The following is a 57671-nucleotide window of genomic DNA, read 5'->3' on the forward strand; positions in this document are numbered from 1 at the left end:
TGATGTTGAACCGCTTGTAGAAGATTTATTTCAGCACCGTTTTAACAAAGGGAATGACTTAACAGGCCACTCACTCGGCAACCTCATTCTTGCGGCCATGACAAATATAACCGGTGATTTTTTTCATGCCGTCACTGAAATGAGCAAGGTTTTAAATGTGAGAGGAAAAGTATTGCCAGCAGCGAACTCAAGTGTTGTTCTTCATGCGGAATTAGAAAATGGGCAAATGGTGACAGGAGAATCGAAAATTCCGACCTATGGTGAGCGAATTAAACGAGTGTTTCTCACACCCGATACGATTGAACCACTGCCAGAATCCATTCAAGTCATTCGTGAGGCGGATTTAATCGTCATTGGGCCTGGCAGCCTGTATACGAGTATTTTGCCAAACTTGCTTGTCCCGCATATTGGAGAAGAAGTGATTCGCTCTAAGGCGAAAAAAGTGTATATATGCAATGTCATGACGCAGCCGGGGGAAACGCTTTCCTACAGTGCAGCTGATCATGTTCAGGCATTAAATGATCATATGGATCGTCCATTTATCGATACGATTTTTGTGAACAATAAAGAAATTCCAGAAGAAATCAAAGCAAAATATGCAGAAGAACAGGCACAGCCTGTCCAATTCGACACAGATGCACTGAAAGCAATGGGACTAGAAGTGATTCCTGGAGAAATCATTACATATGACCAGCATGTCATTCGTCATGACACGCTGAAAGTAGCCTCGCTGCTTGTCGATCTGCTGCAACAGAAAAAATAGGAATGGGGGTGGCAAGGATGTCATTTGCATCCGAAACAAAAAAAGAGCTGACTAATCTGGACGTGAAGGACTGCTGCACAAAAGCAGAGCTTTCTGCCCTCATCCGTATGAACGGTTCATTATCTTTCTCTAATCGAAAATTGATTTTAGATATACAGACAGAGAACGCAGCCATTGCAAGACGGATTTATACGCTGCTCAAAAAGAAATACGATGTGACAGTCGAACTGCTCGTCCGTAAAAAAATGAGATTGAAAAAGAATAACGTGTATATTGTCAGACTGGTAGAACGAGCGAAAACCATTTTAGAGGATTTAAAAATATTAGGTGAGCAATTTGTATTTGAGCGCAATATTTCAGAAGAACTTGTGAAGAAAAGATGCTGCAAGCGCTCCTATATGAGAGGTGCTTTTTTAGCAGGCGGTTCTGTGAATAACCCAGAAACGTCCTCCTATCACCTTGAGATTTTTTCACTATATAAAGAACATAATGATGCCCTTTGTGAGCTGATGAATCAATTTCATCTCAATAGTAAAACACTTGAGCGCAAAAAAGGGTACATTACGTACATGAAGGAAGCAGAAAAAATCACGGAATTTTTAAGCGTTGTGGGTGCTCATAACTCACTGCTTCGCTTTGAAGATGTGCGGATCGTCCGAGATATGAGGAACTCCGTCAACCGGCTCGTCAATTGTGAAACAGCAAACTTGAATAAAACGATTGGTGCATCACTGCGTCAGGTCGAGAACATTCAATTCATTGATGAAAAAATTGGACTTGATGCCCTGCCGGAAAAGCTTCGTGAAATTGCCAAACTGCGAGTCGACTATCAAGAGGTCACGCTGAAGGAACTTGGAGAAATGGTGGAAAGCGGCAAGATCAGCAAGTCAGGGATTAACCACCGTTTAAGAAAGCTAGATCAAATCGCAGAACAATTACGAAACGGACAAGCTGTTACACTCAAATAGGAGAATGAAAAAGGGAGGCAGATCATATGGTGGAAAAAACGGTCACCATCCAGCTGAAAACAGGCTTGCAGGCACGTCCAGCCGCTTTGTTCGTACAAGAAGCCAATCGCTTTGGTGCTGATATTTTTCTAGAGAAAGATGGGAAAAAAGTCAATGCGAAAAGCATTATGGGTCTCATGAGTCTTGCGATCAGCTCTGGGGTTACTGTCACACTGATTGCAGATGGTGCAGATGAACAAGAAGCCATTGAGGCGTTAACAGATTTTATTAATCAAGAAAACTGAGTCTCTTCAAAGGCTCAGTTTTTTTAGGAGGGAATGTCATGATTCAATCAGCTTTTTTACAGAAGGTCGGATATGAAGGCAAGTCCATCACCTTTAAAGACTTGCCTGTATTATTAAAAAAAATGGCCTATACCTTTCCGTTCGAAAATAGATCTGTTTTGAACAAACAATCCTACGCTTTGAATCAAGAAGGGTTGAAGCAGCATCTTCTTGAAGAAAACAGAGGAGGTCTTTGTTACGAGCTCAATCCTCTCTTATACTATGTGTTAAAAGAGGCAGGGCTCTCTGTACAGCTTCTTCAAGGCACAGTGTATAACAAAGAAGCGGGTACGTGGGCAATTGATGGCACGCACGTAGCCATCATGTTGAAGCATCACAACGAACACTTCCTCATTGATGCGGGGTTTGGTGTGAATTTACCTCTTCAGCCTGTGCCTTTTACAGGAGATTGGGTGGAAGGAGCGTCAATGCGGTTTCGCGTCAAAGCTGAGGAAACCGAAAAAGGGACACATCTGCTCCAATTAGATAAGGGAGATGGCGCTGAAACAGGCTATGCTTTCACATTGAACGAGGTGGACGAGGCTGTATTGGCCCAAATGAGACACGAGATTTATGAAAATGAATCCTCTCCATTTAACAAAAGACCGCTTGCGTCAAAGCTCACGCCAACAGGACGTGTGATCGTTACTGAGGATCATGTCACCACACATGAACATGAAGAAGTGTCGAAAAAGCCGCTGCTGATTCCTTTTGAGGATTACGTGAAAAAGCTTATACCGTAAACCACCATACGAAAAGACAGCCCCAGATCAAATAGGGCTGTCTTTTTTATTGATTATCGAATACGGGTGAAAGTCGCATAATGGTCTGTTGTTTTGTAAATGAGCCAGTCGCTTGAATACACAAGACGGTCTGCATTGCGGAAGCCTGAAACGTAGTTGATGTCTGCCTCACGCCATGTTCGGCCGCTTGCTGAAGGAAGACGTCCCTCCCGGTTTGAGAAAATATCTCCACCAATGCTTTTACCTGGCGCCACCTCGGCTAGATTTCCCTTAGATGCCACCCATCCGAGAGCACTTGCTTGTGATTTCGTAATGTAGTTATCAGGCAGTCGTTTGTAGCGAATTAAATAATCTGCTACACCATCAAACGTATTAATGACGGCAAGGGTACGCACATCTGGCGTGAGCTGAATAGAAGCAGTTTCAGTTGTGGCTGTTGGTGTAAGAGGTGTTTCTGCATGAGCTTGCTGCGGGACAAATCCAGAAAACAGAATAGCAGCGATCAGAGCGAACATAGTAAAAACCGAACTCAATCTTTTCATCTTCATCCTCCTATTAAGGAAATCGGATGCCGTCCTCTTGATGCTTGTCTAGCTCATATTATAGCACCCGAACATGAAGGAAATGTAAAGAATCAGGATCTTTGCTAAAATGAGTCTTTTCTCCTGATGTTTTCTAAAGAAATAAATAAAAAGACGCAGTTTCTGCGTCTTTGCTGTTCAAGATGAAGCAAGCTCCTTCACAACATCAACAGGCGCCTTCCCATCTATTCCATGAATCACATTATGAATGGCTCGTTTCAGCATGAGATCCCTTGTTGTTTCAGTAGCGGAACCGATGTGAGGGGCTAGGGTGACATTGTTCATCTCTTTGAAAGGATGATCCTCTTGAAGCGGTTCCTGCTCATACACATCAAGACCAGCGCCTTTGATCCATCCCTCCTGAAGTGCTTGAATGAGGCTTTTTTCATCTACTGTTTTCCCGCGGGAAATGTTTACAAATAAAGCCGTTTGCTTCATTAACTTCAATTCTCGTTCCCCAATCATATGATATGTTTCCTCGGTCAGCGGTGTAATCAACACGATGATATCAGCTTGTTTTAAAAGATCATCAAGTGCACAATAGACAGCGCCATACGCCGATTCAGCCTTTTCATTCCGGCTTCGGTTATGATAAAGAACGTTCATATCAAAACCATGTGCTGCCCGTTTGGCCACTTGTTCTCCGATACGTCCCATGCCAATAATACCGAGCGTTTGGTGATGTACGTCGATGCCAAAGATCTCTTCTTCCTGTACGAATTTCGTCCATTTTCCTTCACGGATAAAACGGTCAAGCTCGGCGATTCTTCGCGCAGAGGAGAGAATGAGCGAAAAGGCAAGGTCAGCCACGGTATGATCGAGCGTATAAGGAGTGTGCGTACCAATCACGTCTCTTTGCCTCATCGCTTCTATATCAAAATTGTCATAGCCGACAGAGTTATTGCTCACCACCTTGAGTTTTGGTGCGTGATCTAACAGCTCTTGATCGATTTTTGTTCCAGACGTTAAAAGACCATCAGCGTGCTGCAGCTTCTCAAACAACATGTCTCTTGGAATAGGGTCTTTGGATTGCCAAACCTCGTATGTACAATGTTCCTTTAGCATTTCCTCAAAAGAGGCAGGCAAGGGTTTGGCGACAAAAATGTGTGGTGTCACAGTCAATTCGCTCCTTTCACATGGTCATCTTACTCCTTTTATTATAAAGCAACCATTTCGGCAGAACACGTTTGAATGTTAGCAGCTCAATATTTAATATACTGAAATAACGGTAAAGAAAGACATTTTCTTAGTGAAAAAGTAGATTCTTATGCCATCTGATGCATTTTTTATCTATATAAAAATAAGCTGATAGTAGATGAGACATGTGAAATTGCAAGATTTTACGAGAGATTATCTGACAAACTGGAAAATAGATAGAGACTTTTTGATAGAAAATTTATTATATTTGAAATGTATTAAACGGGATGGTCATTTTCTACTAAACCATTTTATTGTCTTTTGGTGTGATGAGAACAATAGATTGAAAACAAACCCGCGAAGCCGTTGGGATGCAGCGTAAAATAGAGAAAATGATGATATTTCTTCTCATCGTTTTCTCATTTTTTTCTTTTTTTTCTATCATTTTTCTTCTCTATTCTTGAGAACACAAGAAAGAAAAGGAGGACAGGCACGAGCTTACGTTACTTAAAAAAGATGGGAGATGGCAAAATGGAGTCAAAATTAGAACAGATTCTTCAGCACAATTCAGAGTTTGTGAATGAGAGACATTATGAGCCTTACAAAGCGGGGAAATTTCCTGAGAAAAAACTGGTTATTTTAACGTGCATGGATACCCGTCTATTGGAATTATTGCCGCAATCTATGGGACTGCGCAACGGGGATGCAAAAATCATTAAGAATGCAGGCGCCATCGTGACACATCCGTTCGGCAGTGTGATGCGGAGTATCCTGCTAGCCATCTATGAGCTAAAGGCAGAGGAAGTATGCATTGTAGGGCATCATGAATGCGGAATGGCAGGTCTTGCGGCGGACCCTTTACTTGAAAAGGCGAAAGCACGCGGAATCGAAGAGAAATGCTTAAGCATTGTGAAAAACTCAGGAGTTGATTTAAAGGGCTGGCTGACAGGCTTTGATTCAGTTGAAGAGAGCGTGGCCCAAAGTGTGAAATTAGTGAAAGAGCATCCACTGATGCCAAGTGATGTGGCTGTTCATGGACTGGTGATTCACCCAGCAACAGGAAAGCTGGATGTCGTTGTGAAAGATAAACTGATTGACCCGCAGTATACCTAAATCATCTACACATACTTGAAGGAGGCCAACACATACCATGCGTTTTTATGGGAGATTTGAAGGGTACAATTCATCAAAGTTTAGACGCGATTTAATCGCTGGGCTTGTCGTGGGCGTTGTGGCAATTCCTTTAGGCATGGCATTTGCCATAGCATCTGGTGTCGGACCAGAATATGGATTATACACAGTCATCGTTGCCGGCATTTTGATTTCATTGTTTGGTGGTTCAAAGTATCAGATCGGCGGGCCGACCGGGGCGTTTGTTCCCATTTTATTCGGGATCGTCAGCCAGTACGGCATTGAAAACTTGCTCATTGCCGGTTTTATGGCAGGCTGTATGCTTGTATTATTCGGAATATTCAAATTAGGAAAGCTCATGAAATTTATTCCTCGTCCGGTTATCATCGGTTTTACTGCTGGCATTGCTGTCATTATTTTTTCAGGACAGATTGCCAACTTCCTCGGATTAAAGGGTGTTGAAAAACATGAAAGCTTTTTCCTCAATATGAGAGAAATCGTGGTCCATCTTGGTACCACAAACAGTCTCGCCATTATCACAGCCGTCATCGGGCTCATCGTGATTTTGGCGGCACAAAAATACATTCCCAAAATACCTGGTGCTCTATTAGGTTTATTGGCTTCTACGTTTCTCGCCGTTCTCTTTTTTCAAGGACAAGTTGAAACGATTGGCTCTGCATATGGTGAAATCCCTCGTCAGCTGCCAACCTTCGCTTTTCCTGAATTGACGATTGAAAAAATGATATACCTCCTGCCTCCAGCAATTGTCATTGCGCTTTTAGGCGGCGTGGAATCGATTTTGTCCGCAATGGTCGCTGATAATATGAAAGGCTCTAAGCATGACAGCAATAAAGAGCTTGTGGGGCAAGGAATTGCCAATATGGCGGCACCGCTTTTCGGAGGAATTCCAGCGACGGGAGCTATTGCCCGAACGGCAACGAACATAAAAAATGGCGGGGCAAGTCCGATTTCTGGTGTGGTGCATGGCGTTGTCGTCTTACTGATCTTAATGGTATTTGCGCCGTATGCGTCGATGATTCCACTTGCTGCAATGGCACCGATTTTAATGTTTGTTGCTTGGAATATGAGTGAGAGAAAAGAGTTTATCAATATTTTGAAAGTGAAAAATGCTGATTCGCTTGTACTTGTCGTAACCTTCCTGCTCACAGTGATTGGTGATTTGATTATTGGCGTCACTGCTGGTCTCATTTTAGCGTTTATCGCTTTTATCAAAAAAATGAGCCAGACGACCAATATCCATACAAATGTCGCCGTTCCTCAAATGGAAACAGCAGCTGCTTTAGAAAAACAGACAGAGGAGAAAGGGATCAGTATGTATTCCATTGAAGGGCCGCTCTTTTTCGGAACAACAGATTCATTGGAAAATTCGATATTGGACCATGTTCAAACAAAACCGAAAACGCTCATTCTGCTTATGAATAAAGTCAATTATATGGACACATCGGCAGAAGCGGTTCTAATGAATATCTCCAATCGGTTAAAGCATCATAATGGAAAGCTGATGATCGTTGGACTTCAATCACAGCCTAAGGAGCTTTTGCATCGAACAGGTCTATTCCATCATATCGGAAAGCAGCATTTCTTTGAACGAACGGATGACATCTCACCACAGCATCTTTAAGGCGTAAAAAAACACGTGACAGCTTGGTCACGTGTTTTTTACTGGCTCTTTTTCTCCAGAAAAACGCTTTGTGAGTTTTTGTTGATGAGCGCTGAAGACCTCTTCTACTGTGACATCATATTGATCTGCTAAAATGAGGAGATTTGCTAAAACATCTCCCATTTCTTCAATGAGTTCTTTCTTCAGCTCAGATGATTCCTGTCTCTGCTCATCAGGCCGGTCTCGTCCGATTTCTATTGCTCTAACAGCGCGAGCGAGTTCTCCCGTTTCTTCCATTAAGAAGCCTAACCGGATAAACGGTCCGTATTCTGTCCAATTTCTCGTTTGATAAAAATCCTTGATCCACTTCTCCATCTCAGTTGTTTGCATTCTCTTTATACAGCTCCTTATATGGTGTTCACTCTTTTGATTTTACACTATATATAGAAGAAACGGCTGTTTCTTTACAAATCATTATAGTAGAATGAGTGGGTGAAGAAATCATAGAGAGAGATGGGGCTGTTTTGATGAAAACGATTTGTGTGTTTGCTGGTTCGAATCCAGGTGTAAATGATGTCTACAAACAAAAGGCTGTAGAGCTGGGTGCTTATATGGCGAAGCAGGGCATTCGTCTTGTTTACGGCGGATCGCGTATTGGGTTAATGGGCGCGATTGCCGATGAGGTCATGAGACATGGCGGACAAGTGATCGGAGTCATGCCTAAGGGGCTTTTTAGAGGAGAAGTCGTGCATCAAGAGCTGACAGAGCTAATTGAGGTAACAGGCATGCATGAACGAAAAGCGAAAATGAGCGAGCTGGCCGATGGGTTTATTGCGATGCCAGGCGGCTTTGGTACATATGAAGAATTATTTGAGGTGCTGTGCTGGGCACAAATCGGCATCCATCAAAAGCCGATTGGATTGTATCAAGTGAATGACTACTTTAATCCGCTCATAGACATGGTGAAATTCAGTGTACAGGAAGGTTTTTCGAATGAATCACACCTTCAATTGTTACATGCTTCGAGTGAACCGGAGGAATTAATCACGCAGATGGCTTCTTACCAAACACCGTCTCTTCAGCAGAAATGGACGGAGCTGTCTTAAAGTATATGTCAATCACAAAAAACCGTCTGTTCAAGGAACAGACGGTTTGTGTTGTGATCATTATTTTTGGTCTTCTGTATTACGGGTCAAGACTTTGTCAATGAGTCCGTATTGAAGTGCTTCTTCCGCTGTTTTGAAGTTGTCACGATCTGTATCGCGCTCAATGACTTCAATTGGCTGACCAGTACGTTCAGCAAGTACTTGGTTCAGTTTATCCCGTAAAGAAAGGATTCGTTTTGCCGCAATTTCAATTTCAGTTGCTTGACCTTGAGCACCGCCTAGTGGTTGGTGAATCATGACTTCACTGTTTGGAAGAGCATAACGCTTACCTTTTTCACCAGCAGCAAGCAGGAACGCACCCATAGATGCAGCCATACCAATACAAATAGTTGATACCTTTGGTTTAATAAATTGCATCGTATCGTAAATGGCCATACCAGCTGTGATTGAACCGCCAGGGCTGTTAATGTAGATAGAAATATCTTTTTCTGGATCTTCAGCTTCTAAGAAAAGCAGCTGTGACACGATGGAGTTGGCAACATTGTCATCGATCGCAGAACCAAGCATGATAATACGGTCTTTTAAAAGACGAGAATAAATGTCGTAAGCTCTTTCCCCACGATTTGTTTGCTCAATGACTGTAGGTATTAAATTCATAATGTTCCTCCTTCACCTTTTAGGTAAGTATGTAATTCAATGATACATTTTTGGTCAATAAAGGTCAAACAAAACGCTGACCTAAATTCAAATACCCCTATCCATTTTCCCCAAAATCATTCCACTTCAAACCATCATATTAGTGTATGAATACAAAGTAAGAAAATACATCATCATGACGAATGATTAATCATTGCTTTCTTGCAGCATTTCCCTTATAATTTGATATGCTGACGTTCAAAAAACATATCGTGCGCTCGTAGCTCAGTTGGATAGAGCGGTGGTTTCCGGTACCACGTCTGCCGGGGGTTCGAATCCCTCCGAGCGCGTACTTGACCTTGCTAGGTAGATAAGATAAAGGTCTGTCATGAACCCTTCTTCATATGGAGAGGGGTTTTTTGTGTTCATTCGGGTTTATCGTTCACTAGGGAGAGGGAAGTGAAAAAATGATCTGGTTGCAAGCCAGCAACATTTATCCAGTATAATAAAGTAACCCCCATTCTTATGTTAAGAGTGGGGGTTACTGCTTTAGAAAAAAGGGTTACCTGCCTTTCTGGCCTTTCCTGTAAATAGCCGCAGGTATAATTGTAAGAAGAACAATGATAAATCCAATCACGGATACAGTATTTTTTATTGTATTGTCATTCACAGTGAAGTTTGTCACGATCATTGCCGCTAGACAAAGAATGATAATTAAATAACTGTATTTCTCCAAGACTTTCACAAAATATCCCTCCAATATGAAGCTGAAAATAATATTATGACTAATTATACAAAAATAAATAATAAAGGGTTATATTGGATGTTTGCTCGTGAGAAGGCGTTATGTTCATGTCCCTTCATGAAATACTGGACGTAAGACTCATTTCTTCCCTTTTCAGGCGTATTTGTTGAGCCGGCTTGCTGTATATGATTAACATGGAAGGGAATTGACAATGAGGAGGAATTTCTTGTGGCGAAGATTTTATTGATTACGTTTCCAGCTGAAGGACATGTGAATCCTATGTTAGGAATGATTAAATCATGGGCGGATCGAGGCGATGAAGTGCATGCGGTCACAACTGTACATTATGAGGAACGAATCAAACGCTTAGGCGCTCACGTACATATACATCCAGACTATATTCGGACATTACATGTGGAAGAAGGAGATTTAGATTCTATGCAGCCGTTCTTTCATGCCATGCTGCAAACGTCATATGATATTTTAGAGGTGGTGGAAACACTTTCCGAGAAGCATTCATTTGATTTGGTCTACTTTGATATGTTTGGGGCAGGGGAGCTTGTTCGAGATTATTTGCACATTCCGAGCATTGGGTCCAACCCATCTTTTGTGCTGCAAGAGGCGCATTTTGATACACCGCTATACAGAAAGGATGAGAAAGCCGATCATCTATTAGAAAAAATACAAGAGCGTTTTGGCGTTCAGCCAACTCGTTTGATGCAATTTATGAAAAACCGTGGAGAACTGAATATCGTCTATACAAGTGAATATTTCCAGCCTTCTGTTGATTCATTAAACGATTCGTTTATTTTCATTGGACCGAGCTTTCTAAAAAGAGCCGACCAGTATGATTTCCCGCTGGAAGCACTTGAGCAAGAAAAAGTCGTTTTTATTTCCATGGGCACCGTTCTTGGGGATACAGAAGCATTTTTTAATATGTGTATAGATGCTTTCGAAAACTTTGACGGAAAAGTGATTATCGCAACAGGTGAAAAAGTAGATCGTTCTCTCTTAAAAGAGGCGCCTGCTCATTTTCTGATCGAGCCTTATGTGCCGCAGCTTGAAGTGCTCGAACTGACAGATGTGTTTATAACGCACGGCGGGATGAATAGTGTCAATGAAGGGATTCATTACCACGTTCCGATGGTCGTCATTCCAGTCGATAAAGATCAGCCGATGGTGGCACAAAGACTGACCGAATTATCTGCTGCCTGTACACTTGATAAAGATCAGCTGACACCAAATCAGCTAAGAGAAACTGTTGAGAAGGTTTTAGGCAGTGACACGTACCGTGCGGGGATTGAGAAAATTGAAGAAAGCTTCCAAGCAGCAGGTGGAACAGAAAAAGCATTAAAGGTGATTGATCAATTTATACAAGCGAAACAGACTCAATCATGAGTCTGTTTTTTTTATGAAAAGACGTTGTATTTCCCATTTCTGTATGCTAATATTCAATTCGTAATCATTTCGATTAATAATCGTAATGATTACGATAATGTTGAATTGGGGGAAGTACATATGAGTGATCTACCTGTTTACATAAAGAAGAAATATGAGAAAAGGCATCCCTACGTGTCATACACCTTGATGCTGTTTTCAGTGATGGCTTGTTTTTTATTGGCCTCATGCTCTGAAAACAAAGCATCCTCCAGCAATGATAGAGAAGAAGATGAGCTCGTGTATGCAAGTACAAAAGATATCAGGGACATCAATCCTCATCTATACGGTGGAGAGATGGCTGCTCAAAATATGGTGTTTGAATCGCTTGTCGTCAATACAGAGAAGGGCGTTCAGCCTGCCTTAGCGAAAAGCTGGGACATATCAAATGATGGAAGGACCTATACCTTTCATCTTCGAAAAGGTGTGACTTTTTCAGATGGTGAGCCTTTTAATGCAAAGGCAGTGAAATTGAATATTGATGCTGTTGTCAAAAATATTGAAAAGAACGCTTGGCCTAATCTCGTATCTGAAATCAAATCCACAAAGGCGGTAGATGACGATACATTTGTTCTCACGTTGAAAGAGCCTTATTATCCTACGTTAGAAGAGCTGGGCTTAACACGCCCCTTCCGTTTTATTTCTCCGAAAAGCTTCATTGATGGAACGACTGCAAAAGGAGTTAAAAGCTATGCAGGTACAGGTCCTTATGTGCTAAAGGAACATAAGAAAAATCAATATGCCGTTTTTGAAATGAATGACCACTATTGGGGGCAAAAGCCGAAAATTTCAACTGTGAAATGGAAAGTCATGCCAGATCACCAAACCATCTTACTTGCGCTTCAAAAAGGAGAGATTGATCTTTTATTTGGAGCAGATGGTGACATGATTGATGGAGACTCATTCCAGGCTTTAAAAGAAGCAGGGCAATATGGTGTCACCGTTAGCCCTCCTGTTGGTTCAAGATCGATTGTGATTAATTCAAACCAGCCAATCACAAAAGATCCGAAAATAAGAGAAGCTTTTCAATACGCCATTCAAAAGGACATGATCACTGAAGGCATTTTAAATGGAACGGAAAAGGTGGCACACACATTGCTTGCTCCTTCTGTCCCTTACGCAGATATTCCACTGAAAAAGAAAACTTATCAAAAGAAGAAAGCAGAGGAAATATTGGATGAGGCAGGCTGGAGGATGAAAGAAGACGGGTATCGCTATCAAAATGGCAAACTGCTGAGTGTGGCTATTTACTATAATTCCGATAATGCAGGGGAAAGAACGATTAGTGAATCGATTCAACAAGATTTCAAGCAGGTGGGGATCAAGCTGGATATTAGAGGAGAAGAAAAACAGGCATTCTTAGATCGCCAAAAAACAGGAAAGTTCGATCTGATGTACTCGCTGTCTTGGGGGCTTCCTTATGATCCACAAACTTATGTCTCTTCATTCCGTGTAGCATCCCATGCTGATTATCAAGCTCAATTAGGACTGAAAAAGAAAAAGTGGCTGGACGAGACGATTACGGAAGTATTAGTAGAACCAGATGAGCAAAAGAGGAAACAAATGTATCAAGAAATATTGACGTATATCCATGATGAAAATGTCTACCTCCCAATCTCTTATTCTGTGACAAAGGCTGTTTATAATAAGCGCCTGAAAGGCGTAGGTTTTCATGTGTCTCAGTATGAAATCCCATTTGACCGTATGTATTTTGCGTCATAAAACGGAGGTAGAGACATGACTCGCTATCTCTTAAAACGAATACTGATGCTTTTTCCGCTTATGATCTTCATCACCTTCTTTGCTTTTGTACTGCTGACGATGCGGGCAAGTGATCCAGCAGAGGTCGCTTTGCGGGTGAATCAAGTCACTCCAACAGAAGAAATGATTGAATCGATGCGGCAGGAGTTAGGCTTAGACCAGCCATTTTTCATCCGCTATGCCACATGGCTTAAAAATGGATTAACAGGTGATTTTGGCAGGAGCTATGTCACTCAGGAGCCCGTTTTTGATCTTATCATGGAGGCGCTGCCTGCGACATTGCAGCTTGCAGGAGCAGCGCTCTTTTTTATCATAGTGCTCAGTTTATTGTTCGGGGTGATCTGTGCATATGCTGCTCACACTTGGGTGGACCGTTTATTGAGAGCCTTTGTGTTTATCGCCGCTTCAATGCCTAGTTTTTGGCTGGGGATTTTGTTGATTTGGCTTTTTTCTGTCAAATTCAATTGGGTTAATACGAGTGGAATGGAAGGATTCAAATCGATTCTTCTTCCAGCTGTCACATTATCATTTGGCTACTTATCGACCTATGTGAGACTGATACGCAATCAAATTCTAAAATTTCAGCATGAGCCCTTTGTTTTTTACGCAAGAGCACGTGGTTTAAAGGAACGAACCGTTCAACTGAAGGTCATGAGGCATGCCCTGCAATTAGCGGTGACAGCACTTGGCATGTCTATTCCAAAGCTCATTGCGGGAACTGTTATTATTGAGAACCTTTTTGCTTGGCCAGGGGTTGGCCGGTTGTGTGTAACTGCTATTTTCCATGCTGACTTCCCTATTATTCAAGCCTATTTGTTTGTGATGGGGTTCCTGTTTGTTATGTGCAATCTCATCGCTGATATGATGCAAATGACCATGAATCCGCAATTGCGAAAGGAGGTATGACAACAATGATAGGGTGGCATCAATTAAGAAAAGACCGTATGGCGAGTCTTTCAATCTGGCTGTTAGTGCTTGTCGCATTAGCTGGACTGTTTGCACCAGTGTTAGCACCACATGACCCAACAAATACGAACATTCTTCAAAAATATGCCGGTACCAGTCTTACTTACCCACTCGGAACGGATCATCTAGGGAGATGTGTATTATCGAGGCTTTTATATGGCATTCGGACAACAATGCTTGCAGCTATGCTGACGATGTGTATCACGATGCTCATTGGCAGCGCACTTGGACTCATGGCAGGCTTCTTTCGAGGAAAGGCGGATGGGGTTTTGATGAGGCTGTGTGATGTCATGCTGTCCTTTCCAGCAGAGGTGATGATTCTTGCGGTTGTGGGAATACTCGGACCTGGACTATTCAATATTATTTTGGCCAATGTCCTAGCGAAATGGGCCTGGTATACAAGAATGATTCGTTCGTCTGTCCTTCAATATGCGAATGAACCTTCTGTTCAATTTGCAAAGGTGACTGGCGGCAAACCCTTTTACATATTGAGGAGACATCTATTTCCTCGCATCTCAGGAGAAATTGCTGTTTTTGCGACACTTGATGCGGGCTGGGTGATCTTAAATATATCAGCACTGTCTTTTCTTGGATTAGGTGTGAGTGCACCTACACCAGAATGGGGCATGATGCTCAACGAGGCGAAGAATGTCATGGTAACACATCCAGCCCATATGCTTGCGCCTGGACTTGCCATCTTGTTTGTGGTCATGGCGTTGAGCTTTTTAGGAGACAGCCTTCAGCATGCCGCGAATCCTGCCATGCATCATACCAGAAAGAAAGGGGTGAGGACATTTGCCTTTAATCGACGTAAAAAATCTGTCCGTACATGATCCACAGCAGCAAAAGAATATAGTGACGAATATCACATTTTCTTTACATCAACAACGCTGTTTAGCCGTCATTGGAGAAAGTGGCAGTGGAAAATCAACTGTCGCCAAAGCGTTAATTGATCTTGGCGCCCCTTTGCTAGAAGTAGAAGGAACGATTATTTTTGACGGCAAAACATTAACAAATCAAGAAGCGCATCAATGGCGGGGTAAACGAATAGGTTTCATCTCACAGGATGTCATGAATGCATTCAACCCTATCGAAACGATAGGTCATCAAATGGTGGAAACATTTCAGCAGCATTTGGGCTTACGCGGGAAAGAAGCAAAAGCACATGCTATGGCTGGGCTTACACGTGTCCATTTAAAAAATCCATATGATTTGATGAAAAAATATCCGTATGAACTGTCTGGAGGAATGCTTCAGCGTGTGATGATTGGCATCACGATGATGCTTTCTCCAGACATGATCATTGCAGACGAGCCAACTGCATCACTTGATGCCTTTAATGGGCGTGAAGTCATCAGACAATTACACAGCCTAAAGGAAGAAACGGGTGTTACCTTAATCGTCATAACGCATGATCTAGGCGTCGTTCAGGAAATTGCTGATGAATTGATGGTTATGCACCAAGGAGTAATGCTTGAGCATGGGTCAGCCAAGGAAGTGTTCACATCACCCGAGCATCCCCAAACAAAGCATTTACTTGAGACGAGGCTTCGATTATCTGCCCCTACTGAAGCACTGCGGCAGCAGAAGAGAGTGGAGGCGTTTCCATGTTGATCACAGCTTTCGATCTAGTCAAACACGGTGAGAAGAAAGGTCTTTTTTCAAAACAAAAGAAACCAAAAGACCGCATATCAAATGTTTCGTTTCAAATCGAAAAAGGACAATGTGCCGGATTAGTCGGTGAGAGCGGCAGTGGCAAAAGTACATTGGCACGTATCCTGCTCGGTTTAGAAAAAATAGATGGAGGCGAGGTACAGATTGATGGTATGACAGCTGACAAATGGCGGAGGGTGAATCGGGGGAAAATGAGTGTTGTCTTTCAAGATTATCTATCTTCTGTTCATCCCTCCTTTACGGTGAAAGAGATCATAGCAGAACCGATGCGTTTGTTAAAGCAGAATCAGAATCTGGATCAGAAGGTTTTGTCATTACTTGAGCAAGTCAGGCTGCCCTCGTCTGTGCTGAATCAATATGCTCATCAGCTAAGCGGTGGTCAGCTCCAGCGAGTGTGCATCGCACGAGCTATATCAACGCACCCAGCCATTCTTATACTAGATGAAGTCTTGAGTTCACTGGATGTCTCTGTTCAAGTACAAATATTGGAGCTGCTTGAGACATTAAAACAAGAGCTAGACATGACCATGCTTCTCATTACTCATGATGTAGAAGCAGCAGTGTATCTATGTGACCACCTTCTATTTTTACATGAAGGAAGCCTAGTGGAAGAATGCAAAAAGGACGAACTGTTTGAAGTGTCCCATCCATTTACACTCCAGTTAATCGACTCACTTATGCCATTTCAGCTTGACAAAAAATAACCAATCTTTTATCGTATACGTAACAAACAACGGAAGGGTGACCCAATGCAATGAAGTACTAATCCTATGACCTGTAAGCAAAATGAACGAACGAAAGCAGTGAGCAAACGATCAGTTTGCCATGTTTGCTGCGTTTTCATTTTTTAGCTTCGGAATAGGATGGTACAGCTTGGGAATCAAAAAATGAAGTGATTGATACGTGGGATGTGTGTGTTCAAATATGAACGGCACACCATACTGGATCAATCCGCTTATTTTTGTACACCATTTTGCCTCCTATTCTGAGAATGGGAGGCTTTTTCATGTCTCCTGATATGAAAGGAGAGGATTGGATGTTATTAAAAGCCAATCAGTTAAAGGTATTTCGAAAAGATCGCTTGTTATTTAATATTGAGGAGCTCGCCATCCATCAAGGTGACCGCATTGGTCTTGTAGGGATAAATGGCAGCGGAAAAACGACTTTATTGCATGTGCTGGCAGGACAGGAAACACCAGACAGCGGCACGGTTGCCGCCACAGCGGTCTGTACGCTGCTTCCTCAATTGAAACAAGGAGACGGCAGACAGAGTGGCGGTGAAATGACCCAGACTTATATTGAAAGAGCATTAAGCCGGCCGTCTGCCCTTTTATTAGCAGATGAACCGACCACTCATTTGGATACGGAGCACATTGAGTGGCTGGAAGAAAAGCTGCGTCATTATCAAGGAGCTCTCATTGTTGTTTCACATGATCGTGCTTTTTTAGATGCAATATGTACGGAGATTTGGGAGCTGGATCATGGGAAGCTACATCATTACAAAGGCAACTACACGCATTTTGCACAGCAAAAAGAGCTGGCACATCGTCAGCAGGTGGAAGCGTATGAAGCCTATACACAAAAGAAAAAACAGTTAGAGCATGCACTGGAAAAGAAAAAGAAAAAGGCGGACAAAGCGACAAAGCCCTCCCAAAAGGTGAAATCCTCAGGACCTAAAATTGCAAAGCCCTACTATGCAAATAAGCAAAAAAAACTGCAAAAAACAGCCAAATCCATTGAAACAAGGATGGAGAAATTAGAAAAGGTGGAGAAGGTAAAGGACATTCAGCCCATTCAAATGACTCAGCATACGATGAAGGAAACAGCAAGCCGTACCATTTTGAGAGTGGAAAATGTAGATGGCAAGGCGGGAGATAAAGTGCTTTGGAGGCAGGCGAATGTGGAAGTGAGGGGCGGAGACAAAGTTGCCATTATCGGAAAGAACGGGAGCGGAAAAACAACATTTCTCCGTATGTTAGTGAATGGACATCCTGGAGTTACTCGTTCAGAGGCTGTCAAGCTAGCCTATTTTCGTCAGGATCTGTCAGGATTGAAGGTAGATGAATCGATTTTACAAAATGCGCTGAAAGAGGCGGTTCAAGATGAAACAGTGGTTCGAACGGTTTTGGCGAGACTAGGATTTAGAGGGGATGATGTGCACAAGCCTGTTGATGTATTAAGCGGGGGAGAACGGGTGAAGACGATGCTTGCTTCCTTACTCGTCAGTGATGCCAATGTTCTCATGCTGGATGAACCGACGAACTTTTTAGATCTGGCGGCAGTTGAAGCACTTGAAGGTCTATTGAAGGATTACCCAGGTACCGTTGTGTTTGTTTCCCACGATCGCAGGCTGATTGAGGAGGTTGCCACTCATATTTTCCATATTCATGAGGAACGTATTGAAGCATTTGACGGCACATATGAAGCCTATAAACAAAAGGAAGAAAAACCAGTTGTGACAAATAGAGAAGAGGAGCTTCTGTTAATTGATATGCAGCTGTCTGAAGTGCTCAGCCGTTTAAGTATTGAGCCGTCGCAAGAGCTTGAAGAGACATTTCAAGCATTATTGAAACAAAAAAAGTCTTTGGAGGCATAAAAGAAAACCCCTGTTTACTCTACAGGGGTTTCAGCGCGCGGACAAACCCTCGCATTCTTTGTCAGTCCTGCGTGCCGGTGCTCACGAATGTACAATTCGCTCCGCTCCAGTACTCGTCCTTCCTAGACTTCAAAGGTTTTCCATCACGCTGAAAAGAAGACAAAGGGCTAAAATAAAGATCATTTTAGCCCTTTGTCAACAATCTGAGACCCCTGTTTACTCTACAGGGGTTTGTTCATGTCGTTCTTTTTTTAATTGTTCAAGTTCACTCACTGTGACGAGCTGGTAGCCTTGTTTGGTGAGTTCATGGATGATCTTTACTGCTGCTTGGGCTGAGCTTTCATAAATATCGTGCATTAACACTGTTCTGCCATCTGCTGCACGTGAGAGAACGCGGTTTGTGATCTGCTGGCTGTTGCGGATTTTCCAATCTTCAGGATCAACATCCCACAAAGTGACCTTCATCCCAATTGCATGATTGATATCTTGATTTGTACCGCCATATGGTGGTCTAAAGTGCGTAGGTGTATATCCGCTTGCTTTCTCAATCAGCTGCTGGGTGTCCTTCACTTGTTTCACCGCTTCTTCTAAAGGCAGTCTTGTTAATAAAGGGTGATTGTAGGAATGGTTTCCGATCTCATTCCCGCCTTTTAAAATATCGGCAAGCATTCCAGGGTAATATTGCACCCTGCTGCCTAATACGAAAAAGGTGGCATGTCCTTTATTTGCCTTCAGCGCATCTAAAATTTTTGAGGTTGTCGCTGGATTCGGACCATCGTCAAATGTGAGTGCGATGGCTTTTTTATTCGGGTCAAGCTTTGATTTTTGCGGCAGCTTGACGGCTTTTCTTTTTGGATTCGGTTCTTTCATTTCATTTTTATTTTTGAGTTTATCCATATAATCTGGCTTTAATATGTCCTTCAGCAATGTCTTTTTGATTGCGAGTGTTTGCGGCCCAAGATCCTCTGCTGCTACTTGAGATGCAGGGAAATAAAATTCTACATATTTGTCTTTCAAGGCAAATTGACTGAAGTTTTGAGCATCAGGGGCTGTTCCCTTCTGAAGGAGAGGCTGATCCTTAGATAAGGTTTTATCCTTTCGAAGCTCTGTATATGTAATATAGGATAATTTCTTTAAATAATTGGTTTTAGGCAGAAATAAATCTTTGGTGTCAAGAAAGGTTTTTTTCTGAAAATCAAAGTTAATCGTGAGATGATTGGTGGTTCCACTTTGCTGGCCAGTATACGTATAGGTCGTAAAGCGGATGGCAGCAGACTGCTTCGCATAATGCACCATTTCATAATCAATATTCAGTTCATAGCGTTTATTTTCATCAATATCCTTTGCTTCACTGAATGTTTTTTTGAAATGCTCTAATGCTGAATTGGCATAGCTTTGAATCTTGTCATCTAGCTCTTTTTGATGAAAAAGAGGATAGTTGACTGCATATCTCATAAATTTCCCGTCATTTACGAGAGTGACAATTTCCACGTTTTTATAGTTCGTATCCTGCTTTACATTTTTCTTCTCTGTACCGCTTGCTTGTTGATTTTGAAAGAAAGCAACTGCTCCAATGACGACTGCAAGCGCAAATAGGACGATACTCCATTTTCCCTTTACTGACACAACTTTCAAATCTCCTCTCATGACGGGTCATTCTTTATTAGTTTGACATCTGTTTGTAATATTTTTATAACATTTGACTTACTTTTGTAATTTTAGGGGATATTCATGTGAACTGTCAACTATTTTCCTATTAAACTAGGAGAAAAAATGATAGGCCGTACTGAGCGGCAAAAAGAACCTCCCACCCCGATGCTCCGCATATACCTTCATTAATTAAAAAAAAGGGTGTACATTGATTTTTTAGAGGCTGACGGCTATAATTTTGTTGATTATGATTCTCATTTTCAAACTGACTTTTAATGAAGAAAAGGATGACACCGATTTTGCAGGATAAGCGAAAACCGCAACAAAAACGATCATCACATATTCTGTTCTTTTTGATATTTTTTCTCGCCGTCATTGGTTTAGCGGCTGCCATGTTTTTTGCTGTGTCATACGGTGCAAAAACATTGTCTCTGCAAACGGTTTGGACAGCTGTATTTGACTACCAGTCAAATGTCACAGAGCAGCAGATCATCCATGAATTAAGACTTCCACGTGTTTTAGGGGCAGCTCTAGTGGGAGCGGCGTTTGCCGTAGCGGGTGCTCTTATGCAGGGCATCACAAGAAATCCACTGGCAGATGCGGGGATTTTGGGCATTAATGGCGGTGCGATGTTTGTGGTCGCTCTCTGTTTTGCTTTTTTCCCGGGAATACCTTATTCAGCACTGATGTTTTTTTCCTTTATTGGTGCTGTGCTCAGTACGCTGCTGATCTTTGCGATTGGAGCGGCTGGCGGCGTATTGACACCGCTGCGCCTCACTGTGGCAGGAGCGGTTGTAGCCGCATTGATTCATGCGCTCAGCTCTGGGATCGCGATTTATTTTGACCTGAGTCAGGATCTGGCTTTTTGGTATGCAGGCGGGGTAGCTGGTGTGAAATGGCCGCAGCTGACGATTCTCGCCCCGGTTATTCTGATTGTGATCGTATGGGCCATGCTATTAGGCCGGTCACTTTCCTTACTATCGCTCGGTGAAGATACAGCGGCAAATTTAGGGGTGAAAACACGGCAAGTGCGAATACTAGGAATGACTGCTGCTGTGTTATTAGCAGGGGTTTCTGTATCAGCAGTCGGATCGATTGGGTTTGTCGGTCTCGTCATCCCGCATATCGCACGAAAGCTTGTTGGTGTAGACTATCGTTTCGTCATTCCGATGTCAGCGATATTAGGCGCAATGCTGCTTGTCTTTGCAGACCTTGCCAGCCGTACAGTCAATCCGCCAAGAGAGCTTGCCATTGGCGTGATGGTGGCACTTGTTGGAGTTCCTTTCTTCTTATACATTGCCAGAAAAGAAGGGAGGAACCTGTCATGAGAGAGAAACAGCGTGCTCTTGTCGTGACAGTCGTTTTGCTTTGCTTGAGTGCGGCTGTTGTGCTGTATAGTTTAAATACCGGTACGCTGAAACTTAGCCCTGTCATGGTCGTCAAGACGTTATTTGGCTTTGGAGATTTCCAAAGTGAAACGGTGCTGTTTGACTATCGTCTGCCTCGAATTGTGGTGACGATGTTAGCTGGTATTGGTCTTGGCATTGCTGGCGGCATTTTGCAGAGCTTATCCCGTAACCCGCTGGCCGACCCTGGGATTATTGGATTGAATGCAGGGGCAGCCTTTGGCTTAATTGTGTTTGTGACATATTTTCACGCACTTGAAGGCAATCCGTCTCTTCTTATTCCGCTCTTTACGTTTGGCGGCGGACTGCTTGCGGCAGCGGTCATCGTGCTTCTTGCATATGACCGGCATGAAGGGCTTGTTCCTATCCGTCTGATCTTAGTTGGCATTGCGGTTGCTGCGGGATTTAGTGCACTCACCTTATATTTGTCATTGAAGCTGGATGAAGATACATATACGTTTGCTTCAAGGTGGCTTGTGGGCAATGTATGGGGGAGAGACTGGATTCATGTGCTGGCGCTTCTGCCTTGGATTGTATGCCTTGTGCCGCTTACGCTGATGCAGACAAACACGCTCAATGCATTGACATTAGGAGATGCTGTCGCCTCAAGTGTAGGTGTACGTGTCCAGCGTAAACGTCTTCTCCTCTTGACCTTAGCGGTAGGCCTCGCGAGTGCAAGTGTTTCAATGACAGGTGGTATTGGCTTTATTGGCCTCGTCGCCCCGCATTTGGCTAGGAGGCTTGTCGGTTCACTGCATCAGTATTTTTTACCAGTTAGTGCGCTGCTTGGCTTGTTGATTTTGGTCAGTGCCGATACAATTGGACGTTCCATCTTTGCTCCAAATGCCATACCGGCGGGTGTGGTCGTGGCCTTTATCGGTGCCCCGTATTTTCTCTATTTATTAACTAAAACGAAATAAATATGAAAGAGGAACTCATCATGAAAAAACTACTAGTATTTGGATTAACGCTCTGTTTCTTGCTGCTTGCCGCTTGCGGACAACAGGAAACAAAGAATACAACAAATGAAAAGAACAATGGCACACCAAAGATTGCTTCCTTGTCTATTCATTTAACAAATGACTTGTTAGCACTCGGTATCAAGCCGGCGGGCTCTGTTGTAGGAGGAGACTTAAAAGATTTCCTTCCACATGCGAAAAAGCAGCTGAGTCAGACGAAGAAGCTTGGCATTGCAGCTGATCCAGATATGGAATCACTGCTTGCGTTACAACCAGATGTCATTTATGTTGATGAAGAATTAGCCGGACAAGACTTATCGAAATATAAGAAGATCGCCAAAACAGAAGTGTTTAATTTAAATGATGGCACATGGCGGGATCATTTGAAAAAAATCGCCAAACACGTCAATAAAGAAAAAGAAGCGGATCAATATATTAAGAATTACAATCAAGAAGCAAAAGAGGTCAAATCGCTCATCAAGAAAAAGATTGGAAACGGAAAAGTCATGGCGATCCGTGTCACAGCAAAGGAGCTTCGCGTATTTAGCATGAAGCGCCCAATGGGTCCTATTTTATACGAGGATTTAGGCCTGACACCTGTCGATGGTGTGAAAAAGCTGGACAGCAAGCGCCCATTTGAAGTGATTTCTCAAGAGGTTCTTCCTGATTATGATGCTGATGCGATCTTTGTCGTTGTCAACCGTGATGATAAAGCGCAGCAGGCATTCAAGCAATTAGAAAAGACTCCGATTTGGAAGGGGCTAAAAGCAGTGAAGAAAAACCAAGTCTATCCGATTGCCGATCAGCCTTGGCTCGATTACTCAGCTCTAGGCAATAAAATGGCATTGGATGAAGCAAAAGAGATGTTTTCTAAATAAATAGCAAATGAAATCAGGCATCATTCCGCATATAGGAATGATGTCTCTTTTTTTTGATTCGTTCTTCTATTCATTCGGCTGATGCATACATATGAGAGAGAACGAGCAATACCGCCCGTGAGAAGAGGAAAGGGAGGGGTTACAGTTGGAGATTCAAAAAATTAGTGCAGGTACAATTGCAAGGCTTGTGCTGCTTTTACTGGCGCTTGTTAACAGTGCGCTAACTGCTGCGGGAAAAAGCCCAATTCCTATTGATGAAGAAGGCGTTCAGCAATTCATCACGCTGGCCTTTCTGGGAATTACATCACTATGGGCCTATTGGAAAAATAATGATATAACGAAAAAAGCACGAACAAAAAAAGAAGAATAACACAAAAAAGAGCCTTTCATGAATCAAAGGCTCTTTTTCATCGAAGCGTCAAACGCCTCTCCCCGCAATCATTCTTCCTGAAAGGCTTACGCCCGGCGTTCTCCCTTGTTGTTGAGGAAAGCTTTTACTTCCTCAATGCTTAAGCCAATTGCCTTTGCTTCACTCATTAGACGCTTCCACTCTGCGATATTTGAATCAGTCAGCTTTCTATGGGTGACATGTAACGACTTTTCTTCCTGCTCCTTTCGGTACGTTTGGAGCAGCTGATAGAGCTCTTCTTTAGGCATGCCTGATTGGACGGCACTCACAATATGCTCCCGCCATTCGTGTTCACCACCCTCAGCGTAATGAAACATCATCGTCTCTGCATCAAACAGCTCTTGTAAATCAATCTCTAGTGAAGAGGATACCTTTTTTAAGAACTGGACAGATGGATTTCTGTGGACACCACGCTCAATTTTGCTCAAATATGACTTAGAGACATGAGCATCCTCAGCCAGCTGCTGAATCGAGTATCCTTTTCTCTTTCGGTAAATGCGTATCACCTTGCCTATCATTCGATCAATGATCTCCCTTCTCACCGGCGAATAGTTCTGCGACCTTTTTCGTTCATTATAAGAAATAAATTGTTCTTTATAAAATTCAAAAACGTAAGAATCAGGAAGTAAACAAAAGAAAACGAACGATTTCGTTCTTTAAAAAGAACTATAAGACCTATTATGACATTTTTCTTTGCGGGTATTATCTTTTATAATCCAATCATTAACAAAAAGAAACCATATATAACCTTTTTATGATGAAATCGGGAGGTATCTATGAATGAGAATATAGGTTTTAAGCAGCTGTTTTCTGTCATTAAAGAGAAAATGGCCCTTCTGATCCTGATTGTCCTGATCGTAACGGGCATTTCAGCCTATTATCAGTTCTATGTCTCGACTCCTGTATATCAGGCAACCACTCAAATTCTTGTTCATAAACGCAGCAATGACGCACAAGCAGATTTAAACGATATTCAGATGAACCTTCAATATACACGTACCTTTCAAGTTTTATTAAAAAGCCCAATCGTCATTGAAAAAGTAAAAGAAACACTCCATCTCACAGAATCAGCAGAAGGACTAAAACACAAAATTGCCACAAGTACTGAAAATGAGTCTGAGGTCATCAATATTTCTGTACAAGATGAGGATCGCGCGAAGGCAGTCGCCATTGCGAATACCGCAACAGAGGTGCTACAAGAAGAAATCAAAAAAACAATGAATATGGATCGCATTAATGTTTTGTCTGAAGCCAAGCTGTCCAACACGATTCTGATGAATTCAAGGAAGTTCGTTCATATCGTTCTGGCACTAGGCGCCTCCTTATTAGGGGGCATGACACTCATTTTCTTAATGAATTTACTCGATGATACTGTAAAACGAACACATCAAATAAGAGAAGAGATCGGATTGCCGTCGCTTGGCAGTGTCTATCAGATGCAGGCAGACAGGAGGGCCAAAAAAGACAAGCAGTCCGTCATAACGGGAGGACAGAACATTGATCTTTAAGAGGAAGAAAAGAGAAAAGAGAGATTTATCCTGTATTTCTGTATTAAATCCTCACTCTGTCATTGCGGAACAATTCCGTACGATCCGAACAAACATCGAATTCACATCGATCCAAACAAGGCTGAAATCGATATTAGTGACCTCCTCCTTACCGAAGGAAGGGAAATCATTTACGGCTGCAAACTTAGCAGCTGTTTTTGCACAGCAGAACAAGCGGGTGCTGCTCATGGACGCTGATTTGCGAAAGCCGGCTGTCCATGAATATTTTGACTTGAGTCATCACACCGGTTTGACGAATGTGCTATTAAATAATTGCAGCTTGGAAGAAGCCATTTTACCGACACCGATTGAGCATTTAGAGCTGCTTCCGAGCGGAACCATTCCGCCGAATCCAGCAGAGCTGCTCTCCTCTTCTGTGATGAAGCAGCTATTTTATGAGATTGAACAGCAATATGACATGGTGATTGTTGATTCCACGCCGCTTCTGCCAGTTGCAGATGCAAAGATCTTGGCGAACCGGACGGATGGGAGCATTCTCGTTGTCTTAAGCGGCAAAACAAAGATTGCTGCTGTGAAGAAATCAAAAGAAGTATTAGAAGGAACAACAAGTAAACTGCTTGGAGCTATGCTAAATGGCAAGAAAGAGAAAAAGGGCAGGCTGTATATGTATTAAAAAGATTGATAGGTGATGTCTCCTAATCTTTAACAATGGAGGCACTCGATCCTGCTGTGGGCATAACCGTGCCTTAGATGCTCGTCATCAGTAGTGGGATGTGAGGACGGGTTTGATGCCCATGTTACGTAAGAATAGTGATGCTTTAAAAAGGGGGAGGAGCGTTGACTTACGCCCAAAGATTATCAATCATCGTAGCACTAGATTCATATCTCATCTTAGTTGCCGTCTTTTTTGGTTTTCAATTTGTCCAAGAGGCGGCTTTAACCGTTTATACATTTGAAATGCTCGCCATTTCTTCACTCAGTCTGCTCATTGGGCACCATATATTTGCCTGCATGTTTCATGTGTACAAGCAAGTATGGGCTTATACAGGAGTAAGAGAGTTATTTTCTTTAATGAAGACCTTTGTGTGTTCTTTTTTATTTTCGATGACGATGCTGTACCTTTTCGTGCAGACATGGCCATTTCGGTTTTTATTCATCGTGTGGCTTTTTCATATCTTATTCATCGGTGCATCTCGTATGGCTTCTAGGTTATTTCATGACGGGGCAAAACGGCTTCAGGCAGAAAAAGAGCGGGCATTAATTATTGGCGCCGGATCAGCGGGGACCATGCTCGTTCGTCAGCTTCAGCAATCGAGTGATGTACATATTGAGCCAGTCGCCTTCATCGATGATGACAAGACGAAACATCGGCTTGAAATTATGGGTCTGCCTGTTATAGGAGGAAAAGAACAAATTCAAACAGCTGTCGTGATGATGGATATTCAGAAGATCATCATCGCCATTCCGTCCAAAAGCAGCCACACCTTAAAAGGGCTGTATAAGGAATGTGTCGCGACCGGAGTCAAAACACAGATCATGCCGGAAATGGAGCAGATTTTAAAAGGAACCCATGCGCTGAATCAATTACGGGATGTACAGCCAGAGGATTTACTAGGGAGAGAACCGATTCAATTAGATACGAGCCGTCTATCTGCTCATTTAAAGGGAAAAACAATCATGGTCACAGGGGCAGGCGGATCGATTGGGTCAGAAATCTGCCGTCAAATTTGTGTGTTTGCTCCTCAAGCGATTGTACTTGTGGGACATGGAGAATTTAGCATTCATTCTATTTTACTAGAGCTGAAAGAATTATATGGAGGCAGCATCAGACTCTATCCACAAATTGCGGATATTCAAGATAAACAGAAAATGAGTGAAATCGTTGGTCAATTTCAGCCGGATATGATTTATCATGCTGCGGCACATAAGCATGTTCCGCTCATGGAGATCAGTCCGAAAGAAGCCGTGAAAAACAATATTATCGGGACAAAAAATGTCGCAGAAGCCGCACACGAGCACGGCATTGAAACATTCGTTCTCATCTCATCTGACAAAGCGGTCAACCCTGCCAATGTGATGGGAGCCACAAAGCGGTTTGCTGAAATGCTGATCATGCAAATGGGGGCAAGCAGCGAAACAAAATTTGTCGCCGTTCGATTTGGAAACGTACTCGGAAGCAGAGGAAGCGTCATCCCTATTTTTAAGAAACAAATCGAGCAAGGCGGGCCGGTGACGGTCACGCACCCAGCCATGACAAGATATTTTATGACCATCCCAGAAGCATCAAGGCTTGTCATTCAGGCAGGTGCACTGGCAGAAGGAAGACAGATTTTTGTTTTAGATATGGGGGAGCCAGTGAAAATCGTGGACCTCGCAGAAAACCTCATTCACCTCTCAGGCTACACCACAGACCAGATTCCAATCACTTTCACAGGCATTCGTCCTGGAGAGAAAATGTACGAGGAATTACTCAACCAGCATGAAAAAGCACAGGAACAAATCTTCCCGAAAATTCATATCGGCCATGCGCTGGATGGTGACCCATATGTGCTGAACCGCTTTATCCATGAATTTGACATGATGAGTGAAGAGCAAATGAGACAAGCATTATTTGCTGCCATTGAGTCGCATGATATGTTGTCCGATCAAATGAAACGAGAGGAGGAAGCGCTTGCCAATGAAGAAAAAAGTCTTGTTTTGCGCAACGGTTGATTATCACTTTAAGGCCTTTCATCTTCCGTATTTCCGGTGGTTTCAGGAACAAGGATGGGAAGTGCATACAGCGGCAAACGGCCAGCTGGAGCTGCCTTATGTGAATCAAGCTCACTCGATTCCGATTCAACGTTCTCCTTTTCATGTACGCAACCGGCTTGCGTATGTAGAACTGAAGAAGCTGTTAGCAAAAGAGCACTATGATTTCATCCATTGTCACACCCCAATGGGAAGTGTCATTGGCAGGCTTGCAGCCAAAGGCACGCGCAAAAAAGGAACGAAGGTTCTTTACACGGCACATGGCTTTCACTTTTGGCAGGGGGCACCGCTTCAAAACTGGCTGCTCTATTATCCAATTGAGAGATTTCTCGCCCGCTATACAGACGCTCTGATCACCATTAATGGAGAAGATTTTAAAAGAGCCGACCGTCTATCAAAAGAGCGGACATCTGTTTATTATGTGCCCGGTATGGGTGTGGATATGAAGCGATTCGCACCTGTCGATGAAAAAGAGAAGCAGAGCCTTCGCGCAGCCTATGGCTTTTCCTCGGAAGATTTTATCGTGCTGTGTGCTGGTGAATTAAATACGAATAAAAATCAAGGGATGCTCATCAAAGCATGTGCACAGCTGTCTAGGAAAATACCAAATATAAAGATCGTGTTTGCGGGGGAAGGGACCATGAGGCCGAACTATGAAAAGCTTACCCGCCAGCTCCATCTTGAAAAACATGTCCACTTTGCTGGGTTTTGCAAACAAATAGAGGAATGGATGCATATGAGCGATGTATGTGTTTCCACCAGCTTGAGAGAAGGGCTCGGCATGAACCTGCTTGAAGCGATGTCTGCAGAAAAACCTGTGATTGCAACGGAGAATAGAGGACATTGTGAGCTTGTCAAACATGGCGTCAATGGTTTTTTAGTTAAACCGCAAGATGTGAATAGTTTAGCTGATTACTTGCAGCAGCTCTACGACAAAAAAGATCAGCTGCCCCTCATGGGAAAAGCGGGACGCTCTATGACTCATGCATTTGCACAGGAGCAGACGGTCAGTGCAATGGAAGAAATTTATACAATCTATATGGATCAAGCAGAGAAGGTGATACAGCATGCATAAACCAAAGGTGTCTATGATCATGGGCGTCTACAATTGCCAAGAGACAGTAGAAGAAAGCATTGAATCTATTCTTCATCAAACATATGAAAACTGGGAGCTCATCATATGTGATGACGCATCAACAGATGGCACTTATGAGAAAGTGCTGTCTTATACAAAACGACATCCTGAAAGAATTCGCCTGATCCGCAATCAACAAAATCAAAGACTCGCTGCCAGTCTCAATCGCTGCCTGGCTGAAGCGAGGGGAGAGTTGATTGCAAGGCAGGATGGCGACGATCTATCAGTGCCTGTTCGTTTAGAAAAACAGGTTCATTTCCTCGATACATATCCTGAATATGATGTGGTCGGTACGGCGATGACGGTTTTTGATGAATCGGGAACAAAGGGTGTGCGGGCACTTGTGTCAGAGCCTGATCGGAAGGTGTTGGCAAGAGGGACTCCTTTTTGTCATGGGACCATTATGATGAGGGCTTCTGCTTACAAGGCTTTACATGGATATCGTTCTGTAAAAACAACAAGGCGGATGGAAGATATCGATCTTTGGATCCGCTTTTTTGCTGCTGAGAGGAAAGGCTTTAATTTACAAGAGCCGTTATATCTGGTGAGAGAGGATGAAGCGGCCTTTCAGCGGCGGAAGTTTCGATATTCGATGGATAATGCCTGGCTCGTTTTGAAAGCATGCTGGCTATTAAAGCTGTCGCCGCTTGACTATTTATTTGCTCTAAAGCCGGTGGTCCGTGCCTGCTTGTCACCGAAGGTCATGAAGCTTTATCATCGCCGGAAGCTGTCGTCTTCTATGCTGAAGAGGAGGGCGGTTCGAGATGAGTGAGCCAAAGCGCGTGCTTCATATTGTGGGCGGGATGAACCGCGGCGGAGCTGAAACGATGATTATGAATATCTATCGTGCACTCGACAGGAATGTCCTTCAATTTGATTTCATTACTCACCGGCAGGACGTCTGTGATTATGATGAGGAAATTCGCCGGCTTGGGGGACGCATCTTTTACGTCCCAAGTATTGGGGCGTCCTCTCCGGTTGCTTTTGTGAAAACATTGACCAAGACAATTAGGCAAACAGGGCCCTATCAGGCAGTGCATGCACATACGGATTTTCAGACGGGTTTTTCCGCACTTGCTGCCAAACTAGCGGGTGTAAAGGTGCGCATTTGCCATTCACATAATACAGCGTGGAAGCAGTCGCCAAACTGGCTGGATCATATGATGCTCAAAGGATTTCGCCAGCTGATCTTTGCATTCTCTACACAGCTTGTTGCATGCGGCGAGGATGCCGGTGTCTTTTTATTTGGACAGAAAAAAATGCAGAACGGGCAAGTTGAGGTGCTTCCAAATGGGATAGATTTATCCCTTTTTTTTCAGCCTGATCCAGACGAAAAGGCAGAGATGAAAAAGCAGCTCCATCTTCACGAAAAAAACATGGTCATCGGTCATATTGGGCGGTTCCATGAGCAAAAAAATCATGTTTTTTTTATGGAGCTGGCACAGACCTTAAAGAAGCAAGGGGTTTCATTTCAGCTTGTCCTCGTAGGAGATGGACCGCTGAAGCAAGTAGTCGAATCGTATGCAGAGAAGGCAGGCTTGATGGAGGACATTGTCTTTACAGGCGTCGTATCAGACGTTCCACAGTATATGAAAGCATTTGATGTATTTGTGATGCCTTCCTTGTTTGAAGGTCTTCCGCTTGTATTAGTGGAAGCACAGGCGTCTGGTCTGCCTTGTGTGATTTCAGATCATATTACAGAGGAAGTAGATTTAGGCTGCGGGCTTGTGAAAAGGATGTCCCTGCGAGATTCCGCGCATGAATGGATGAAGGCGGTGCTTGAAGCATATCATGCAGAACCTCCTCTTCAAGAGACCATTATCTCTCAGCTTGAAAAAAGAGGGTTTGATGTGAAACAGAATATTACACGTGTGATGAATCTATATGGACTGTAAGGAAGGAAGGGCAGATGGCAGTTTATTTGGTGAACATGATCATGGTCTATTTATGGTCGAGCTTTGCCGCATTTTACGGCAGGCGTGATGATACCATTCAAAGCGGATGGCGGCCTAATAAGCTTCTGGTGTTCTTTCCGTTTCTATTTCTTTGTATCGTAGCTGGTATTCGGTATAAAGTAGGAACCGATTTTGTCACATATGGCCAGATGTATGAGTTCTCCATCAACTACGAAAAGCCTTGGCATATATTCGGATTCGGTGTGGAGAAGGCCGCTACGGATCCGGGATTTACGTTTATTTTATGGATGCTTAATCAACTGTCTCATGATCCGCAAATCATGTATATCTCAGTTGGCGCCATTACTTATTTTTTTATCATCAAGACGCTTATACAATATGGCCGTCCATTTGAGCTGAGTATGCTGCTTTTTCTTGGGACCTTTCATTATTATGCGTCGTTTAATGGCATGCGTCAGTACATGGTGGCGGCGATTCTTTTTTATGCCATCCGGTTGGTGATCAATGGCCAGTGGAAATTGTATTTTCCGCTCGTCCTTGTATGTTCATTGTTTCATTCATCCGCTCTCATCATGATTCCTGTGTATTTTATTGTGAGAACAAAGGCTTGGTCTTGGATGATGCTGGTCTTATGCCTGGTGTTCTTAGGCTTAACCGCTCTTTATGATCGTTTTGTCTCGGTGTTTGTCGTGATGCTTCAAGGCAGTTCATATGGTCATTATGAGGAATGGCTCACAACGAATACGAATGGAATGAATGTGACAAAAATCGGTGTCTTGATTTTGCCGCTTCTGCTTGCTTTCTTTTATCGAAAACGACTTCGTGAGCTGACGCCTGAGAGTGATTACATTGTGAATTTTTGTTTGCTTGGTTTCTTGTTTGGCATTCTTGCAACGAAGGATGTCATTTATGCAAGATTTCATATTTATTTTGGTTTGTATCAGCTCATTTTACTGCCATATTTCACACGCATTTTTGATCAGCGGTCTAATGTGTTTATGTATGTAGGGATTGCTGTTTGCTATATTCTGTACAGCATCATGCTGATGCCATTCGATTCTTCAGTTTTGCCGTATAGAACGATTTTTACAAAGTAGATTTGAAGAAAGGTGGGGCATGCTGTAATGCCAGCTATCAGTCTATTGGTCGCAGTTTACAATACGAGTCAATATGTGGAGCAATGTCTTCAATCAATTGCAGATCAAAGCTTTTCCGATATAGAAGTCATTCTTATCAATGATGGATCGACCGACCGCAGCGGTGAATGGCTTGAAGCATTTGCTGAGCGTGATGAACGTTTCCGGGTAATCCATCAATCCAATCAAGGGTTAGGCGCTGTGAGAAACCGGGGCATCGAGGAAGCGAAAGGGACGTATCTCGCCTTTGTGGATTCAGATGATATTCTCGCTCCTCATTACTGTGAAGCTATGTATGAAAAAGCCGAAATGACCGGGGCAGATCTTGTTGTGAGTGAGTATTGGATTCAATTTGAACAGTCAAAGCGAACGATACCAACGACGCTGTTAGACAAGCGCTCAGCCGAAAAAATGGATTTAATCAAAGCGTTATTACACGGAGACTTGACTGGATTCTCATGGAATAAGCTGTATCGGCGTGCCTTTATGGAAAAACACCACATTCGATTTCCGCTGCGGGGTGAGCTTGAGAACATTGAAGATCAATATGTGACGCTGCGCTGTTTTTCTTTATCACGCAGCATCGCTTTTGTTCATGAGCCTCTTTATTACTACAGGGTTCATCTGTCATCTATTGTACAGCGATATCAGAAGCAGTATTTTCATCATGGACTGACCTTTTATCATGCACAACGCTCGTTTTTAAAAGAGCATGATGACATCTTTCTGTATGAGAAAGCATTAGACTTTTTTATCGTCAATCATACGCTTCATTGTATGCTCAACGAATGGAAGAGCCAAAATGATCTCTCTATTCAGGAAAAGCTTGATCACATGCGTGAAATGGTGACACACGGTGCTTTTCAGCATGCCGTCAAACAAGTGGAACCATCGAAGCTCACAGTTCAAAAGCGAATGATTTTATTTCTTGCTAAGTGCCGATTGGTTTATCCGCTTTCTGCCGCGGCTTCTAGCTATCAGAAATGGATCGAATATCAGACAAGGAAATAGGGGTGATGGGATTGACAGTGCATCAATTGAAGGCAAAAGCCGCAGAGTGGCTGCTCTTAAAGGTCAAATATCCGCTTGAGTATAGACTGAGCCGCCAAAGGCTGCCAGAGCTGAGTCATCAGAAGAAAATCATTCTCACGCTGCTGCCGGGACATGATAATTTAGGGGATCATGCGATTGCCTATGCGAGTTATTGTTTTTTAAAGAAACACTTTCCAGCCTATGACATCATAGAAGTGGACATGAAAGAGATCTATCGCCTCGCCCGTCCGCTAAAGCGCAGCCGGCATCCAGAAGACATCGTCTGTATCATCGGCGGGGGCAACATGGGGGATTTATACCGGTACGAAGAATGGACGAGACAATTTATCATCAAGACCTTCAAGTCCTATCCCATGATCCAGCTGCCTGCCACTGTACATTTTACAGAAACAAAGAGAGGGAAACGAGAGGAACGCCACGCCATTCACACGTATAAGCAGCACCCGAGACTGCTCCTCATGGCAAGAGATCAAACAACCTATGAATGGATGAAGCTTCATTTTCCTGATCAAGATGTGTGGAAACAGCCTGATATGGTGCTGTCATTAAACGAATCATCGAAGGATGAAACACGTGAAGGGGTTCTGCTTTGTCTGCGTGAGGATCAAGAAGCATATCTCACAAAGGAGGAGCGCCAGCAGCTGCAGCAGCATATCCAAGAGACATATGATCAAGTCGGTTTGATCACAACGACAATTGGCAAACGAGTCGATCGAACAACTCGCTTAGAGGAGTTAACGGCTTTGTGGACGGAGTTAAAACAAGCACAGGTCGTCGTGACAGATCGTCTGCATGGCATGATCTTTTGTGCGATTACTCATACACCGTGTGTTGTCCTGAGATCGTTTGATCATAAGGTGATGGAGGGATTTGATTGGGTGGCTCACCTTCCGTTTATGACCCTTTTAAAAGAACCAAATGAGGCAGCCGTGAAAGAGGCCGTTCATCAGCTGATGAAAACAAGCGGTCAAAAGGGAGAGGAAGCTGGATGAGGGCTCTTAAACGCTGCGTGAAAGCACAATGAATCGAGCGTTTCTTTACAATGCCAGTGCGAACTTAATCACGTTTGTCCTGATGATGCTCATGTCTGTTTGTTTAACACCTTTTATTGTTCATACGCTTGGAGTGGAAGCATTCGGCTTAATCCATCTGACGCAAAATATGATCAACTATTTATCGGTCATTACGGCTTCGTTAAGTGCGGTTGTTGTGCGTTTTTTTTCTGTGGCGGCTCATAAAGGAGAGATGGAGAAGGCGCAGCGCTATCTCGCTTCCTATTTCGTCAGTTCGTTTTTACTATCGATCAGTCTTTTTTTGCTTTGTCTTTTCATGTCTCAACAGCTGGTTGAGTGGCTTCATGTGCCTGTTCATCTCGCAAAAGACACACAGACCGCCTTTATTTTAGGGGGTCTTTTATTTATGCTCAATTTCGTCATGTCTGGCATTGGGGCTGCACCGTTTTATGCGAATAAGCTCTATGTATCAAGTGTTGGACAGGCGATTCAAATGTTTTTGAGGGCGCTGATGATTGTCATCCTGTTTACATGGACGACACCAGCCATTTGGCATATCCCGCTTGCGGCCGTCATTGGAAGCTTAGCGGCTATGGGAATCGGTATCTATTATTTTAAGAAACTCATCCCTTGGTTTTCGTTTAAGTGGCGGCACGTCTCATTATCGTCTAGTCTCACTCTTGTTCGATCAGGGGTCTGGCATTCATTTGAGCAAATGGGGATATTGTTGTTTTTACAAATTGATTTATTGATGACCAACTTGCTCATTGGAGCGGAAGCGACGGGCCAATATGCGGCAATTTTACAGTTTCCATTATTATTACGCACGCTGGCAGGGACACTGGCCGTTGTGTTTGCACCAACGATCACGAAATTTTATTCGAATCAGGACAAAGAGGGACTCATTCAATATGCTGCAAACGCCATTAAGTGGAGCGGTTTATTTGTTGCGTTCCCAGCCGCACTTCTAGGAGGTCTCGCTGGTCCGCTCATGCTTTTATGGCTTGGGCCTGCTTTTGAGGAGCTGAAATGGCTTCTTATGATTCATGCGGCTTATTTATGTTTGACCTTGATGTTTTTACCGCTCACATATGTGCCGACCGTGTTTAATCGATTGAAAGTTCCTGCAGTTGTCACCCTTATATTAGGTGTGTCTAATGTGCTTTTTGCCTATGGATTGACTCATATGCTGCAGCTTGGTTTATATGGCATTGCATCAGCGGGGGCAATGGTTTTATTGATTAAAAATATTGTGTTTCTGCCATTTTATACGGCCAGGATCACGAATCAGAAACGCACTATCTTTTACAAGCATACACTGGTTCCACTTGCTGGAGCGCTAATCATTTGGGGCATCTGTGCGGGGATTCAGGCGGTATATAACGTGACTTCATGGTGGGAGCTGTTTTGTATTGGCGGGCTTTGTTTCATTTTCTATATGGGCTACTTGTATCTGTTTGCAGGAACGAAACGAGAGCGGATGCAGCTGATGCGTAAGGTAAAACATGCGGTCTCCCGCTAATATGAAAAGGAGATGCAATGATGAAAAGAATGATAGATGTGACGGTGGCATTGACGCTGCTCATCGCAGGCAGTCTTCTTTTTCTTCTCATCTATGGACTGATTAGATGGAAAATTGGAACGCCTGTGGTGTTTCGGCAGAAGCGGCCTGGTCTGTATGGCCGGCCTTTTATGCTATATAAATTTCGGACGATGACCGATGAACGCGATGAACATGGGGTGCTGCTGCCAGATCATTTGCGATTAACAAAAACTGGCGCCTTGATTCGAAAACTTAGTCTTGATGAATTGCCGCAGCTAGTCAATGTTCTCAAAGGAGAGCTCAGTCTTGTCGGGCCAAGACCGCTTTTGATGGAGTATTTGCCTATGTATACAGAAGAACAAGCAAGACGTCATCTTGTGAAGCCCGGCATAACAGGATGGGCACAGGTGAACGGCCGAAACATGCTTTCATGGGAGGAGAAATTCACCTATGACCTTTGGTATGTCGAGCATCAATCGTTTTGGCTCGATATGAAAATTTTATGGATGACCTTGCTGAAAGTCATGAAAACAGAGGGGGTGCAGCAGCCGGATCATGCCACAGCTGAAAAATTTAAAGGAACCGATATGTAAGAAGCAAACCATTGGTTTAATTGGGGCCGGAGGACATAGCAAAGTCATCCAAGATCTCATTTTTGCACATGCCGATTACTCATTATGTGCGGTATTAGATGATCAATTTGAAGAGGCGGTCACTCAAAGCGGGATTTTGTATGGACCGATCTCCATGAGCGAGCAGCAGAGAGAGACAATGCCTCATGTGAAATGGCTGATTGCGATCGGACAAAATGAGATCAGACAGCTCATCAAGGAACGCCTCTCATTTGAAGACACAGCATATGCCACACTCATTCACCCAGAGGCGGTCATGAGTCCGTCATCTGTCATTGGAAGGGGGACTGTCGTGATGGCAAGGGCAGTGGTTCAAGCAGATGCAGCCATCGGTGAGCATACGATTATAAATACAGGGTCTATCGTAGAGCATGACTGCATGCTCGAATCGTTTGTGCACCTGTCACCAGGCGCGGTGCTGACTGGCGGTGTATCCGTGCGGGAAGGTGCCCATATTGGGGCTGGTGCCGTGGTGACACCCGGTACAACGATCGGAAGCTGGTCCGTCATTGGTGCTGGAGCAGCAGTGACAAGAGATATACATGATCAGAAGGTCGCTGTAGGTATTCCAGCAATGGAAATCAAAAATCGGAAAGAAGGTGGAATTTAATGAAAGAAAAAAGGAAGCGAATTTACTTATCTCCTCCGCATATGAGCGGAAAAGAGTATCTCAAAATAGAGGAAGCCTTCAAGAGCAACTGGATTGCGCCGCTTGGACCGCTTGTGAATGAATTTGAACAGGCAGTGGCGGACTATGCAGGAGTGAAGACAGGAGCTGCTTTATCCTCAGGAACAGCAGCGATTCACCTTGCTTTAAAGCTGATAGGTGTTCAAAAAGGAGACATTGTCTTTTGTTCCACCCTCACGTTTGTTGCAACGGCAAATCCGATTTTATATGAACAAGCGGAGCCCGTTTTTATTGATTCTGAAAGGGAGACATGGAATATGTGCCCGCTTGCTTTAGAAAAAGCCTTTGTTGAATCAAAACGTCTTGGAAAAAAACCCCGCGCGGTCATCGTTGTCCATTTATATGGACAAAGTGCAAAAATGGACGAGATCATGGCTCTGTGTGAAGCATATAATGTACCAGTCATTGAGGATGCCGCTGAATCGTTAGGCGCGCTTTATAAAGGAAGAAAAAGCGGATCAATGGGCAGGTTCGGTATCTATTCTTTTAATGGAAATAAAATCATTACAACATCAGGGGGCGGAATGCTTGTGAGTGATGATGAAGCTGCGATTGAACGATGCCGCTTTCTTGCTTCACAGGCCAGAGAACAAGCGATGCACTATGAGCATCAAGAGATGGGATACAACTATCGCATGAGCAACCTCTTAGCAGGGGTCGGGATTGCTCAAATGGAAGTGCTGGACGAGCGTGTTGAACAAAAGCGCCGCATTTTCCAGCGTTATCAGAACGCTTTATCAGAAGCAGAGGGACTTCATTTGATGCCAGAATATCAAGAAACGAAATCCAACCGCTGGCTGACGGCATTGACCATTGATCGTGACACACAATTGTCTCCAGCAGAAATCATTGGTGCTTTAGAAAAAGAACAAATCGAAGCAAGGCAAGTATGGAAGCCGCTGCACCAGCAGCCGCTCTTTCGTCATTGCCCTTTTTATACTGCGGAAAAAGGCACTCCTGTATCTGAGCTGTTATTTGAGCGGGGGCTTTGTCTTCCGTCTGGAACGAGCATGACAGATGCAGATCAAGAACGTATCATCCATATACTCCATGACATGCTGCGAGAAAAAACATTTACCTCTTCACAGGCTGCTCATTCGTAAGCAGCCTGCCTCTCTTTCTATCAAATTCCTCAATTTATGGAATAAATAGGAATAAGTATTGTTATTTCGTTTCAAATATGATATTGACAACGGCTTCCTTCCTCCTTAAAATGAAAATGATTATCAGCATCAATTAGGAGGAACAACTTATGTCTATTTGGAGAAATTTTCCGAAAATTAAAATAAATTCAGTGTTACCATTCCTGCTTATTTTCTTTTTACTAGTAGGATGCTCTCAAACAAACAATGGAGCAGAAGGCAATAAGGATCATCCTGATATGATCACAATGGCGTGGCCAAGAGATATTGGTGAAATGAATCCACACGTATACAACCCATCACAATTATTTGCGCAATCAATGATTTATGAGCCATTGGTCAGCTATCAAAAGAATGGTAAGCTGAAACCTGAATTAGCGAAATCATGGGATGTTTCAAAGGATGGCAAGGTGTATACGTTCCATTTAAGAGACGGAGTGACATTCTCAGACGGGTCTGAATTTAATGCGGACATTGTCAAAAAGAACTTCGATACAATTTTAAAAAATAAAGATTTACATAGCTGGTTAGGTGTCATTAAGAAAATCAAAAAGACAGAAGCCGTTGATAAAAAGACATTTAAACTCACATTAACAGCACCATATTATCCAACTGTGCAAGAATTAGCCGTTGTTCGTCCAGTTCGTTTCTTAGGTGAAGCAGGTTTCCCTAAAAATGGAGATACGTCAAAAGGAATTGAAAAACCAGTGGGGACAGGCCCTTGGGTTTTAAAAACATATAAGAAAGATGATTATGCCATTTTCGAACGAAACGATCATTATTGGGGAGAAAAACCAAAGGTAAAAGAAATCAAGGTAAAGGTCATCCCAGATGCGGAAACGAGAGTCATGGCATTTGAAAAAGGTGATGTGGATTTACTTTACGGAGAAGGAACCATTAGCCTTGATTCCTACAAACAGCTGGAGGCAAGCGGCAAGTATGAAACGAAAATGTCAGAGCCTGTTGCAACGAGACAGCTTGTTATGAACACAAAAGTGGATCAGCTGTCAGATGAGAAAGTGCGTCATGCCCTTCAATATGCCTTCAATAAAAAATCAATGGTAGAAGGGGTCACCTCAGGTTTAGAGGATGAAGCAGATCACATCTTGCCGACTAACATGCCGTATACGTCACACATTCAAGTGAAGTCTTTCAAATATGATGTGGACAAAGCCAAAGCATTGCTGGATGAAGCGGGCTGGACACTTCCAAAAGGAAAATCTGTTCGTGAAAAAGATGGGAAAAAGCTTGAGTTTAGTATGATGTATGACTCAGCGGAATCGATTCAAAAAGCGATGGCGGAAACGCTGCAAGCAGAATGGGCAGCCGTTGGTGTCGGCGTCAAGCTTGAGGGTGTGGATTTGGCAACACAGGTTCAACGCTTTAAAGCCAATAAGTTTGATATGAACTTCTTTAGCAACTACGGAGCGCCGTATGATCCGCATACATTTATGAACGTTCTTTCATCAGATGGCTTTGGATTCAAAGAAGCCATTTCAGCCTACCCAAATAAGGAAAAGCTGATCAAAGAAATGACGGAAATTCCATCCACAACAAATGAAAAGAAACGCAAAGCACTGTATTCGTCTGTCTTATCCTCTTTACAGGATCAAGGGGCAATTGTGCCAATCTCTTATTTTAAAAAGACAGCCGTTTATCAAAAAGCTGTGAAGGACTTTGAATTCCCTGCAAATCGTGATGAACATCCTTTCACAGGCATTAAACTGAAGTAACAGAAGGAAGGTAAGGAAATGGGCCGCTATATCGTCAAACGAGTGCTATCAATTATTCCTGTATTTTTATTAGCCACACTGCTCACAACTGGTATGATTCACCTCTCGCCAGTTGACCCGGCTGAGGCATATTTAGCAGCGGCTCATATCCAGCCTACAGATGAAATATTAGCGCAAAAACGAAGTGAATTCGGCTTAGATGAGCCGTTTTATATCCAGTATCTTCATACCATTGAAAAAGTCATTCACCTTGATTTCGGCAGGTCGTATATGTCCAATCAGCCTGTCGTTGATGAGGTGATTTATCGAATACCGGCGACGATTCAATTGGCACTTACCAGTCTGCTGATCGCTATTTGTGTCAGCATTCCGCTCGGCTTTTTCAGCGGTATGAGGAAAAATGGTGCCGTTGATCATGTGAGCCGGCTCATTTCTTTCTTAGGAGCATCTATCCCGACGTTTGTCTTGGGGTATTTGCTCATCTTCTTTTTTTCAGTGAAGCTTGACCTCTTACCAGTTGAAGGGATTGGAACATGGGAGCATCTCATTCTGCCGTCGATCACACTGGCAGTCCCTTTAATTGCTACGTATACAAGGCTGTTACGGTCAAGTGTGAGTGAGGCGCTTCAAGAGCCTTTCGTTCAATATGCGAGAATCAGAGGATTGAAGGAACAATCGATCATGTTCAAGCATGTGTTCAGAATGGCGATATCGCCAATGCTGACCGGACTAGGTGTGAACCTTGGCAAGCTGTTAACAGGAACCATTATTGTAGAGGCCGTTTTCTCATGGCCAGGGTTTGGCCGCTTTTTTATTGAAGCGATCTTTAACCGGGATCTGCCTGTCATTCAATTTTATGTCCTCATGTCAGCCTGTATTTTTATCTTGAGCAGCTTGATCGTTGACTTAGTTCAGCTGATCATTGACCCCCGTATTTCTAGAAAGGAAGGCCGCCAGCAATGATGACAAAAGTAAAACATCTCTTCTCTCATCAAAAGATGATCTCGATCTGCGCTTTGCTGCTCGGTCTCCTGCTGATTGTGACAATATGTGCACCATGGATCGCTCCACATGATCCGGCAGCTGTCAATCTAGCAATGAAGCTAAAGGGATCTTCATGGGAGTATCCTCTTGGAACGGATCAATTAGGACGATGCAATTTATCTCGTATTTTATATGGTGCGCGTATTTCGCTCGGCTGTGCGTTATTAATCTTTCTTTCTTCGTTATTCATTGGTTTAATTGTCGGCCTCTTTTCAGGATACAAAGGCGGCTGGATCGATCATGTTTTGATGAGAATCTGTGACGGCGTCATGGCATTTCCCAACCTGGTGCTGATCCTTGGATTAGTCGGCATCTTCGGTCCGGGACTTCCTCAAGTCGTACTTGCCTTGATGCTTGTGCAATGGGTATATTATGCCCGCGTCTTCCGAGGAATGGTGCTGAGTTTAAAAGAACAGAACTTTATTGCAGCTGCAAAAATCAGTGGAACCTCGCATTGGAACATCATGAGAAAGCATATGATTCCCAATGTCCTGCCGCCATTAGCAGTCATTGGAACACTCGAAATGGGATGGGCGATTATGGACATTTCTGCGATGTCTTTCCTCGGATTAGGGGTTCAGCCTCCTATGCCTGAATGGGGAGCGATGATTCATGAAGGGAAATCTTACATTCAAACGAATCCTCAGTTAATGCTGTACCCAGGTCTTGTGATCATGGCTGTGGTGATTCTGTTTAATTTACTAGGAGAAGCCCTTTCAGAGAAATATGGCATCAAACGCCGTGTGTAAAGGAATGATCAATGTGCAAGAGTCCATTTTACAAGTAGAGAACCTGCATGTGCAGACGAAAACACCTCAAGGGAAAAGCCCTCTTATTCAAGAAGTCTCGTTTGAAGTAGGGCGCGGTCAAATCCTTGGATTAATTGGTGAGAGCGGCTGCGGGAAAACAGTGACAAGTATGTCGATCTTACGTATGCTTGATCGAAAAACAACTGAAGTCACTGGCAGTATCACATTACAGGGACGAGAATTGATTGGTATAAGTGAAAAGGATATGCGTTCCATTCGGGGCAAAGACATCTCGTATATTATGCAAAATCCAATGAACAGCTTTACGCCGGTATGGACAATCGGTCATCAGCTGGTTGAAACCATCCGCCGGCATACTGCTGTCAGTAAAAGGCAGGCACAAGCACAGGCAATGGATGCGTTAGCGCAAATGAATCTGCCGCAGCCAGATCAGCTGTTCAATAAGTATCCTTTTGAATTAAGCGGAGGGATGTTGCAGCGTGTCATGATCGCCATGGCTGCCTGTATGCACCCGCCCCTCATCATTGCAGATGAGCCGACAACCGCATTAGATGTACACAATCAGAAACGGGTGCTTCAGCATCTGAACCAAATTCGTCATGAACATGGAACGGCCATTTTACTCATTACACACGATCTTGGTGTCATTGCTGAAATGGCAGATCAAGTTGTCGTCATGAAACAAGGAGAAATTGTTGAAAAGGCAGGAGTTCTTGAACTTTTTGAACAACCAAAGCATGATTATACAAAAAAACTATTAGCAGCTCGTCCATCCATCCCAGCTGTTTGTCCGATTTGAGGTGAGAAGTCCCTTGCATTTATTAGAAGTGAAAGCAGTCAGTCATGCATACAACAGTCGGTCGTTTCTAATGAGAAAAAAAGGCGCAGCCCCTGTTCTGAAAAGCGTCGATTTAACTATTGAAGAAGGCACATGCATTGGGCTGCTGGGACAAAGCGGCGCAGGGAAAAGTACACTTGGCCGCATCATACTTGGTTTAGAGAAACCAAGAGCTGGGCAGGTGCTTTTTGAAGGTCAGGATGTCTATCGTGCAGATCAGCCAACACGTAAGCATTTTCGCCGGCATGTGCAAGCAGTGTTTCAGGATTCCTATTCCGCGGTAAATCCAAGATGGACAGTTGAACAAATTTTATCTGAACCGCTTGAAAACTATGAATCTATGAGCCGGAAGGAACGTAAAAACGTACTGATTCACTGGCTGGAAAGAGTTGGGCTCGGTGAAAAGGATTTGTCTAAATATCCGCACCAATTCAGCGGCGGCCAGCTGCAAAGGATCAACATCGCTAGAGCCTTATTGCTCCAGCCAAAGCTCATTGTACTTGATGAATCTGTCAGCAGCTTAGACATGGTGACGCAGGCTGTCATTTTAGATTTATTAGTAGAATTAAAGAAGGAGCTGGGTGTGGCTTACTTATTTATTACACATGATATAACAGCAGCCTATCACTTATGTGATCAATTGGCGATTCTTGATCAAGGAGAGCTTGCTGCCCAGTTTCAATCAAAGGATGAATTTTTTTCATCAGAAAAGGAAGCGGTGCGGAAAATGAGAAATGCAATGCTCGCAGACCATCCTTTGTCACGAACGATTGGCAGACCGGTTCGGTAAATCTTCATTTTATCAATACCTCAGCGTGTAGCCAAAGCGTCGCATTCGGTAAAAAGCAAAGGGCGAAAATAAAGCCCCAGTTTAGCCCCTTTGCAGGCAAACTGCGCTTCTTTTAGAAGAGGCTATTTTTCATGAAAGGCAGGTGGCATCGTGAACCATCGAGCGTATTTAGCTTTGGCCATTCCTTTAACAATTTCAACGATGACCACTCCATTACTGGGAGCTGTTGATACAGCGGTTGTCGGTCAGCTCGCAAATCCCGCTTATATTGGAGGCGTTGCGGTTGGCAGTCTCATTTTCAGTACATTATATTGGCTGTTTGGTTTTTTGCGGGTCAGTACATCTGCTTTTGCCGCCCAGGCAAACGGTGCGCAGAATGAGGAGCAGGGCGTTCTTGCTTTTCTAAGACCTTTTTTCGTCGCCGTCATTGTCGGACTTTGTTTTATTGCCCTGCAATGGCCGATCATTCAATCTGCTTTTCTAGTGATCTCTCCTGATGCTGATGTCCGTCAATTTGCCGCAGACTATTTTCATATTCGCATTTGGGGAGCGCCATTTACTTTAATGAATTATGTCATATTGGGCTGGCTGATGGGGATGGCTAAAATGAAAGAAGCTCTTTCATTACAAATCTTGATCAATGTTATGAATATGGCGCTCGCATTTCTGCTAGTTCATGTGTTTTCGTTTGCGGTCAAAGGAGTTGCGGCTGCGACATTGATATCTGAAATAACCGCTTTTGTGTTAGGGGCATGGATCATCATGAAGCATTCGTCAAACGGATTCCAGATGCCTTCCATCAAGAAAATCATGGATACTCAGGCAGTGCAGAAAATGTTTCATGTGAATAAGGATTTGTTTATTCGTACGATCTGTCTGCTAGTGGTCATCAACATGTTTACCGCAAAAGGTGCTTCTTTTGGTACAGAGCTGCTGGCAGCCAATGCCATCTTATTTCAAATTCACTACATCATGGCTTATTTGTTCGATGGTTTTGCCAATGCGTCCAGCATCCTTGTTGGCCGATCAGTTGGTGCAAATGACCGCACCCTCTATGAAAGAACCTTAACCCTTTCGAGGCAGTGGGCACTTGTGATGGCATGTGTCATTGCGGCGGTTTATTTTCTATTAAAAGAGCCGATATTGAGCTTGTTTACAAATCTCCCTCAGCTGCTTGATGTGACATTACGCTATGCAGACTGGCTCGTTCTTTTTCCGTTTGCGGCTTGTTTCGGTTTGGTCATTTACGGCGTATTTACAGGTGCGACAGAAATTGCCCCTGTTAGAAATTCGATGCTGTTTGCGATGATTTTGTTTATCGTCGTTCAAACCGCGGTCACGCCCCTTTGGCACAATCATGGCCTATGGTTTGCCTTTATCATTTATACTGTCGGGCGGTCTGGCTTTTTGATGATGTATAAATCGAGGCTGGATCAGAAGCTTTTCGCATATGATAAACACCCTTTGTCATCTTGACAAAGGGTGTTCTTTTTCGTTCATTTGCTTTCTTTTTTCACCTTTTGATAGGCTTCATCAAGATGCTGAATTCGCTTCAATACAACCGCATTTTTGGTCAGCTGGTCTTGAACAAGCGTTGACACCACTGAGCGGTAATAGGCATTCATGGCATGAACCTTGTCTTCATTTTGGTTCATGGCGATGTGCTGCTTCAAGTTGTCGACAAAGTATGTAACGGAAAAAAGTTCAGACATAGAAATCACTCCTATTTCGTATATACGGTCCGTCAATCTTCATGTAAAATGATGAGAGGGAGGGGAGACAATGAGCCTTAAACTGCAACAAGAACAGGTATTAAAGCAGGTGCTCACACCAGAACTCAGGCAGGCCATTACGCTGCTGCAGCTGAATTGCGCAGAGCTCGGCGAGTATCTTGACCAGTTAGCACTTGAGAACCCTCTGATTGAGCGGAAAGACACGGACAGCTATCAACCAGTTTATCATAAAAAATCACACGATCGAATGACAGAGCCGTATCGAACGCATCAAAAAGAAAGCCTGCAAATGTTTTTAAAGAGACAGGCGATTGATTTGAATTTAAGTGAAAAGAATCAAAAAATCTTCCACTTTATGATTGAGTCCATTGATTCCAATGGCTATCTAAATGAACCGATTGACGCAATGGCAGCTGTCTTAGAGGTGCCAGCTGAAGAAGTAGAAGCTGTCCTTCATCAGCTGCAATCGCTGGAGCCTGCCGGGATTGGCGCAAGATCATTGCAGGAATGCATCCTCCTTCAGCTGAGAAGGAAAAAGAAGCGCTGGTATGAAGCCGAGCTGATCATCAAAGAGCATTTCTTTCTTTTTGCCAGAAAGGCTTGGAAGGAAATTGCGGCGAAAACAGGTGTTTCAATGAAAACACTACAGGCGGTACAAGATGAAGTGTCTCAGCTTGAACCAAGACCAGGTCTTCATTTCTCATATGATGAAGAGCATGTGTATATAGAGCCTGATGTGACGATTACTGTGGTGCAGGATCACATCACATTTGAGCTGAATCAGCGCGCTTTTCCAGACGTAGAAATGAATGAAGGCTACTTCGCCATGATTCAAGATCAAAAGCGGCATGAAGCATATGCGTATTTAAAGGAAAAAGAGCAGCAGTACAATTGGCTTGTCCAAGCGCTGAAGCAAAGAAAGCAAACGATGACTCATGTCGTTCGTGAGATTATCTCACATCAGACCGATTTTTTCCTAACAGGGAAACATAAAATGAAACCGCTTACGATGAAGCGGATCGCAGATATACTGCAAGTCCATGAGTCAACAGTCAGCCGGACTGTAAAAGGGAAAATGGTGCAAACCCCTTATGGTCTTATGGAAATGAAACAGTTTTTCCAAGCGAAATTAGAAGGGCATTCGCTAGAAGAAGCGTCCAGCTACACTGTCAAAACGCACATTGCAGAGCTCATCCAAACGGAAAACAAGAAAAAACCGTATTCAGATCAGCAAATCATGACGCTGCTTCAGCAAACCTTTGGTATCCGCGCGTCGCGCAGAACCATTGCAAAATATCGCGAACAAATGAATCTTCCGTCCTCTACGCTGCGGAAGCGATACGATTAAAAAGAAGTACTTGCCAGAACATGGCACGTGCTTCTTTTTTGTTGAAAGCAAGGCAGCTCGAAGATTTCTTGAAAATTAAAGAGGGGAGACGTGTGATCGGAAATTTTGGGGTAAAGTATAAGATAGGGCATGAGCCGATAGGGATAGACAACAGTGATGAGGTGAGACCAATTGAAATATAAACAAATCAAAACGAAAAAAATATATGAAGAAATTGCGGATGCATTAATTGAATCCATTCGTACAGGTGAGCTTCTTCCGGGGGAAAAATTAGATTCGGTTCAAGCGCTCTCAGAAAGCTTTCAAGTCAGCCGTTCTGCTGTAAGAGAGGCGCTGTCTGCTCTCAAAGCGATCGGATTAATAGAGATGAAGCAAGGGGAAGGTACATATGTGAAGCAGTTCGATCCTGAGCAGCTCACATTTAGTCTGTCTCCTGCATTTTTGATGAAGCAGCATGATATCACGCAGCTCCTTGAATTAAGATCCATTATTGAGACGGGTGCTGTTAAAAAGGCAGCGCTCTTGCGAACGGACGATGACCTTCATGAGCTGCGTGAGGCACTTGAACAAATGAAACTCGCAGAAGCACATAAAGAAACTGGTGAAGAAGCAGACTTCTCCTTCCATCTCTCCTTAGCAAAAGCTTCAAAGAATGATTTATTAAAGGCGTTAATGAATCAGGTCTCCACCTTGCTGGTAGAAACAATGCGGGAAACGAGAAAAGTCGTCTTATTTTCAAGGAAAGCCTCCATTCGGCAGCTTTACAAAGAACATGAACACATTTACAAAGCCGTCATGGCAAGACAGCCAGAAGAAGCAGAAAGAGCGATGCTCACGCATTTAAAAAATGTAGAAAAACTGCTGAGTGATGTGAGTCAAGAACCGGCAGGACAGTCAGAACCACAGTAAGCTGTGCCGAATGAGGGCACAGCTCTATTATTAACGAGAAATATGCAGTTTTTTCATGCGATATTGCAGACTTTGCCTGCTCATGCCCAATAACTTTGCAGTCTGTGAAATATTATCGTCCATTTTTTCTAAGTAATGGACGATGTATTGTTTTTCGAATCGTTCCATTTGGGTTTGAAAATCAGTCGTATGTTCTGGGCTTGTATAAATAAACGTGTCAGCTGCGGTATGCTGTAAAGGGTTCGTCTGTAATTGCGCTGCAGGACGGCCTTCCCTATGTTTAAATCTAAAATGATATGGAAGGTGATGCATGCATAAGTAATCCTCATCCATCATCATATTCATCCCCGCTTCAATCACATGCTCCAGTTCTCGTACATTACCCGGCCAATCATACGCTTGAAATAGGGCTAGTACCTCTTCGTCAGCCGCCTTCACCTTCATTTGAAACAGCTCATTATATTTTTGAATAAAATGACTGACAAATGTAGGAATGTCTTCTTTTCGTTCAGAAAGCGGCGGAATAAATAAGGTGACAATACCCAGCCGATAAAATAAATCCTTTCGCATGCGTCCGCCTGCGATTGCATCAACAGGATCCTCATTCATATTGGCAATGACTCTTACATCAACAGCGATTTCTTTTGTGCTGCCAAGCCTTCTCACACGTTTCTCCTGTAATACGCGCAGCAGTTTTGCTTGAAGACCAGGATTTAATGAGTTGATCTCATCAAGCAGCAGTGTACCTCCCTGCGCCTGTTCAAATAAGCCGGGCTGATCAGTTGCGCCTGTAAAAGCCCCTTTTTGTGTACCAAAGAGCAGACTTTCAATGAGATTATCAGGCAGTGCCGCGCAATTCTGGGTAATAAATGGTCCAGATGACCGGCTGCTGCCGTTATGAATACTTTGCGCAAATAGTTCTTTTCCTGTCCCTGTTTCTCCAACAATGAGCACATAGGAAGAGGTGCGTGTCGCTCGTTTTGCATGCTCAATCACCTCTAAAAACGCAGGGCTTTGTCCAATAATGGAATCAAAGGTAAAGTGCGTGCTTCCTTTTTTCTTCATATTGTGGTGAATCAGCCGTTCCAGCTTGGTCACATCATTCGAAATTTCAACCGCTCCTTGGATGAGGCCGTCTCGAACGAGCGGGTATGTATGATTAATCGTTGTGATTTCTTTTCCGTTGTAATTATGATACGTCTGCTTTGCATGAACGGTTTGTTTCCCGGTACGCAGCGCTTGGACAAGCGTACTGTGCATTTCGTCTTGGAAGACGAAGAGATCTAATACATTTTTATGGAGAACATCAGAGCGTTTCAAAGACTCAATCTCCATCATTTTTTTATTATAAATAACAGTATTGCCATTCTCGTCAATTGCATGAACCCCGACATCTATTAAATCAAGCATTTGTTTATACAGATCAATCTCATTTTCCAGCTTTGCAGTATACTGATCTTCTTTCATTGAAGCACCTCCAGACCTTACCTCTATTTTACATGAAAAATTTTGCGGTTTCCTCTAAATAATTTGGCAGATGCAAAGATATTTTGCATAAAGAACCAGATCAATCACCGCCACAATGCGGGCAGAAAGTTGGCACGATCCTTGCATATCATATGTGTGAAGATGAACCTAATGAAAAAGAGGCTAGCTTATAGAAGGAGGAATAGACGATGACACAGACAAATGAATTGATTCAACAAACCGAACAATACGGTGCGGCAAACTATCATCCGTTGCCAATTGTGATTTCAGAGGCTGAAGGAGTTTGGGTGACAGACCCTGAAGGCAATCGATATATGGATATGCTGAGTGCATATTCCGCAGTGAACCAAGGCCATCGACATCCCCGCATTATTGAAGCACTCAAAAAACAGGCAGACCGAGTGACACTGACCTCAAGAGCTTTTCACAATGATCAGCTTGGCCCTTGGTATGAGAAAATTTGTCAACTCACGAATAAAGAGATGGCACTTCCGATGAATACTGGTGCTGAGGCTGTAGAAACAGCTGTAAAAGCAGCCAGACGCTGGGGCTATGACGTCAAGGGAATCGAAGACAATCGCGCAGAAATCATTGCGTGCGTCGGTAACTTCCATGGCAGAACGATGACGGCTGTTTCCCTTTCTTCTGAAGCAGAATATCAAAGAGGTTTCGGTCCAATGCTTCCTGGCATTAAACTGATTCCTTACGGAGATATTGAAGCGTTACGTGAAGCCATCACACCACAAACAGCAGCCTTTCTGATCGAACCTATTCAAGGAGAAGCGGGAATTGTCATGCCGCCAGAAGGCTTCTTGAAGGAAGCGAAGGCGCTTTGTGAAAAAGAACATGTGCTGTTCATTGCGGATGAAATTCAGGTCGGATTAGCACGAACAGGCAAGATGTTTGCATGCGACTGGGAAGATATTGAGCCAGATATGCTGATTCTTGGGAAAGCTTTAGGCGGCGGTGTATTCCCAATCTCGTGTGTGGTAGCAAACCGCGATATATTAGGTGTGTTTAACCCTGGATCTCACGGCTCTACCTTCGGCGGAAATCCTCTGGCGTGTGCGGTGTCGCTGGCTGCACTGGATGTCTTAATCGACGAAAACCTTGCAGCGCGTTCTATGGAGCTTGGCGAATACTTAAAAGACAAACTCACGCGCATTCAAAGTCCTGTCATCAAGGAAGTGCGCGGCCGCGGATTATTTATCGGCATGGAGCTGACAGAAGCAGCGAGACCTTATTGTGAGAAGCTGAAACAATCAGGACTGTTATGTAAGGAAACCCATGAGACCGTCATCCGCTTTGCACCGCCTCTCACGATATCTAAAGAAGATTTAGACTGGGCGATTGGTCATATTGAAGCATTATTTCAAGCATAAATGTCAAAGGGGGAGAAACCTTCACTTTCTCCCTTTCTCTTTCAACGAACAGCGAATTTTGTCAAAGGATGATGAATAGAAGAGTGAAAGTGGGGAAGCGGATTTGAACCAAGAACAGCATAATGAACTAGAACGTTCCATGAAAAGCAGGCATCTCTTTATGATTGCCTTAGGCGGCGTCATTGGTACTGGTCTTTTCCTTGGGTCAGGACTCATTATCCATCAGGCTGGACCCGGGGGAGCCATTCTGTCCTTTATCATTGGCGGATTGTTAATGTATTTGGTGATGCTCTGTCTTGGAGAATTAGCAGTGGCGATGCCGACAGCGGGTTCCTTTCAGGAGTATGCAACCAAATATATAGGTCCGTCCACAGGCTTTATGATCGGCTGGCTTTATTGGTTTAGCTGGGCATGTACAATAGGACTGGAGTTTACGTCAGCAGGCATTTTGCTCCAAAGGTGGTTCCCAGATATCCCTGTTTGGCTTTGGTGTCTTGCATTTAGCGTGATTTTATTTGCCGTGAATGCCATCTCAGCTCGCAGCTTTGCTGAAACCGAGTTTTGGTTTTCAGCCATTAAGGTCGCTGCCATCCTATTATTTATTATCATTGGAATTGGCGCAATTTTCGGAATGATTCATCTGAAAGATGGAGAACCAGCCCCTCTATTTCGTCATTTGACGGATCATGGCGGACTATTTCCTAACGGCGTTTTTGCTATTTTATTAACCATGGTCACGGTCAACTTCTCCTTTCAAGGAACAGAACTTGTAGGGATTGCAGCAGGAGAGAGTGAAAGCCCTGAAAAAACATTGCCTCGTTCTATACGAAATATTATTTGGAGAACGATGGTCTTTTTCGTTTTATCCATTGCGGTTCTGGCCGCGCTTCTTCCGTGGCAGACAGCAGGCACTGTCGACAGCCCGTTTGTCGTCGTGCTGGACAAGGTCGGTATACCGTATGCGGCAGATATCATGAATTTTATCATCATCACAGCGGTCTTATCTGTAGCAAACTCTGGATTATATGCATCATCCCGTATGCTTTGGGCGCTGTCGAAAGACGGGAAAGGACCTGACTTTACGAAAAAGCTGTCCAAGCGTAAAATTCCGATCAATGCACTATTGGTGACAATGGGCGTATCTGCACTATCTCTGCTGACAAGTGTTGTGGCACCAAAAACGGTGTATGTGTGGCTCATTTCTATTTCTGGTATGGTTCTTGTTGTGGTGTGGATGTCTATTTGCTTGTCTCAGTATTTCTTTAGAAAACAATTCATAAAGGCGGGCGGAGATGTAAAGGATCTCGTCTTCCGAACACCGCTCTATCCATTTGTCCCATTAGCAGGCTTTATCGCATTTGGCATTGTCCTCATCAGCTTATTTTTTATCGAGGATCAGCGGATCGGTCTTTATTGCGGAATTCCGTTCATGGCTGCCTGCTACATTATTTATTATCTCAAAATCAAACCGAAGGAAGAGGCAAAACAGTTTGGAACCATCACAAAAACATAAGCAAATCCTGAAAAAAATGTGCATGCTCATATCACCAGCATGCACATTTTCCATCGTGAATACATTCTATATAAAAGAAAATAAATATTTTGAAAAGAAATATCATAGCAAGAACCTTGATGACAAGCAGGTTATCGGTGAAAATGTGTCTATTTTTTGTCTAAATGTGTTTGTAAGAGTTGAAAATGCAAGATTATCCTGTTAAAATAATTAAAGAAAGCAGGGATTGATTTTTTTTGGCTGTGGCGGGACGTTTTTTGTCACAGTGGGACGTTTTTAGTCCAACGTGAAAAGGAAGGGTCGTTAGCCATGAATCGTTTATTGGAAGCTCAAAAAAAATTATTGCCAGATCTTCTCATTGTTATGCAAAAACGCTACGACATTTTGCAGTACATCAGATTAGCTGAACCAATTGGCCGCAGAAGTCTTGCGACAAGTCTTGGTCTCAGTGAGCGCATCTTACGTGCTGAAGTTCAGTTTTTAAAAGAACAAAATCTGCTGGATGTGAAAACGAGCGGTATGATGCTGACGAGTGAGGGTCACGCTTTGCTTGAAATGCTTGAAGGAATGATGAAGGACGTTTTAGGTTTAACCTTTTTGGAAAATACATTAAAGAGAAAGTTAGGCCTGGAAGAAGTCATGATCGTTTCTGGAGACAGTGACGAATCCCCATGGGTGAAGCAAGAAATGGGAAGAGCTGCTGTCCAATGCATGAAAAAAAGGTTTACTGGAAATAATATCGTCGCCGTCACTGGCGGAACGACGATGGAAGCCGTTGCCGAAATGATGACCCCTGATGCCAAAAACCGCGATACGATGTTTGTCCCTGCGAGAGGCGGTCTTGGGGAGAATGTGAAAAATCAGGCAAACACCATTTGTGCCCACATGGCTGAAAAAGCTTCCGGTACTTACAAACTGCTGTTTGTTCCAGGACAGCTGTCAGAAGGTGCTTACTCTTCCATTATTGAAGAGCCGTCCGTCAAAGAAGTGCTTCAAACGATTAAATCGTCCACGATGCTCATTCATGGTATTGGTGAAGCAAAAACAATGGCGATGAGACGAAATACACCAGCTGAAGATTTAAAAAAGATTGATGAGCATGACGCAGTGACAGAGGCCTTTGGCTATTACTTTAATCGTGATGGTGAGGTCGTACACAAAGTGCACTCCGTCGGCATGCAGCTAGATGATCTAGAAAGTATTCCACACATCATTGCTGTTGCAGGTGGATCATCAAAGGCGGGGGCGATTGAAGCTTATTTCAAAAAACCGCGCCGAACGGTTCTCGTCACAGACGAAGGAGCCGCAAAAGAGTTATTAAGGGAGTCAATTGATCCCTCAATATAAAACATTGTGACCTATAAAAGGAGGAAACATCATGGCAGTAAAAGTCGGTATTAACGGATTTGGACGTATTGGACGTAACGTATTTCGTGCAGCATTAAATAATCCTGAAGTTGAGGTAGTAGCGGTTAACGATCTAACAGATGCTAACATGCTTGCACACCTTTTACAATATGACTCTGTTCACGGAAAACTAGATGCAGAGGTTTCTGTAGACGGTACAAACTTAGTAGTGAACGGTAAAACAATCGAAGTATCAGCTGAGCGTGACCCTGCGAAATTAAGCTGGGGTAAACAAGGCGTAGAAATCGTTGTTGAATCTACTGGATTCTTCACAAAACGTGCAGACGCTGCGAAACACTTAGAAGCTGGCGCTAAAAAAGTCATCATCTCTGCTCCTGCTAACGAAGAAGATATCACAATCGTTATGGGTGTAAACGAAGACAAATACGATGCAGCTAGCCACGATGTCATCTCTAATGCATCTTGTACGACAAACTGCTTAGCACCATTTGCAAAAGTACTTAACGATAAATTTGGTATCAAACGCGGTATGATGACAACTGTTCACTCATACACAAATGACCAGCAAATTCTTGATCTTCCGCACAAAGACTACCGTCGTGCTCGTGCAGCTGCGGAAAACATCATCCCAACTTCTACAGGTGCTGCGAAAGCTGTTTCACTTGTATTGCCTGAACTTAAAGGTAAATTAAACGGTGGCGCTATGCGTGTTCCAACACCTAACGTTTCTTTAGTTGACCTTGTTGCTGAATTAAACCAAGATGTAACAGCTGAAGACGTAAATGCAGCACTTAAAGAAGCAGCTGAAGGAGAACTTAAAGGAATCCTTGGCTACAGCGAAGAGCCATTAGTATCTGGTGACTACAATGGTAATGCAAACTCTTCAACAATCGATGCTCTTTCTACAATGGTCATGGAAGGCAGCATGGTGAAAGTAATCTCTTGGTACGATAACGAGAGCGGATATTCTCACCGCGTTGTTGACCTTGCAGCTTACATTGCAAAACAAGGTCTTTAATTTCTCACACTGAAGGAACTCACTTGGTTCTTTCCTAGAGACACGATATAATGAAGACGGACAAGGGAAGGGGAAGCATCCCTTTCCCTTTTTCTCTGTTTTTATCCGTTCTGCACGATTTCTCGTTTTGATGAGGGCAAAATGGGAAAAGGATAAAGAGAGTCTTGTCCAATGCGTAAGGAAACCAGAATAAAGGAGGATCTCCTGACGAGCATGAATAAGAAATCAGTAAAAGACATTGACGTAAAAGGTAAAGTTGTGTTCTGCCGCGTAGATTTTAACGTTCCGATGAAGGACGGAGAAGTGACGGATGATACTCGTATCCGCGCAGCATTACCAACAATTGAGTATTTAACAGGACAAGGCGCAAAGGTACTGCTAGCTAGTCATTTGGGTCGTCCGAAGGGTCAAGTTACTGAAGAACTGCGTCTGACACCTGTGGCAAAACGTCTGCAAGAGCTTCTTGGAAAAGAAGTGAAAAAAGCAGATGAAGCTTACGGCGACAACGTGAAAAAGCAAATCTCTGACTTAAAAGAAGGAGATGTGCTAGTGCTTGAAAACGTTCGTTTCTATCCTGGTGAAGAAAAGAACGATCCTGAATTATCAAAAGCATTTGCTGATTTAGCCGATGTGTATGTCAATGATGCGTTCGGTGCTGCACACCGTGCACATGCATCGACAGCTGGTATTGCAGCTTATCTTCCGGCTGTTTCAGGCTTCCTCATGCAAAAAGAGCTTGAGGTTTTAGGAAAAGCCATTTCAAACCCTGATCGCCCATTTACAGCGATTATCGGCGGCGCTAAGGTAAAGGAAAAAATCGGTGTGATTGAAAGTCTTCTTGATAAAGTGGACAACCTCATTATCGGCGGCGGACTTGCTTACACATTTGTGAAAGCACTAGGCCACGAAGTAGGGAAATCTCTATTAGAAGAAGACAAAGTCGATTTAGCCAAATCCTTTATGGACCGTGCAAAAGAAAAAGGCGTGAACTTCCTGATTCCAACAGATGTTCTGGTAGCCGACGACTTTTCAAATGATGCGAATACAAGCATTGTGCCAATCTCTGAGATTCCAAGTGATCTAGAAGCACTTGATATTGGAACAGAGACGAGAGAAAAGTATGCTGACGTTATTAAAAACAGCAAACTTGTTGTCTGGAATGGACCAATGGGTGTATTTGAAATCGATGCATTCGCTAAAGGGACAAAAGCTATCGCAGAAGCACTGGCAGAAGCAAAAGATACATATTCTGTCATTGGCGGTGGAGATTCAGCAGCAGCTGTTGAGAAATTTGGTCTTGCCGATCAGATGAGCCATATTTCTACAGGCGGCGGCGCTTCACTTGAATTTATGGAAGGCAAAGAACTTCCTGGTGTTACTGCATTAAACGATAAATAAGACCAAAACTGCTATAAGGAAGTGTCAATCATGAGAAAACCAATTATAGCTGGGAACTGGAAAATGAACAAAACACTTGGCGAAGCAGTCAGCTTCGTTGAAGAAGTCAAGTCATCTATTCCATCTCCTGACAAAGTGGAATCCATTGTCTGTGCGCCAGCTCTTTTCCTTGAAAAGCTAAACAGCCTATCAAACGGAACAGACCTTAAAATTGGTGCACAAAACATGCACTTTGAAGAAAATGGCGCATTCACTGGTGAAATCAGCCCTGCTGCTCTAAAAGATTTAGGCATCGGCTATTCAGTGATTGGACATTCAGAGCGCCGTGAATTCTTTGCAGAAACAGATGAAACAGTGAACAAAAAAGCACATGCTGCATTCAAGCATGGCATCGTTCCAATCATTTGTGTAGGTGAAACGCTTGAAGAGCGTGAAGCTGGCAAAACAAATGAACTTGTCGCTGATCAAGTGAAGAAAGCACTAGCTGGTTTAACGAAGCAGCAAGTTGCTGAATCTGTGATTGCATATGAGCCAATCTGGGCAATCGGTACAGGAAAATCTTCTACAGCGAAAGATGCAAACGACGTTTGCGCACACATCCGCCAAACCGTTGCAAGCGAATTTGGTCAAGAAGCGGCAGACAGCCTTCGCATTCAATATGGCGGAAGCGTGAAGCCGGCAAATATTAAAGAATATATGGCAGAATCCGATATTGACGGTGCTTTGGTAGGCGGCGCAAGCTTAGAACCTCAGTCTTTCGTTCAATTATTGGAGGAAGGTCAATATGAGTAAGAAACCAGCTGCATTAATCATCTTAGACGGGTTCGGTTTAAGAGGCGAAACAGTCGGTAACGCTGTCGCACAAGCAAAAAAACCGAACTTTGACCGCTACTGGAACGAATTTCCGCATCAAACCTTAACGGCTTCAGGTGAGGCAGTAGGTCTACCGGAAGGTCAAATGGGGAACTCTGAAGTTGGGCATTTGAACATCGGTGCAGGACGCATTGTGTATCAAAGCTTAACAAGGGTGAATGTTGCCATTCGTGAAGGGGAATTTGAGAAAAACGAAACGTTCCTAGATGCAATGACGTATGCAAAAGAGAATGACAAGGCGCTTCATTTATTTGGACTCTTGTCAGACGGCGGTGTGCACAGTCACATCCAGCATCTTTTTGCCCTGCTGAAGCTGGCGAAAAAAGAAGGCTTAACAAAGGTATACATTCATGGCTTCTTGGACGGACGTGATGTTGGTCAGAAGACAGCCAAAGTGTACTTGAAACAGCTGGAAGAACAAATCAAAGAAATCGGTGTTGGTGAAGTGGCAACACTTTCTGGACGCTATTACTCAATGGATCGTGACAAACGCTGGGATCGTGTGGAGAAAGCGTACCGCGCGATGGCGTATGGTGAAGGCCCAAGTTATCAAAACATCTATGATGTCGTTGATGACTCCTATGAAAATGGAATCTACGATGAATTCGTTATTCCATCTGTCATTACGAGAGAAAATGGTGAGCCGGTTGCCAAAGTAAACGACGGCGACTCTGTGATTTTCTATAACTTCCGTCCAGACCGTGCCATCCAAATCTCGAACACTTTCACAAATGCAGATTTCCGCTCGTTTGACCGCGGAGAAGCTCATCCGAAGAATTTACACTTCGTCTGCTTCACACACTTCAGTGAAACGGTTGATGGCTATGTTGCCTTCAAACCAGTGAATTTGGATAACACAGTAGGAGAAGTGCTTTCTCAAAACGGATTGAAACAGCTGCGGATTGCTGAAACAGAGAAATATCCTCACGTGACGTTCTTTATGAGCGGTGGACGTGAAGAAGAATTTCCTGGTGAAGACCGCATCTTAATCAATTCACCAGATGTAGCAACCTATGACCTCAAGCCGGAAATGAGTGCTTATGAGGTAAAGGATGCACTTGTTGCAGACATCAATGCTGACAAGCATGATGCGATCATTCTGAACTTTGCTAATCCGGATATGGTTGGTCATTCAGGTATGCTTGAGCCAACAATCAAAGCTATTGAAGCAGTAGATGAGTGCTTAGGAGCTGTAGTCGACGCAATCCTGGCAAAAGGCGGACATGCCATCATCACGGCGGACCACGGTAACGCAGACGTGCTGATTACCGAAGAAGGAAAGCCGCATACTGCACATACAACGAATCCTGTACCAGTCATCGTGACGAAAAAAGGTGCGACACTTAGAGAAGGCGGCATTTTAGCCGATCTATCTCCAACGCTTTTAGACTTACTTGGTCTTGAAAAACCAAAAGAAATGACAGGTACATCATTAATTCAGAAATAAAAAAATTGATTC

General features: G+C 43.4%; 54 protein-coding genes and 1 tRNA gene (1 of these 55 only partly in view). 47 read left to right on the top strand and 8 right to left on the bottom strand.

Translation table 11 applies throughout. The annotated features are described in order from the left end of the window. The 4 genes in view from AAZR19_RS17155 to AAZR19_RS17170 are tightly spaced (at most 38 nt apart) and all read left to right on the top strand, a layout consistent with a single transcriptional unit that may run on beyond the window. A protein-coding gene (locus AAZR19_RS17155) for a gluconeogenesis factor YvcK family protein (RefSeq protein ID WP_024423551.1) crosses the window boundary here: on the top strand, positions 1 to 763 show its 3' portion. The gene continues 197 nt to the left of window position 1, outside the view; only the last 763 of its 960 coding nucleotides appear in the window; its start codon lies off the left edge, out of view; its stop codon occupies positions 761 to 763. 17 nt (positions 764 to 780) lie between these two features. After that, the gene (gene whiA / locus AAZR19_RS17160; protein WP_024423550.1) at positions 781 to 1731 is read left to right on the top strand and encodes a DNA-binding protein WhiA; all 951 of its coding nucleotides are present in this window, start codon (positions 781 to 783) and stop codon (positions 1729 to 1731) included. 26 nt (positions 1732 to 1757) lie between these two features. Beyond that, a complete protein-coding gene (locus tag AAZR19_RS17165) occupies positions 1758 to 2015 on the top strand; it encodes an HPr family phosphocarrier protein (RefSeq protein ID WP_024423549.1) in 258 nt (85 codons plus the stop codon). A 38-nt stretch (positions 2016 to 2053) separates the two neighbouring features. Continuing rightward, the gene (locus tag AAZR19_RS17170; protein WP_434703827.1) at positions 2054 to 2797 is read left to right on the top strand and encodes an arylamine N-acetyltransferase family protein; all 744 of its coding nucleotides are present in this window, start codon (positions 2054 to 2056) and stop codon (positions 2795 to 2797) included. A 53-nt stretch (positions 2798 to 2850) separates the two neighbouring features. Here the strand turns inward: AAZR19_RS17170 and AAZR19_RS17175 are convergent, their stop codons facing one another. Both AAZR19_RS17175 and AAZR19_RS17180 read right to left on the bottom strand, forming a co-directional pair. Continuing rightward, a complete protein-coding gene (locus tag AAZR19_RS17175; protein WP_024423547.1) occupies positions 2851 to 3339 on the bottom strand; it encodes a ribonuclease in 489 nt (162 codons plus the stop codon). Between the two features lie 177 nt (positions 3340 to 3516). Next, on the bottom strand, positions 3517 to 4494 hold the full coding sequence (locus AAZR19_RS17180; RefSeq protein WP_041107911.1) for a 2-hydroxyacid dehydrogenase: 978 nt from the start codon (positions 4492 to 4494) through the stop codon (positions 3517 to 3519). A 552-nt stretch (positions 4495 to 5046) separates the two neighbouring features. On the opposite strand from AAZR19_RS17180, the gene AAZR19_RS17185 reads away from it, so the two are divergent. Next, positions 5047 to 5628, top strand: coding sequence for a beta-class carbonic anhydrase (locus AAZR19_RS17185; protein ID WP_024427680.1), 582 nt, complete (start codon positions 5047 to 5049; stop codon positions 5626 to 5628). A 37-nt stretch (positions 5629 to 5665) separates the two neighbouring features. Then, the gene (locus tag AAZR19_RS17190; protein ID WP_024423544.1) at positions 5666 to 7288 is read left to right on the top strand and encodes a SulP family inorganic anion transporter; all 1623 of its coding nucleotides are present in this window, start codon (positions 5666 to 5668) and stop codon (positions 7286 to 7288) included. 27 nt (positions 7289 to 7315) lie between these two features. Here the strand turns inward: AAZR19_RS17190 and AAZR19_RS17195 are convergent, their stop codons facing one another. After that, the gene (locus tag AAZR19_RS17195; RefSeq protein WP_025094005.1) at positions 7316 to 7657 is read right to left on the bottom strand and encodes a MazG nucleotide pyrophosphohydrolase domain-containing protein; all 342 of its coding nucleotides are present in this window, start codon (positions 7655 to 7657) and stop codon (positions 7316 to 7318) included. Between the two features lie 137 nt (positions 7658 to 7794). Here AAZR19_RS17195 and AAZR19_RS17200 point away from each other — a divergent pair, with 137 nt between their 5' ends. Beyond that, entirely contained in the window at positions 7795 to 8373 is a 579-nt protein-coding gene (locus AAZR19_RS17200; RefSeq protein ID WP_041107909.1) for a TIGR00730 family Rossman fold protein, read from the top strand. Between the two features lie 60 nt (positions 8374 to 8433). Here the strand turns inward: AAZR19_RS17200 and clpP are convergent, their stop codons facing one another. Continuing rightward, positions 8434 to 9030 (bottom strand): ATP-dependent Clp endopeptidase proteolytic subunit ClpP, encoded by a 597-nt coding sequence (gene clpP / locus AAZR19_RS17205; protein ID WP_024427684.1) that lies wholly within the window; start codon positions 9028 to 9030, stop codon positions 8434 to 8436. 253 nt (positions 9031 to 9283) lie between these two features. On the opposite strand from clpP, the gene AAZR19_RS17210 reads away from it, so the two are divergent. From AAZR19_RS17210 to abc-f, 8 genes are all read left to right on the top strand, one after another. Further along, positions 9284 to 9359, top strand: a tRNA-Arg gene (locus AAZR19_RS17210). A gap of 623 nt (positions 9360 to 9982) precedes the next feature. Then, complete coding sequence (locus AAZR19_RS17215) at positions 9983 to 11152, top strand: macrolide family glycosyltransferase (protein ID WP_434703830.1); 1170 nt, start codon at positions 9983 to 9985, stop codon at positions 11150 to 11152. A gap of 120 nt (positions 11153 to 11272) precedes the next feature. Then, a complete protein-coding gene (gene nikA / locus AAZR19_RS17220; protein WP_434703832.1) occupies positions 11273 to 12913 on the top strand; it encodes a nickel ABC transporter substrate-binding protein in 1641 nt (546 codons plus the stop codon). A gap of 15 nt (positions 12914 to 12928) precedes the next feature. Beyond that, the gene (opp1B, locus tag AAZR19_RS17225) at positions 12929 to 13858 is read left to right on the top strand and encodes a nickel/cobalt ABC transporter permease (protein ID WP_218677421.1); all 930 of its coding nucleotides are present in this window, start codon (positions 12929 to 12931) and stop codon (positions 13856 to 13858) included. A 5-nt stretch (positions 13859 to 13863) separates the two neighbouring features. Further along, positions 13864 to 14751, top strand: a complete 888-nt coding sequence (opp1C, locus tag AAZR19_RS17230; protein WP_326349846.1) for a nickel/cobalt ABC transporter permease — start codon at positions 13864 to 13866, stop codon at positions 14749 to 14751. Then, positions 14714 to 15532, top strand: coding sequence for an ABC transporter ATP-binding protein (locus AAZR19_RS17235; RefSeq protein ID WP_326349822.1), 819 nt, complete (start codon positions 14714 to 14716; stop codon positions 15530 to 15532). Before opp1C ends, AAZR19_RS17235 begins: the two co-directional genes overlap by 38 nt. Further along, entirely contained in the window at positions 15526 to 16296 is a 771-nt protein-coding gene (locus AAZR19_RS17240; RefSeq protein ID WP_326349823.1) for an ABC transporter ATP-binding protein, read from the top strand. The genes AAZR19_RS17235 and AAZR19_RS17240 overlap by 7 nt, the downstream gene beginning before the upstream one ends. A 332-nt stretch (positions 16297 to 16628) precedes the next feature. Further along, positions 16629 to 18188, top strand: coding sequence for a ribosomal protection-like ABC-F family protein (gene abc-f, locus AAZR19_RS17245; RefSeq protein WP_326349847.1), 1560 nt, complete (start codon positions 16629 to 16631; stop codon positions 18186 to 18188). A gap of 216 nt (positions 18189 to 18404) precedes the next feature. Here the strand turns inward: abc-f and AAZR19_RS17250 are convergent, their stop codons facing one another. Then, on the bottom strand, positions 18405 to 19814 hold the full coding sequence (locus AAZR19_RS17250; protein ID WP_326349824.1) for a polysaccharide deacetylase family protein: 1410 nt from the start codon (positions 19812 to 19814) through the stop codon (positions 18405 to 18407). Positions 19815 to 20137: 323 nt separating this feature from the next. Here AAZR19_RS17250 and AAZR19_RS17255 point away from each other — a divergent pair, with 323 nt between their 5' ends. From AAZR19_RS17255 to AAZR19_RS17270, 4 genes are all read left to right on the top strand, one after another. Beyond that, entirely contained in the window at positions 20138 to 21166 is a 1029-nt protein-coding gene (locus tag AAZR19_RS17255) for a FecCD family ABC transporter permease (RefSeq protein ID WP_198527743.1), read from the top strand. Beyond that, complete coding sequence (locus AAZR19_RS17260; protein WP_041107888.1) at positions 21163 to 22164, top strand: FecCD family ABC transporter permease; 1002 nt, start codon at positions 21163 to 21165, stop codon at positions 22162 to 22164. The genes AAZR19_RS17255 and AAZR19_RS17260 overlap by 4 nt, the downstream gene beginning before the upstream one ends. 17 nt (positions 22165 to 22181) lie before the next feature. Beyond that, positions 22182 to 23081: an iron-hydroxamate ABC transporter substrate-binding protein gene (locus AAZR19_RS17265; RefSeq protein ID WP_041108498.1), complete on the top strand. Its 900-nt coding sequence runs from the start codon at positions 22182 to 22184 to the stop codon at positions 23079 to 23081. Positions 23082 to 23226: 145 nt separating this feature from the next. Next, positions 23227 to 23451 carry a phage holin gene (locus AAZR19_RS17270; RefSeq protein ID WP_041107886.1) on the top strand — a complete coding sequence of 75 codons (225 nt, stop codon included), beginning with the start codon at positions 23227 to 23229 and terminating at the stop codon, positions 23449 to 23451. Between the two features lie 86 nt (positions 23452 to 23537). On the opposite strand, the gene slrR is transcribed toward AAZR19_RS17270, so the two are convergent. Then, positions 23538 to 24008 (bottom strand): HTH-type transcriptional regulator SlrR, encoded by a 471-nt coding sequence (gene slrR / locus AAZR19_RS17275; protein WP_041107884.1) that lies wholly within the window; start codon positions 24006 to 24008, stop codon positions 23538 to 23540. A gap of 258 nt (positions 24009 to 24266) precedes the next feature. On the opposite strand from slrR, the gene AAZR19_RS17280 reads away from it, so the two are divergent. From AAZR19_RS17280 to AAZR19_RS17370, 19 genes are all read left to right on the top strand, one after another. Further along, positions 24267 to 24998: a YveK family protein gene (locus AAZR19_RS17280; RefSeq protein ID WP_024423528.1), complete on the top strand. Its 732-nt coding sequence runs from the start codon at positions 24267 to 24269 to the stop codon at positions 24996 to 24998. Further along, positions 24988 to 25671 (top strand): CpsD/CapB family tyrosine-protein kinase, encoded by a 684-nt coding sequence (locus AAZR19_RS17285; RefSeq protein WP_024423527.1) that lies wholly within the window; start codon positions 24988 to 24990, stop codon positions 25669 to 25671. Before AAZR19_RS17280 ends, AAZR19_RS17285 begins: the two co-directional genes overlap by 11 nt. Before the next feature lie 164 nt (positions 25672 to 25835). After that, positions 25836 to 27710 (top strand): polysaccharide biosynthesis protein, encoded by a 1875-nt coding sequence (locus AAZR19_RS17290; RefSeq protein WP_041107880.1) that lies wholly within the window; start codon positions 25836 to 25838, stop codon positions 27708 to 27710. Continuing rightward, positions 27676 to 28824, top strand: coding sequence for a glycosyltransferase family 4 protein (locus AAZR19_RS17295; protein ID WP_041107878.1), 1149 nt, complete (start codon positions 27676 to 27678; stop codon positions 28822 to 28824). The genes AAZR19_RS17290 and AAZR19_RS17295 overlap by 35 nt, the downstream gene beginning before the upstream one ends. Next, the gene (locus AAZR19_RS17300) at positions 28817 to 29656 is read left to right on the top strand and encodes a glycosyltransferase family 2 protein (protein WP_218677064.1); all 840 of its coding nucleotides are present in this window, start codon (positions 28817 to 28819) and stop codon (positions 29654 to 29656) included. Before AAZR19_RS17295 ends, AAZR19_RS17300 begins: the two co-directional genes overlap by 8 nt. After that, a complete protein-coding gene (locus AAZR19_RS17305; RefSeq protein WP_218677063.1) occupies positions 29649 to 30779 on the top strand; it encodes a glycosyltransferase family 1 protein in 1131 nt (376 codons plus the stop codon). The genes AAZR19_RS17300 and AAZR19_RS17305 overlap by 8 nt, the downstream gene beginning before the upstream one ends. A 14-nt stretch (positions 30780 to 30793) precedes the next feature. Beyond that, positions 30794 to 31897 (top strand): EpsG family protein, encoded by a 1104-nt coding sequence (locus AAZR19_RS17310; RefSeq protein WP_202738592.1) that lies wholly within the window; start codon positions 30794 to 30796, stop codon positions 31895 to 31897. 27 nt (positions 31898 to 31924) lie between these two features. After that, a complete protein-coding gene (locus AAZR19_RS17315) occupies positions 31925 to 32947 on the top strand; it encodes a glycosyltransferase family 2 protein (protein WP_218677062.1) in 1023 nt (340 codons plus the stop codon). Between the two features lie 5 nt (positions 32948 to 32952). Next, positions 32953 to 33981 carry a polysaccharide pyruvyl transferase family protein gene (locus tag AAZR19_RS17320; protein ID WP_411810408.1) on the top strand — a complete coding sequence of 343 codons (1029 nt, stop codon included), beginning with the start codon at positions 32953 to 32955 and terminating at the stop codon, positions 33979 to 33981. 28 nt (positions 33982 to 34009) lie between these two features. Then, complete coding sequence (locus tag AAZR19_RS17325) at positions 34010 to 35524, top strand: MATE family efflux transporter (RefSeq protein WP_434703841.1); 1515 nt, start codon at positions 34010 to 34012, stop codon at positions 35522 to 35524. A 20-nt stretch (positions 35525 to 35544) separates the two neighbouring features. After that, on the top strand, positions 35545 to 36138 hold the full coding sequence (locus tag AAZR19_RS17330) for a sugar transferase (protein WP_083703981.1): 594 nt from the start codon (positions 35545 to 35547) through the stop codon (positions 36136 to 36138). After that, positions 36101 to 36787 carry an acetyltransferase gene (locus AAZR19_RS17335; protein WP_218677059.1) on the top strand — a complete coding sequence of 229 codons (687 nt, stop codon included), beginning with the start codon at positions 36101 to 36103 and terminating at the stop codon, positions 36785 to 36787. The genes AAZR19_RS17330 and AAZR19_RS17335 overlap by 38 nt, the downstream gene beginning before the upstream one ends. After that, positions 36787 to 37968, top strand: a complete 1182-nt coding sequence (locus AAZR19_RS17340; RefSeq protein WP_218677058.1) for a DegT/DnrJ/EryC1/StrS family aminotransferase — start codon at positions 36787 to 36789, stop codon at positions 37966 to 37968. The genes AAZR19_RS17335 and AAZR19_RS17340 overlap by 1 nt, the downstream gene beginning before the upstream one ends. Positions 37969 to 38117: 149 nt before the next feature. Continuing rightward, entirely contained in the window at positions 38118 to 39740 is a 1623-nt protein-coding gene (nikA, locus tag AAZR19_RS17345) for a nickel ABC transporter substrate-binding protein (protein WP_041107862.1), read from the top strand. Positions 39741 to 39758: 18 nt separating this feature from the next. Further along, the gene (nikB, locus tag AAZR19_RS17350) at positions 39759 to 40703 is read left to right on the top strand and encodes a nickel ABC transporter permease subunit NikB (protein ID WP_218677056.1); all 945 of its coding nucleotides are present in this window, start codon (positions 39759 to 39761) and stop codon (positions 40701 to 40703) included. Next, positions 40700 to 41533, top strand: a complete 834-nt coding sequence (nikC, locus tag AAZR19_RS17355) for a nickel ABC transporter permease subunit NikC (protein WP_218677055.1) — start codon at positions 40700 to 40702, stop codon at positions 41531 to 41533. The genes nikB and nikC overlap by 4 nt, the downstream gene beginning before the upstream one ends. A 4-nt stretch (positions 41534 to 41537) precedes the next feature. After that, entirely contained in the window at positions 41538 to 42353 is an 816-nt protein-coding gene (gene nikD, locus AAZR19_RS17360; RefSeq protein WP_202738599.1) for a nickel import ATP-binding protein NikD, read from the top strand. Positions 42354 to 42366: 13 nt separating this feature from the next. Continuing rightward, the gene (nikE, locus tag AAZR19_RS17365) at positions 42367 to 43182 is read left to right on the top strand and encodes a nickel import ATP-binding protein NikE (protein ID WP_218677054.1); all 816 of its coding nucleotides are present in this window, start codon (positions 42367 to 42369) and stop codon (positions 43180 to 43182) included. A 150-nt stretch (positions 43183 to 43332) separates the two neighbouring features. After that, entirely contained in the window at positions 43333 to 44658 is a 1326-nt protein-coding gene (locus tag AAZR19_RS17370; RefSeq protein WP_041107855.1) for an MATE family efflux transporter, read from the top strand. Positions 44659 to 44678: 20 nt separating this feature from the next. Here AAZR19_RS17370 and yvfG read toward each other — a convergent pair whose 3' ends face one another. Then, positions 44679 to 44894, bottom strand: coding sequence for a protein YvfG (gene yvfG / locus AAZR19_RS17375; protein WP_434703846.1), 216 nt, complete (start codon positions 44892 to 44894; stop codon positions 44679 to 44681). A gap of 70 nt (positions 44895 to 44964) precedes the next feature. On the opposite strand from yvfG, the gene rpoN reads away from it, so the two are divergent. Continuing rightward, on the top strand, positions 44965 to 46263 hold the full coding sequence (gene rpoN, locus AAZR19_RS17380; protein WP_434703848.1) for an RNA polymerase factor sigma-54: 1299 nt from the start codon (positions 44965 to 44967) through the stop codon (positions 46261 to 46263). A gap of 171 nt (positions 46264 to 46434) precedes the next feature. Then, positions 46435 to 47172, top strand: a complete 738-nt coding sequence (locus AAZR19_RS17385; RefSeq protein WP_326349830.1) for a FadR/GntR family transcriptional regulator — start codon at positions 46435 to 46437, stop codon at positions 47170 to 47172. Positions 47173 to 47202: 30 nt separating this feature from the next. Here AAZR19_RS17385 and AAZR19_RS17390 read toward each other — a convergent pair whose 3' ends face one another. Next, complete coding sequence (locus tag AAZR19_RS17390) at positions 47203 to 48639, bottom strand: sigma-54 interaction domain-containing protein (RefSeq protein WP_434703850.1); 1437 nt, start codon at positions 48637 to 48639, stop codon at positions 47203 to 47205. Between the two features lie 209 nt (positions 48640 to 48848). Between AAZR19_RS17390 and AAZR19_RS17395 the strand changes: the two genes are divergently transcribed. The 7 genes from AAZR19_RS17395 to gpmI all read left to right on the top strand — a co-directional run bounded on the left by AAZR19_RS17395 (position 48849) and on the right by gpmI (position 57659). Further along, positions 48849 to 50042 (top strand): ornithine--oxo-acid transaminase, encoded by a 1194-nt coding sequence (locus AAZR19_RS17395; protein ID WP_262089653.1) that lies wholly within the window; start codon positions 48849 to 48851, stop codon positions 50040 to 50042. Positions 50043 to 50181: 139 nt separating this feature from the next. Next, positions 50182 to 51555: an amino acid permease gene (locus tag AAZR19_RS17400; protein WP_051149965.1), complete on the top strand. Its 1374-nt coding sequence runs from the start codon at positions 50182 to 50184 to the stop codon at positions 51553 to 51555. Positions 51556 to 51864: 309 nt separating this feature from the next. Next, entirely contained in the window at positions 51865 to 52902 is a 1038-nt protein-coding gene (locus AAZR19_RS17405) for a sugar-binding transcriptional regulator (RefSeq protein ID WP_024423502.1), read from the top strand. 31 nt (positions 52903 to 52933) lie between these two features. Further along, on the top strand, positions 52934 to 53941 hold the full coding sequence (gene gap / locus AAZR19_RS17410; RefSeq protein ID WP_007500174.1) for a type I glyceraldehyde-3-phosphate dehydrogenase: 1008 nt from the start codon (positions 52934 to 52936) through the stop codon (positions 53939 to 53941). Between the two features lie 213 nt (positions 53942 to 54154). Continuing rightward, positions 54155 to 55339: a phosphoglycerate kinase gene (locus AAZR19_RS17415; protein ID WP_434703853.1), complete on the top strand. Its 1185-nt coding sequence runs from the start codon at positions 54155 to 54157 to the stop codon at positions 55337 to 55339. 30 nt (positions 55340 to 55369) lie between these two features. Then, the gene (gene tpiA, locus AAZR19_RS17420) at positions 55370 to 56131 is read left to right on the top strand and encodes a triose-phosphate isomerase (protein ID WP_017359213.1); all 762 of its coding nucleotides are present in this window, start codon (positions 55370 to 55372) and stop codon (positions 56129 to 56131) included. Continuing rightward, positions 56124 to 57659, top strand: coding sequence for a 2,3-bisphosphoglycerate-independent phosphoglycerate mutase (gene gpmI / locus AAZR19_RS17425; RefSeq protein WP_024423499.1), 1536 nt, complete (start codon positions 56124 to 56126; stop codon positions 57657 to 57659). The genes tpiA and gpmI overlap by 8 nt, the downstream gene beginning before the upstream one ends. Positions 57660 to 57671 lie beyond the last annotated feature (12 nt).

It is taken from the genome of Bacillus sp. Je.9.29.b, assembly GCF_051129925.1.
GTDB lineage: Bacteria > Bacillota > Bacilli > Bacillales > Bacillaceae > Bacillus > Bacillus safensis.

Bases quoted from the DNA above. Each gene is read 5' to 3' on its own strand.
- AAZR19_RS17340 (WP_218677058.1), top strand. From the start codon at position 36,787: ATGAAAGAAAAAAGGAAGCGAATTTACTTATCTCCTCCGCATATGAGC.
- AAZR19_RS17240 (WP_326349823.1), top strand. From the start codon at position 15,526: ATGTTGATCACAGCTTTCGATCTAGTCAAACACGGTGAGAAGAAAGGT.
- yvfG (WP_434703846.1), bottom strand. From the start codon at position 44,894: ATGTCTGAACTTTTTTCCGTTACATACTTTGTCGACAACTTGAAGCAG.
- nikA (WP_434703832.1), top strand. From the start codon at position 11,273: ATGAGTGATCTACCTGTTTACATAAAGAAGAAATATGAGAAAAGGCAT.
- gpmI (WP_024423499.1), top strand. From the start codon at position 56,124: ATGAGTAAGAAACCAGCTGCATTAATCATCTTAGACGGGTTCGGTTTA.
- nikB (WP_218677056.1), top strand. From the start codon at position 39,759: ATGGGCCGCTATATCGTCAAACGAGTGCTATCAATTATTCCTGTATTT.
- AAZR19_RS17325 (WP_434703841.1), top strand. From the start codon at position 34,010: ATGAATCGAGCGTTTCTTTACAATGCCAGTGCGAACTTAATCACGTTT.
- AAZR19_RS17415 (WP_434703853.1), top strand. From the start codon at position 54,155: ATGAATAAGAAATCAGTAAAAGACATTGACGTAAAAGGTAAAGTTGTG.
- nikC (WP_218677055.1), top strand. From the start codon at position 40,700: ATGATGACAAAAGTAAAACATCTCTTCTCTCATCAAAAGATGATCTCG.
- AAZR19_RS17395 (WP_262089653.1), top strand. From the start codon at position 48,849: ATGACACAGACAAATGAATTGATTCAACAAACCGAACAATACGGTGCG.
- opp1B (WP_218677421.1), top strand. From the start codon at position 12,929: ATGACTCGCTATCTCTTAAAACGAATACTGATGCTTTTTCCGCTTATG.
- abc-f (WP_326349847.1), top strand. From the start codon at position 16,629: ATGTTATTAAAAGCCAATCAGTTAAAGGTATTTCGAAAAGATCGCTTG.
- tpiA (WP_017359213.1), top strand. From the start codon at position 55,370: ATGAGAAAACCAATTATAGCTGGGAACTGGAAAATGAACAAAACACTT.
- AAZR19_RS17330 (WP_083703981.1), top strand. From the start codon at position 35,545: ATGAAAAGAATGATAGATGTGACGGTGGCATTGACGCTGCTCATCGCA.
- AAZR19_RS17170 (WP_434703827.1), top strand. From the start codon at position 2,054: ATGATTCAATCAGCTTTTTTACAGAAGGTCGGATATGAAGGCAAGTCC.
- whiA (WP_024423550.1), top strand. From the start codon at position 781: ATGTCATTTGCATCCGAAACAAAAAAAGAGCTGACTAATCTGGACGTG.
- AAZR19_RS17165 (WP_024423549.1), top strand. From the start codon at position 1,758: ATGGTGGAAAAAACGGTCACCATCCAGCTGAAAACAGGCTTGCAGGCA.
- AAZR19_RS17175 (WP_024423547.1), bottom strand. From the start codon at position 3,339: ATGAAAAGATTGAGTTCGGTTTTTACTATGTTCGCTCTGATCGCTGCT.
- AAZR19_RS17315 (WP_218677062.1), top strand. From the start codon at position 31,925: ATGCCAGCTATCAGTCTATTGGTCGCAGTTTACAATACGAGTCAATAT.
- AAZR19_RS17335 (WP_218677059.1), top strand. From the start codon at position 36,101: ATGCCACAGCTGAAAAATTTAAAGGAACCGATATGTAAGAAGCAAACC.
- AAZR19_RS17260 (WP_041107888.1), top strand. From the start codon at position 21,163: ATGAGAGAGAAACAGCGTGCTCTTGTCGTGACAGTCGTTTTGCTTTGC.
- gap (WP_007500174.1), top strand. From the start codon at position 52,934: ATGGCAGTAAAAGTCGGTATTAACGGATTTGGACGTATTGGACGTAAC.
- nikA (WP_041107862.1), top strand. From the start codon at position 38,118: ATGTCTATTTGGAGAAATTTTCCGAAAATTAAAATAAATTCAGTGTTA.
- AAZR19_RS17310 (WP_202738592.1), top strand. From the start codon at position 30,794: ATGGCAGTTTATTTGGTGAACATGATCATGGTCTATTTATGGTCGAGC.
- AAZR19_RS17190 (WP_024423544.1), top strand. From the start codon at position 5,666: ATGCGTTTTTATGGGAGATTTGAAGGGTACAATTCATCAAAGTTTAGA.
- AAZR19_RS17305 (WP_218677063.1), top strand. From the start codon at position 29,649: ATGAGTGAGCCAAAGCGCGTGCTTCATATTGTGGGCGGGATGAACCGC.
- AAZR19_RS17185 (WP_024427680.1), top strand. From the start codon at position 5,047: ATGGAGTCAAAATTAGAACAGATTCTTCAGCACAATTCAGAGTTTGTG.
- AAZR19_RS17280 (WP_024423528.1), top strand. From the start codon at position 24,267: ATGAATGAGAATATAGGTTTTAAGCAGCTGTTTTCTGTCATTAAAGAG.
- AAZR19_RS17390 (WP_434703850.1), bottom strand. From the start codon at position 48,639: ATGAAAGAAGATCAGTATACTGCAAAGCTGGAAAATGAGATTGATCTG.
- opp1C (WP_326349846.1), top strand. From the start codon at position 13,864: ATGATAGGGTGGCATCAATTAAGAAAAGACCGTATGGCGAGTCTTTCA.
- nikD (WP_202738599.1), top strand. From the start codon at position 41,538: ATGATCAATGTGCAAGAGTCCATTTTACAAGTAGAGAACCTGCATGTG.
- rpoN (WP_434703848.1), top strand. From the start codon at position 44,965: ATGAGCCTTAAACTGCAACAAGAACAGGTATTAAAGCAGGTGCTCACA.
- clpP (WP_024427684.1), bottom strand. From the start codon at position 9,030: ATGAATTTAATACCTACAGTCATTGAGCAAACAAATCGTGGGGAAAGA.
- AAZR19_RS17400 (WP_051149965.1), top strand. From the start codon at position 50,182: ATGAAAAGCAGGCATCTCTTTATGATTGCCTTAGGCGGCGTCATTGGT.
- slrR (WP_041107884.1), bottom strand. From the start codon at position 24,008: ATGATAGGCAAGGTGATACGCATTTACCGAAAGAGAAAAGGATACTCG.
- AAZR19_RS17295 (WP_041107878.1), top strand. From the start codon at position 27,676: ATGAAGAAAAAAGTCTTGTTTTGCGCAACGGTTGATTATCACTTTAAG.
- AAZR19_RS17195 (WP_025094005.1), bottom strand. From the start codon at position 7,657: ATGCAAACAACTGAGATGGAGAAGTGGATCAAGGATTTTTATCAAACG.
- AAZR19_RS17405 (WP_024423502.1), top strand. From the start codon at position 51,865: ATGAATCGTTTATTGGAAGCTCAAAAAAAATTATTGCCAGATCTTCTC.
- AAZR19_RS17300 (WP_218677064.1), top strand. From the start codon at position 28,817: ATGCATAAACCAAAGGTGTCTATGATCATGGGCGTCTACAATTGCCAA.
- AAZR19_RS17200 (WP_041107909.1), top strand. From the start codon at position 7,795: ATGAAAACGATTTGTGTGTTTGCTGGTTCGAATCCAGGTGTAAATGAT.
- AAZR19_RS17320 (WP_411810408.1), top strand. From the start codon at position 32,953: ATGGGATTGACAGTGCATCAATTGAAGGCAAAAGCCGCAGAGTGGCTG.